Origin of the sequence: Mesorhizobium australicum (assembly GCF_900177325.1) — a bacterium.
Classification (GTDB): domain Bacteria; phylum Pseudomonadota; class Alphaproteobacteria; order Rhizobiales; family Rhizobiaceae; genus Mesorhizobium_A; species Mesorhizobium_A australicum_A.
Genome location: NZ_FXBL01000002.1, coordinates 108,946 through 166,616 on the forward strand (window position 1 = coordinate 108,946; position 57,671 = coordinate 166,616).

At 57.9% G+C, this 57,671-nt stretch carries 48 protein-coding genes and 7 pseudogenes (1 of these 55 running past the window's edge); 40 read left to right on the forward strand and 15 right to left on the reverse strand.

From position 1 onward, the window contains the following. From B9Z03_RS00705 to scpB, 5 genes are all read left to right on the forward strand, one after another. Window positions 1-1,355: the 3' portion of a Mu transposase C-terminal domain-containing protein gene (locus B9Z03_RS00705; protein ID WP_085462473.1), read on the forward strand. Its footprint begins 298 nt before the window's first position; only the last 1,355 of its 1,653 coding nucleotides appear in the window; the start codon falls outside the window, past its left edge; it ends in the stop codon at window positions 1,353-1,355. Then, on the forward strand, window positions 1,352-2,275 hold the full coding sequence (locus B9Z03_RS00710) for a TniB family NTP-binding protein (protein WP_176247382.1): 924 nt from the start codon (window positions 1,352-1,354) through the stop codon (window positions 2,273-2,275). The genes B9Z03_RS00705 and B9Z03_RS00710 overlap by 4 nt, the downstream gene beginning before the upstream one ends. A 20-nt stretch (window positions 2,276-2,295) precedes the next feature. Continuing rightward, the gene (locus B9Z03_RS00715) at window positions 2,296-3,468 is read left to right on the forward strand and encodes a TniQ family protein (RefSeq protein ID WP_176247383.1); all 1,173 of its coding nucleotides are present in this window, start codon (window positions 2,296-2,298) and stop codon (window positions 3,466-3,468) included. Between the two features lie 379 nt (window positions 3,469-3,847). Continuing rightward, window positions 3,848-4,906, forward strand: a complete 1,059-nt coding sequence (locus tag B9Z03_RS00720) for a DUF1403 family protein (RefSeq protein ID WP_244561606.1) — start codon at window positions 3,848-3,850, stop codon at window positions 4,904-4,906. Between the two features lie 5 nt (window positions 4,907-4,911). Continuing rightward, entirely contained in the window at window positions 4,912-5,652 is a 741-nt protein-coding gene (gene scpB, locus B9Z03_RS00725; RefSeq protein ID WP_085462476.1) for an SMC-Scp complex subunit ScpB, read from the forward strand. A gap of 34 nt (window positions 5,653-5,686) precedes the next feature. Here scpB and B9Z03_RS30070 read toward each other — a convergent pair whose 3' ends face one another. Both B9Z03_RS30070 and B9Z03_RS00735 read right to left on the reverse strand, forming a co-directional pair. Next, complete coding sequence (locus B9Z03_RS30070) at window positions 5,687-5,896, reverse strand: RES family NAD+ phosphorylase (RefSeq protein WP_348528989.1); 210 nt, start codon at window positions 5,894-5,896, stop codon at window positions 5,687-5,689. A gap of 66 nt (window positions 5,897-5,962) precedes the next feature. Further along, window positions 5,963-7,062, reverse strand: a protein-coding gene (locus tag B9Z03_RS00735) for an IS3 family transposase (protein ID WP_432416974.1) whose coding sequence is annotated in 2 segments (ribosomal slippage) — window positions 5,963-6,813 and window positions 6,813-7,062 — 1,101 coding nt in all. Because the reading frame shifts where the segments join, the coding sequence is not laid out codon by codon here. 218 nt (window positions 7,063-7,280) lie between these two features. On the opposite strand from B9Z03_RS00735, the gene B9Z03_RS00740 reads away from it, so the two are divergent. Next, window positions 7,281-7,460, forward strand: a complete 180-nt coding sequence (locus tag B9Z03_RS00740) for an energy-coupling factor transporter transmembrane component T family protein (protein WP_085462477.1) — start codon at window positions 7,281-7,283, stop codon at window positions 7,458-7,460. Further along, window positions 7,457-8,233, forward strand: coding sequence for an energy-coupling factor ABC transporter ATP-binding protein (locus B9Z03_RS00745; protein WP_085462478.1), 777 nt, complete (start codon window positions 7,457-7,459; stop codon window positions 8,231-8,233). The genes B9Z03_RS00740 and B9Z03_RS00745 overlap by 4 nt, the downstream gene beginning before the upstream one ends. Window positions 8,234-8,323: 90 nt before the next feature. Here the strand turns inward: B9Z03_RS00745 and B9Z03_RS00750 are convergent, their stop codons facing one another. From B9Z03_RS00750 to B9Z03_RS00770, 5 genes and pseudogenes are all read right to left on the reverse strand, one after another. Then, a complete protein-coding gene (locus B9Z03_RS00750; protein ID WP_176247384.1) occupies window positions 8,324-9,118 on the reverse strand; it encodes an urease accessory protein UreD in 795 nt (264 codons plus the stop codon). Between the two features lie 73 nt (window positions 9,119-9,191). Next, complete coding sequence (gene ureG / locus B9Z03_RS00755; RefSeq protein WP_085462480.1) at window positions 9,192-9,803, reverse strand: urease accessory protein UreG; 612 nt, start codon at window positions 9,801-9,803, stop codon at window positions 9,192-9,194. Continuing rightward, window positions 9,800-11,506: an urease subunit alpha gene (gene ureC, locus B9Z03_RS00760; protein ID WP_085462525.1), complete on the reverse strand. Its 1,707-nt coding sequence runs from the start codon at window positions 11,504-11,506 to the stop codon at window positions 9,800-9,802. Before ureC (B9Z03_RS00760) ends, ureG (B9Z03_RS00755) begins: the two co-directional genes overlap by 4 nt. 4 nt (window positions 11,507-11,510) lie before the next feature. Then, window positions 11,511-12,209 carry an urease subunit beta gene (ureB, locus tag B9Z03_RS00765; protein WP_244561607.1) on the reverse strand — a complete coding sequence of 233 codons (699 nt, stop codon included), beginning with the start codon at window positions 12,207-12,209 and terminating at the stop codon, window positions 11,511-11,513. A gap of 380 nt (window positions 12,210-12,589) precedes the next feature. Beyond that, window positions 12,590-13,174 (reverse strand): annotated as a pseudogene (locus tag B9Z03_RS00770) (IS256 family transposase); the annotation flags it as partial. Window positions 13,175-13,283: 109 nt separating this feature from the next. Between B9Z03_RS00770 and istA the strand changes: the two are divergent. From istA to B9Z03_RS00790, 4 genes and pseudogenes are all read left to right on the forward strand, one after another. Further along, the gene (gene istA, locus B9Z03_RS00775; protein WP_085462482.1) at window positions 13,284-14,783 is read left to right on the forward strand and encodes an IS21 family transposase; all 1,500 of its coding nucleotides are present in this window, start codon (window positions 13,284-13,286) and stop codon (window positions 14,781-14,783) included. Then, entirely contained in the window at window positions 14,780-15,664 is an 885-nt protein-coding gene (istB, locus tag B9Z03_RS00780) for an IS21-like element helper ATPase IstB (protein ID WP_280174831.1), read from the forward strand. The genes istA and istB overlap by 4 nt, the downstream gene beginning before the upstream one ends. 112 nt (window positions 15,665-15,776) lie before the next feature. Then, window positions 15,777-17,495: an urease subunit alpha gene (gene ureC / locus B9Z03_RS00785; protein WP_280174833.1), complete on the forward strand. Its 1,719-nt coding sequence runs from the start codon at window positions 15,777-15,779 to the stop codon at window positions 17,493-17,495. Further along, window positions 17,492-18,016 (forward strand): annotated as a pseudogene (locus tag B9Z03_RS00790) (GTP-binding protein); the annotation flags it as partial. The gene ureC (B9Z03_RS00785) and the pseudogene B9Z03_RS00790, both read left to right, overlap by 4 nt. Here B9Z03_RS00790 and B9Z03_RS30075 read toward each other — a convergent pair. Together B9Z03_RS30075 and B9Z03_RS00795 are read right to left on the reverse strand one after the other, a co-directional pair. Further along, window positions 17,958-18,278 (reverse strand): annotated as a pseudogene (locus B9Z03_RS30075) (IS110 family transposase); the annotation flags it as partial. The pseudogenes B9Z03_RS00790 and B9Z03_RS30075 sit on opposite strands and share 59 nt — an antisense overlap. Before the next feature lie 40 nt (window positions 18,279-18,318). Next, window positions 18,319-18,572, reverse strand: a pseudogene (locus tag B9Z03_RS00795) (IS110 family transposase); the annotation flags it as partial. 422 nt (window positions 18,573-18,994) lie between these two features. Between B9Z03_RS00795 and B9Z03_RS00800 the strand changes: the two are divergent. From B9Z03_RS00800 to B9Z03_RS00835, 8 genes are all read left to right on the forward strand, one after another. Continuing rightward, window positions 18,995-20,545 carry an ABC transporter substrate-binding protein gene (locus B9Z03_RS00800; RefSeq protein WP_085462485.1) on the forward strand — a complete coding sequence of 517 codons (1,551 nt, stop codon included), beginning with the start codon at window positions 18,995-18,997 and terminating at the stop codon, window positions 20,543-20,545. Window positions 20,546-20,652: 107 nt separating this feature from the next. Next, the gene (locus B9Z03_RS00805; protein WP_139832114.1) at window positions 20,653-22,209 is read left to right on the forward strand and encodes an ABC transporter substrate-binding protein; all 1,557 of its coding nucleotides are present in this window, start codon (window positions 20,653-20,655) and stop codon (window positions 22,207-22,209) included. Window positions 22,210-22,358: 149 nt separating this feature from the next. Further along, on the forward strand, window positions 22,359-23,324 hold the full coding sequence (locus tag B9Z03_RS00810; RefSeq protein ID WP_085462486.1) for an ABC transporter permease: 966 nt from the start codon (window positions 22,359-22,361) through the stop codon (window positions 23,322-23,324). 275 nt (window positions 23,325-23,599) lie between these two features. Continuing rightward, window positions 23,600-24,184: an ABC transporter permease gene (locus tag B9Z03_RS30545; RefSeq protein ID WP_210191334.1), complete on the forward strand. Its 585-nt coding sequence runs from the start codon at window positions 23,600-23,602 to the stop codon at window positions 24,182-24,184. Next, a complete protein-coding gene (locus tag B9Z03_RS00820) occupies window positions 24,181-25,173 on the forward strand; it encodes an ABC transporter ATP-binding protein (protein WP_085462488.1) in 993 nt (330 codons plus the stop codon). The genes B9Z03_RS30545 and B9Z03_RS00820 overlap by 4 nt, the downstream gene beginning before the upstream one ends. Beyond that, window positions 25,173-26,114 (forward strand): oligopeptide/dipeptide ABC transporter ATP-binding protein, encoded by a 942-nt coding sequence (locus B9Z03_RS00825; RefSeq protein WP_082549652.1) that lies wholly within the window; start codon window positions 25,173-25,175, stop codon window positions 26,112-26,114. The genes B9Z03_RS00820 and B9Z03_RS00825 overlap by 1 nt, the downstream gene beginning before the upstream one ends. 818 nt (window positions 26,115-26,932) lie before the next feature. Continuing rightward, window positions 26,933-28,125, forward strand: a protein-coding gene (locus B9Z03_RS00830) for an IS3 family transposase (protein ID WP_244561609.1) whose coding sequence is annotated in 2 segments (ribosomal slippage) — window positions 26,933-27,191 and window positions 27,191-28,125 — 1,194 coding nt in all. Because the reading frame shifts where the segments join, the coding sequence is not laid out codon by codon here. A 232-nt stretch (window positions 28,126-28,357) separates the two neighbouring features. Next, entirely contained in the window at window positions 28,358-28,570 is a 213-nt protein-coding gene (locus B9Z03_RS00835) for a hypothetical protein (protein WP_056242754.1), read from the forward strand. 1 nt (window position 28,571) lies between these two features. Here B9Z03_RS00835 and B9Z03_RS00840 read toward each other — a convergent pair whose 3' ends face one another. Then, window positions 28,572-28,925: a YbaN family protein gene (locus B9Z03_RS00840; RefSeq protein WP_056242757.1), complete on the reverse strand. Its 354-nt coding sequence runs from the start codon at window positions 28,923-28,925 to the stop codon at window positions 28,572-28,574. 364 nt (window positions 28,926-29,289) lie between these two features. After that, window positions 29,290-29,763: an IS66-like element accessory protein TnpA gene (gene tnpA, locus B9Z03_RS30365; RefSeq protein WP_056242751.1), complete on the reverse strand. Its 474-nt coding sequence runs from the start codon at window positions 29,761-29,763 to the stop codon at window positions 29,290-29,292. Window positions 29,764-29,862: 99 nt separating this feature from the next. On the opposite strand from tnpA, the pseudogene B9Z03_RS00850 reads away from it, so the two are divergent. Further along, window positions 29,863-30,593: pseudogene (locus B9Z03_RS00850) on the forward strand (IS5 family transposase). Between the two features lie 212 nt (window positions 30,594-30,805). On the opposite strand, the gene B9Z03_RS30085 reads toward B9Z03_RS00850, so the two are convergent. The 3 genes from B9Z03_RS30085 to B9Z03_RS00860 form a co-directional block, all read right to left on the reverse strand. Continuing rightward, window positions 30,806-31,537 carry an MlrC C-terminal domain-containing protein gene (locus B9Z03_RS30085; protein ID WP_244484547.1) on the reverse strand — a complete coding sequence of 244 codons (732 nt, stop codon included), beginning with the start codon at window positions 31,535-31,537 and terminating at the stop codon, window positions 30,806-30,808. Then, window positions 31,503-32,285 carry a M81 family metallopeptidase gene (locus B9Z03_RS30090; RefSeq protein ID WP_244484546.1) on the reverse strand — a complete coding sequence of 261 codons (783 nt, stop codon included), beginning with the start codon at window positions 32,283-32,285 and terminating at the stop codon, window positions 31,503-31,505. Before B9Z03_RS30090 ends, B9Z03_RS30085 begins: the two co-directional genes overlap by 35 nt. A gap of 84 nt (window positions 32,286-32,369) precedes the next feature. Beyond that, complete coding sequence (locus B9Z03_RS00860) at window positions 32,370-33,677, reverse strand: P1 family peptidase (protein ID WP_085462489.1); 1,308 nt, start codon at window positions 33,675-33,677, stop codon at window positions 32,370-32,372. Between the two features lie 898 nt (window positions 33,678-34,575). On the opposite strand from B9Z03_RS00860, the gene B9Z03_RS00865 reads away from it, so the two are divergent. The 5 genes from B9Z03_RS00865 (at window position 34,576) to B9Z03_RS00885 (ending at window position 40,630) form a co-directional block, all read left to right on the forward strand. After that, window positions 34,576-35,583: a formamidase gene (locus B9Z03_RS00865; protein ID WP_056242742.1), complete on the forward strand. Its 1,008-nt coding sequence runs from the start codon at window positions 34,576-34,578 to the stop codon at window positions 35,581-35,583. A gap of 386 nt (window positions 35,584-35,969) precedes the next feature. Next, on the forward strand, window positions 35,970-37,076 hold the full coding sequence (gene gcvT / locus B9Z03_RS00870; protein ID WP_085462490.1) for a glycine cleavage system aminomethyltransferase GcvT: 1,107 nt from the start codon (window positions 35,970-35,972) through the stop codon (window positions 37,074-37,076). 301 nt (window positions 37,077-37,377) lie between these two features. Continuing rightward, window positions 37,378-39,057 carry a formate--tetrahydrofolate ligase gene (locus B9Z03_RS00875; RefSeq protein ID WP_085462491.1) on the forward strand — a complete coding sequence of 560 codons (1,680 nt, stop codon included), beginning with the start codon at window positions 37,378-37,380 and terminating at the stop codon, window positions 39,055-39,057. 26 nt (window positions 39,058-39,083) lie between these two features. Then, a complete protein-coding gene (gene folD / locus B9Z03_RS00880; protein ID WP_085462492.1) occupies window positions 39,084-39,983 on the forward strand; it encodes a bifunctional methylenetetrahydrofolate dehydrogenase/methenyltetrahydrofolate cyclohydrolase FolD in 900 nt (299 codons plus the stop codon). 14 nt (window positions 39,984-39,997) lie between these two features. After that, a complete protein-coding gene (locus B9Z03_RS00885) occupies window positions 39,998-40,630 on the forward strand; it encodes a response regulator transcription factor (RefSeq protein ID WP_139832115.1) in 633 nt (210 codons plus the stop codon). Between the two features lie 650 nt (window positions 40,631-41,280). Here B9Z03_RS00885 and B9Z03_RS00890 read toward each other — a convergent pair. Continuing rightward, window positions 41,281-42,360, reverse strand: coding sequence for an IS5 family transposase (locus B9Z03_RS00890; RefSeq protein ID WP_056241440.1), 1,080 nt, complete (start codon window positions 42,358-42,360; stop codon window positions 41,281-41,283). A gap of 99 nt (window positions 42,361-42,459) precedes the next feature. Between B9Z03_RS00890 and B9Z03_RS00895 the strand changes: the two are divergent. From B9Z03_RS00895 to B9Z03_RS00965, 15 genes and pseudogenes are all read left to right on the forward strand, one after another. Next, a pseudogene (locus tag B9Z03_RS00895) lies at window positions 42,460-43,553 on the forward strand (substrate-binding protein). 115 nt (window positions 43,554-43,668) lie between these two features. Continuing rightward, a protein-coding gene (locus B9Z03_RS00900) for an IS3 family transposase (RefSeq protein ID WP_244561609.1) occupies window positions 43,669-44,861 on the forward strand; the annotation gives its coding sequence in 2 pieces (ribosomal slippage) (window positions 43,669-43,927 and window positions 43,927-44,861; 1,194 coding nt in all). Between the two features lie 127 nt (window positions 44,862-44,988). Further along, window positions 44,989-45,825 (forward strand): branched-chain amino acid ABC transporter permease, encoded by an 837-nt coding sequence (locus B9Z03_RS00905; protein WP_085462493.1) that lies wholly within the window; start codon window positions 44,989-44,991, stop codon window positions 45,823-45,825. Beyond that, window positions 45,818-47,641 (forward strand): branched-chain amino acid ABC transporter ATP-binding protein/permease, encoded by a 1,824-nt coding sequence (locus B9Z03_RS00910; RefSeq protein ID WP_085462494.1) that lies wholly within the window; start codon window positions 45,818-45,820, stop codon window positions 47,639-47,641. Before B9Z03_RS00905 ends, B9Z03_RS00910 begins: the two co-directional genes overlap by 8 nt. A 12-nt stretch (window positions 47,642-47,653) precedes the next feature. Then, entirely contained in the window at window positions 47,654-48,361 is a 708-nt protein-coding gene (locus tag B9Z03_RS00915; protein WP_056242618.1) for an ABC transporter ATP-binding protein, read from the forward strand. Between the two features lie 37 nt (window positions 48,362-48,398). Further along, complete coding sequence (locus tag B9Z03_RS00920; RefSeq protein WP_056242616.1) at window positions 48,399-49,100, forward strand: urease subunit beta; 702 nt, start codon at window positions 48,399-48,401, stop codon at window positions 49,098-49,100. Further along, window positions 49,093-50,808 (forward strand): urease subunit alpha, encoded by a 1,716-nt coding sequence (ureC, locus tag B9Z03_RS00925; protein ID WP_056242614.1) that lies wholly within the window; start codon window positions 49,093-49,095, stop codon window positions 50,806-50,808. Before B9Z03_RS00920 ends, ureC (B9Z03_RS00925) begins: the two co-directional genes overlap by 8 nt. Window positions 50,809-50,817: 9 nt before the next feature. After that, window positions 50,818-51,438: an urease accessory protein UreG gene (ureG, locus tag B9Z03_RS00930; protein ID WP_056242613.1), complete on the forward strand. Its 621-nt coding sequence runs from the start codon at window positions 50,818-50,820 to the stop codon at window positions 51,436-51,438. Window positions 51,439-51,579: 141 nt separating this feature from the next. Next, on the forward strand, window positions 51,580-52,278 hold the full coding sequence (locus tag B9Z03_RS00935; RefSeq protein WP_176247385.1) for an urease accessory protein UreD: 699 nt from the start codon (window positions 51,580-51,582) through the stop codon (window positions 52,276-52,278). A 3-nt stretch (window positions 52,279-52,281) separates the two neighbouring features. After that, complete coding sequence (locus B9Z03_RS00940; protein ID WP_056242797.1) at window positions 52,282-52,776, forward strand: urease accessory protein UreE; 495 nt, start codon at window positions 52,282-52,284, stop codon at window positions 52,774-52,776. Continuing rightward, entirely contained in the window at window positions 52,769-53,476 is a 708-nt protein-coding gene (locus B9Z03_RS00945) for an urease accessory protein UreF (RefSeq protein WP_085462496.1), read from the forward strand. Before B9Z03_RS00940 ends, B9Z03_RS00945 begins: the two co-directional genes overlap by 8 nt. Window positions 53,477-53,489: 13 nt before the next feature. After that, the gene (locus B9Z03_RS00950) at window positions 53,490-54,662 is read left to right on the forward strand and encodes a transporter substrate-binding domain-containing protein (protein WP_082549691.1); all 1,173 of its coding nucleotides are present in this window, start codon (window positions 53,490-53,492) and stop codon (window positions 54,660-54,662) included. A gap of 11 nt (window positions 54,663-54,673) precedes the next feature. Continuing rightward, the gene (locus tag B9Z03_RS00955) at window positions 54,674-55,276 is read left to right on the forward strand and encodes an ANTAR domain-containing response regulator (protein ID WP_082549692.1); all 603 of its coding nucleotides are present in this window, start codon (window positions 54,674-54,676) and stop codon (window positions 55,274-55,276) included. 75 nt (window positions 55,277-55,351) lie between these two features. Then, a pseudogene (locus B9Z03_RS00960) lies at window positions 55,352-56,844 on the forward strand (ABC transporter substrate-binding protein). A gap of 133 nt (window positions 56,845-56,977) precedes the next feature. Beyond that, a complete protein-coding gene (locus B9Z03_RS00965; protein ID WP_056242802.1) occupies window positions 56,978-57,580 on the forward strand; it encodes a HupE/UreJ family protein in 603 nt (200 codons plus the stop codon). Window positions 57,581-57,671: the final 91 nt, after the last annotated feature.

Here is a 57,671-nt window from a genome sequence, read left to right on the forward strand (position 1 = left end):
AGACACGCCAGAAGCCGAGCATCAACCGGCTGCACAAGGAAATCCGCAGACTCTGCCGGTCGCGTGGCGTGCGCGCACCGTCCTGGCATGCGGTAAAGGCGCGGATCACGGCCATGGATCCTGCCGAACTGACCAAGGCACGGCTTGGCTCGAAAGCAGCACGTGATCGCTTCCGGCCAGTGCCGGGGGAATATACCGCGGAGTTCGCGTTCGACGTTGTCCAGATCGACCATACGCTGGTCGATGTCATCGTCGTCGATCGCCAGTATCGTCGGCCGCTGCAGAGGCCATGGTTGACGCTCGCCATCGACATCGCAAGCCGCATGGTTGCCGGGTTTTACCTGACGCTCGAGGCGCCGTCGACGGTCTCGGTGGCTCTCGCGATCCAGCATATCGTGCAGCCGAAAGAATCATGGCTCGCCGGGCTGGGGATCGATACGGAGTGGCCGATCTCCGGGTTTCCGGACGCGATTCATCTCGACAACGCCAAGGAATTCCGGTCGCGTGCCCTTCGGCGCGGCGCTGAGGAATACGGCATCGAACTCATCCACCGTCCGGTCGCCACACCCCACTATGGTGGTCACATCGAACGGCTGATCGGCACCATGATGGGCGCTGTCCATCTTCTGCCAGGCACGACGTTCAGCGACATCGACGAGCGCGGCGGCTACGATTCCGCCGCCAATGCGACGATGACGATGGATGAGCTGGAGCGGTGGATGGCGCTCGAGATCATGCGCTACCACGCCGATCGGCATGGAACGCTTGGAATTCCACCTCTGGCGGCCTGGCATGAGGCCGCGGCCCGTCGTGCCAGACCAGTACGTCATCCCCACGATCTGGCCGGTTTCATGGTCGATTTCCTTCCCAGCGTCGACCGGTTGGTGCGGCGCGACGGCATTCACCTGTTCGGTCTTCGCTACTGGGATGACGTCCTCAGCATCTGGGCCGGCCGGCTCGATCGGCCGTTGCCCGTTTCCTACGACCCACGCGATCTTTCGAGGATTTTCGTGCGTGCTCCGGACGGTAAGCGCTGGCCGATCCGCTTTGCCGATCTACGACGCCCGCCGATCACGCTTGGCGAACATCGCCGTGCCCGGACCGCCCTGCGGGAGCACGGTCTTGCGCTGGTCGACGAGCAGCTGATCTTCGAGACCATCGAGGCGCAACGCGCATTGGTCGATGAAGCGACCTTGCGAACCAGGGCGGCGCGTCAACTGGCGGAAAGGCGCGACCGAGCGCTCGGCGATGCCGCGTCAAACTCGCCGGTTGCGGCCGAGCCTGCGCAAATCGAGGATGAGCGGCCGATCGACTGGAGCAAGGTCCCCGTCTACGCCGTCGAGGAATGGTCATGAGAGGGGAGGGGACATATGAACACCTCGACGAGAGCTATCGCCGCTATGCCGCTTTGCCCGACGAAGAGCGCATTGCCTGGATCAAGGCCGACCGCTGGATCGGGTTCGAGCAGGCGGAGGCGGCACTCGTCCGCCTAAATTCCCTACTGGACTATCCGCCACGCGACCGCATGCCCTGCCTCTTGATCTATGGCGACACAGGCATGGGCAAGACCAAGATCATCCGCAAATTCGAGCGTGCGCATCCGGCCACCTTCTGCCAATCGACCGGCGTTACGACGAGGCCTGTCGTCTTGGCGCAGGTGCCCTCGGAACCGATCGAGCGCGATCTCTACCGGGAATTGCTGGCCAGCGTGCAAGCCCCGGCGCTCGTCGGCGGCACACTTGCCCGGGAGAAGGACATCTGCCGCTCGCTGCTGCGCACCGTCGGCGCCAGGATGATCGTGCTCGACGAGGTCAACGGCATGCTGGCGGGGACCTACCGGCAACAGCGGGTTTTTCTGAATGCCCTGCGGTTTCTCGCAAATGACCTGAGGGTTCCGCTTGTCTGCGCCGGCACCGATCTGGCGCGACAGGCCTTGCTCACGGACGCGCAACTCGCCGAGCGCTTCGAGGCGTTTCACCTAAAACCCTGGAAGAACGACCATGCCCTTGCGCGGCTCTTGAAGAGCCTGTCCCGTATCCTGCCCCTGCGCGCGCCTTCCGACCTCGAAAGCGCCGCGGTTCGTGAGCGGATCCATGTGCTCACCAGCGGCGTCACGGCCCGGATTTTTCGATTGATCGAAACGGCGGCTGAGGAGGCGATCCGGTCGGGGAGGGAACGGCTCGACCTTGTGAGCTTCGGCGATGATCTCGTGCTGCCGCTTGTGTCGATGACGCAGTCGGCGCGCCGGCGGATGCCGCAGGCGGCAGTCGGTTGATGGGGCCGGGTCGTCTCCCCATGGCGCCGCGGCCCCGTCGTGACGAATTGCTGTCATCCTGGATGGCGCGGGTGGCATGCCGTTATGGTCTTACAGCGGAAGAGCTGGCGGGCCATTTCGCCGGCGACGGAAACAGCTTTTCCACGCCCACGCCCACGCCCACGACGATCGACGACCGAGCTCCGACCGTGGATCAGGCTCAGGCATGGGCGCGGGCCTGCGGTGTCGACCCCGAGCGACTGCAGCGTTTGTCGTTGAGCTGGCGCTACCCACTACGAGCTCGAGCATGGTACGTGAGCAGGGGACCGGAATGGACGCCGTCGATAGTGACCGGGTCGACCCCGGTCTGTCTCGCCTGCTTCGCTGCCGATCAATCCGCGGGGCGCGACGGCTATTTGCGGGCCGGCTGGATGCTCGCCGAACGTTGCATCTGCCCAACTCATGGCGAGTTGCTGCTCGATCGCTGCCTGTCATGCCACCGCCGTCTTTCCGTGGCTTTCCGCCTGCTCGACGGTCGCGCGCGGCCTGTTTGCAGCTCTTGCGGCGTGATTTTGGCCGATAGGGGAGGGGAGTGCGACCGGCACGACCGTAACCTTATGCGGTGGACGCTTGCCGTCCAGCAGCGGATCACCGCAAGCGTCGATCACGAAAATCCCGCGCGGGGGCAGTTCGAGAAGGCGCTTGCGATGCTTTGGGCGCCGCTCGACCACCCCGCTGCAGCGCGACCCGTGCTGGCGCTTTGGTTCAATGAAGCGGGCTGGCGCTGTCCCTATGATGTCCGGCATGCCGTCGGCGCCGATGCGCCGGTCGGCCAGTTGCCGGCACGGTGGCGTTTCCTCACGCTGCTTGCCCTCAACGATATCTTCGGCGCCGACCCGCGCGTTGACGGTACGTCGCCGCCTGCCGCCGCCCACCTGGTGCGGCGGGCCGCGCCACGGCGGGAACGGCTCTCAAGGTCGAGCCGACGGCCGCATGTCCAGCTACAGAAGCGCTCCTCGGCCGAATACGAGCGCCTGGCGCGTCAAATTCTGGCTGATCCGCGCTGGATCGCCGCCGAAAAGCTGCCACGGCGGAAACGGGAGCGTGTTCGAGCAGGCCTGATCGATGCCGCGCTTGCCGGGAACGCGGCGGCACTCGGGGCAAGGCTGTCGCCCCGGCCGCGGAGCGACGGGCAGGCGATTCAGATATCGTGAGACTACGCGCCGTGTTGCGGAGTCTCACAATTCCGACTCAGCCAGTTTCACAATTGCGCTCGAGGAATCTCATAACCGTGCGCGAGATTTCGATCGGAGGCACGATTGACGCCTATTCTGGCGCTCTGCTCGACGAGAGAGGCCATTCCTCGGCAAGGGGTCCGGGAATTGGCCGCAAACCAGGTCCGCTCAATGAACGCGAATTCTCGTCGATCTGACGCCTAAAGGAGGCTGTCCGGCGATGAAAAACGAGCCACATTGGCCATTCTCACTATAAAGAGCAAAACGACCGATAATGCAACATTATCGTTCGTTTTTGATTCGCGACAGGTGCGGCGGTTTCATGCGTTGTGACTTGTAGAAAGCGCCGTCATGATTCATGCTCTTCGTGATGATTCGACGGCCCAAATCCTCTTTGTCTCGCCACGCCACAATCTCCGGCGCCGCTTCGGCCGTGCCGATGGCAGTGGCGCCGGCCTGGCTGCGCCGGGCCGTTCCCGACGCGCAAAGCCTTGCCGGAAAAGACGTAGGGCTAAATGCCCTTGGGCCAAATGCCCTTGAGGAAATCGCCATCGCCGCGGGCGCCGCCATCGGCGCACTCGATGCGGTGGTCCGCCGCCAGGAGCGATGGGCAGACGCCTGGCGGCAGCGGCTGGCGCTTGCGGCGGCCGCGGTCACGGCACGGCAAGCGGGGCGTATTGAGGATGAAAATGCGCTGCGCGACGCCGTGCTGCTCACACGACCCGGTGACAATGTCGGGCCTGCCGGCAGCTTGTTTTTGGGTTGGCGCAGGTTGGCCGGAGCGCCCGCAGCGAAATTGCTGACCGAGGCGAGCATCGCGGTTGTCTTGGACGAGTTCGGTTTTGCCCATGACGACGAGGTGGTCAACGATCTCGTGGAGGAGCTGCGGCAATTGGCCGCCAGTGACGGGACGGTGGGAATGATGACCGGCGCCATCGCAATCGCCGAACGCCACGGCTTTGCGCGCGCCCTTGGCGCTTGGCTCGCCGACGCCCTGCTGGCGCAGCGCTTGGGCTGGACTTTTGCGGTGCCGCTGCTGGGTGCCGAAGCCGCCTTGGGCACAAGCGCTCGCTCCCGTCGAGCGGCAGCCAGCTCTGTGGCGATACGCATTGAGACAGATCCTGAGCGTGCGAAAGGTCTGCTCGCCGCTCAGGCGCGCGCTGCGCTGCGCGCCGTCGATCTGTCCGCCGAGCTCGGTCGCCGCGCGGACCGGCTGCTTGCGGTGGCGCCAAAACTCCGGGCCAGAGCGGCGGACGCCGTCGTCGAAAGGCTTTTGTCCGCCGACGCGATCGTCGCGTCGGAAAAGATCGCGGGCATGAGTGATCGCGGCCTGCGCCGTCTGTTCGATCGGCTGGTCGAACTCGGCGCGGTGCGCGAGCTCTCGGGCCGCCCGACCTTCCGCATCTACGGACTGTGAGAGCGATGGCCAAGGCGACGCGTGCGAGACGGGCGAAAGGCCGACCAGACGATGGTCGTCCAAATGACCATTTGTTCGACGCTGAGCTGGATCACCTGCCGCCGGAAGCGCGCTGGCGCGAATGGATGCATCGCGTCGAGGCAACCATTTTTGCCGCCAGTGAACCGGTCGGCCGCGAAACACTGGCTCGGATCGTCGGCAAGAGCTGCAGCATCGATCTGTTGATCGACGACATTCGCGAAGAGCTGCGCGGCCGGCCCTACGATCTGGTCGCCGTCGCCGGCGGTTGGAAGCACCTGACCCGGCCGGCCTATGCCGACGCCATCCGCAGTGCATTTGGCACCGCCATCGGCGGCGGCGGGCGTGCCGCGGACCTGACGCAGTCGGACGTGCTGGTGCTGATGTGCATCGCCTATTTCCAGCCCATTACGCGCGGAGAGTTGTCATCCTTCTTCGGCAAGGAGATTTCGCGTGACCTGATCGGCCATCTGCGCGGCGCCGGCATGATCGCCTCCGGCCCACGCAGCCCGACGCCGGGCGCACCCTATACCTATGTCACGACGAAGGAATTCCTGCTCCAGTTCGGGCTCGACACGTTGCGCGACCTGCCGGATTTCGAGGCACTCGAAGACGCCGGATTGCTGTCGAAGGAGAAGCTACTGGCCGGAGATATCCCAGCAGGGTTGGCGAGCGTAGAGGACGAAATCGAAGAACAAGCCGATCTCGTCGAGGACCGGGTGTCTTGAGCGGATCGTTGCGCGCTCAGCGACAGTCACGAACTCATGGCCATGATGATTGGTTCTGCGGCAGCCGGTGATCGGGATCATGGACCGCGACCTTGTCACCGTCGACAAGATTGGCCGGGAAGACCACGAGATTTGTTCCGCCGGCGTGACGCAGTGAGGGGAACAGGATGCCCCGAATCCCTGCGGTAATGACCAGGTCCGCCAGCTTCCATGACGGTGGAATTTTCTTGTCGATGCGAGCGATCTGGCCTGACCTGAGACCCTAATCTCCTCCGGTTTGAGGGAGAGTCCTTGGTTTCGTTTTGTGGCCTCATGCGGCCTGTTTTTCCAGTGTGGATTTCATTGCGAACTCGGCTGGCGGCATGTTGCCGAGGGCCGAGTGGGGTCTGTGGTGGTTGTAGTCCTCCTGCCATGAGTTGATGACGCTGCGGGCTTCGGACAGCGTCGAGAACAGCGTGTCGTTCAGGCACTCGTCTCGGAAGCGCCCGTTGAAGCTCTCCACGAACGCATTCTGTGTAGGCTTCCCAGGCGCGATGTAGTGCCATTCGACGCCGGTCTGCTGGCACCATCGCAGGACCGCCATCGAGGTCAGTTCGGTGCCGTTGTCGGAGACGATCGTGTCCGGCCGGTCGCGCCGGCGGATGACAGCGTCCAGCTCGCGCACGACGCGCAGGCCCGACAGCGAGGTGTCGGCGATCAATGCAAGGCATTCCCGCGTGTAGTCGTCGACGATGGCGAGCACCCGGAAGCGACGGCCATCGGTGAAGGTGTCGGAGACGAAGTCCAAGCTCCATCGAGTGTTGGCGCGATCGGGCACGAGCATGGGCCTGCGCGTGCCCAGCGCCCGCTTGCGTCCGCCGCGCCGGCGCACCTGCAGCTTCTCCTCCCGGTAGAGGCGCCGCAGCTTCTTCTGGTTCATCACGATGCCCTGCCGGTCCAGCATGATGTGGATCCTGCGATAGCCGAACCGCCGGCGCTCCGCCGCCACGGCCTTCATCGCCTCACGCAACGGCCCGTCGTCCGCACGGGCGCTGATGTAGCGCACCGTCGAACGGTCGATGTTCAGAGCCTGGCACGCCCGACGCTGGCTCACCCCATGCACCTCGCAGGCATGAGCCACCGCCTCCCGCTTCGCATCGGGCGTCACCATTTTTTTGCGGCGACATCCTTCAGGATCGCGTTGTCGAGCATCTGCTCGGCCAGGAGCTTCTTCAGCCGGGCGTTCTCGTCCTCCAGAGCCTTCAGGCGACGGGCGTCGGACACCTCCATCCCGCCGAACTTGGCCTTGAACTTGTAGAACGTCGCTGCCGAGATGCCGTGCTTGCGGCAGACATCCGCCGTCTTCGCACCGGCCTCCTGTTCCTTCAGCATCCCGATGATCTGCTCTTCCGTGAACCGCGAGGGTCGCATCGTCCGTCTCCGTGATCGGCGGACTCTACCCAAATCTGGTGGAAGTTCAGGGTCTCAGGTCAGGCCGGATAACGTCGGAATCCGCATTGAGACTGCCCTGCAATCCCAGAAGCAATCGGTCATTGCCTTGCGCGGTGCATAGACCGTCTCCTGGTGATCATCACGGTGTCGACGACGCGACACATCTCGATGAGTTGCTGCCAGTGGCGGCCGTATGCATGCTCCTGGTGCGCAGCATCGAGCGCGCCGAGCGGGTGAGTTGGGCGATGAAGAGCCGCGGCTTTTCCGGCAGCTTTCCCGATTTCGACCAGCAGCGAATGCAGGCGGCCGACATCGCCTTCTGCGCCACCTGGATTGGCGTAGCGGCGGCGCTGGTCGTGCTGGAATTCCTCGTATGAGCGGAGCGCTTCCCCTGATCCGCCTGACCGGCGTTCACGCCGGCTATCACGGCAGGGAAGTCTTGCGCGGGATCGACCTGTCTCTTGCACCGGGTGAGCGTCTTGCCCTGCTCGGCGCGAATGGCGCCGGGAAGAGCACGCTGATGCACGTCATCAACGGCTTCGTGCCGGCGAAGGCAGGCACGATCGAGGCTTTTGGCGCGCCGAGGCGCGAGGAGAAGGACTTCCGCGAGGTCCGCGCCCGCGCCGGGCTGGTGTTCCAGGACCCCGACGACCAGCTTTTCAGCCCGACGGTGCTGGAGGACGTGGCCTTCGGGCCAATGAATCTCGGCCAGAGCCGCGCGCAGGCTCGGGCCACGGCCCAGACCACGCTGGCCCAACTCGGCCTGACCGGCTTCGACGACCGTATTACCCATCGCCTCTCCGGCGGCGAGAAGCGGCTGATCGCCATTGCCGCGGTGCTGGCGATGAAGCCGGACGTGCTGTTGCTCGACGAGCCGACTGCCGGCCTGGACCCCGACGCCTATGACAGGCTTTGCGCAATGCTTGGAAAGCTGCCGCAGGCGATGATCATCGCCGCCCACGATGCGGAGTTCATCGCCCGCCTGGCGACCTCGGCGGTGCTTGTCCGCGACGGCGTGTGCCACCGGGGTACGATCCACGCCCACGAGCACAGGCGCAGCCATGCGCACCTGCATTTCGAGCATGAACCGGCCGGCCATCATCATACGCCGGAAACAGAACCGGTGTGGGATATCGGCTCTACGGGATGAGATGACGACGCAAGCGGCTGGCCGCGGTTTCGCCTTGGTGCGCCGCGGCCCGCCCCTGCGACAACAGCCGGCGCCTTTGCCTTTACGCACTCACCCCGCCATCGGCTGCCAGAGCGCTTGCCCAAGCAGCCCCGGCGAGCCGCCGAAGAGATGTCTGCGGGTAGCCTGCCAGCCGGCGACTATGCCTCGCCGCAGACCGCGCCCGTCACTTGCCGCGAAACGCACCGAAACACCGCAATCATTCGGCAGAAGGGACGCCGCGCCGTAGACGTCCACGGCCCCGACATCGGCCGCTATCGCATCGGCGAGGCGTTTCAGTTCGGCCGGCGGCCGGCGCGTGGCCACGAAGAGCGTGCCGTAGGCCGCGAAGCGGCCTCCCCCGGCGACCGCGCGTGACGTGCCGGGAAGACGGCCGCAATCCATTGCAAGGATGTGGCCGTCCTCATCCTCGATAAGGGTTACGGTGCGGAAATTACCGAACGGCCGCTGTCCGCCAGACGGATCGTGCGATGCGATGCCTTCGCAAAACACCACCGTCGCCCCCAGACCGAGGCGTATGCGCGCCTCCTGCGACAGTATGGCGCCGGGGAAGAGTATCCTGAGGTCCGACATGTATTCGAGCAGGCTCCCCTCCTCCGCAACGATTTCGAGCCGCTCCGCGCATTCGCGCCTCTCGGCCGAGCCATGGACCACCGTCGCTCCCTGTGTCGTGATGTAGGCGGCAGCGCCAGCATGGGCGACAAGACGCTGGCGTAATCGGTCGCCGGGACTGAGGCTGCTGCTCACACTCTGCAAAACAACCGATGCCATCCCCTTCGGCGCGGCATCGCGGTAGTAGGCTCGCGTCATCGTGAACGGGTAGGTGAAGATGCGCTGGCTGAGCACCGTGCGGTCGCCGCTGCGGGAAAAAGCGAGGTCGAGGCGCCCCCTGTGCCGTGCGGCCATGCTTGGGTTGGCGTCAGGATCTGAAGAGAACGTCACGATCGATCAGGTCTACGATTGCTTCGATACCCTCGTTTTCGCGGCAGTTCGTGAGAAGCACCGGCCGGCCGTCGCGCACGTTGCGGGCTTCCTCGATCATCCGTTCGAGGTTCACGCCGACATGCGGAGCGAGGTCCAGCTTGTTGATGATCAGAGCATCGGCCTTCACGACTCCCGGTCCCCGCTTTCGCGGGATGTCGTCGCCGCCGGCCACGTCGATCACGAAGAGCCAATAGTCTGCGAGGTCGCGAGAAAAGGTCGAGGCGAGATTGTCGCCGCCGCTCTCGACGAGAATCAGCTCAAGACCGGGGAAGGCCCGTTCGAGCTCGTCGCACGCCTCGATATTGGGGGTGGGGTCTTCGCGAATAACGGTGTGCGGACATGCCCCCGCCTCGACCGCAAGGACCCTGGCAGGGTCGATCAGCCCGGACCTGCGAACCCGCTCCGCGTCTTCCGCGGTGACGAGATCGTTGGTGATCACGGCGAGGTTGACTCCACGGTTCGCCAGGGCCGGGATCAGCCGTTCGACAAGCGCCGTCTTCCCAGAGCCGACCGGGCCGCCGATGCCCAGGCGCGCGGCGGCCGTCATCGCAGCATGTACCTTCGGAACAAGGGAACGGTTGACGGCGGGTCCGCGGTCAGGAGCCTGCCGTCCGCCCGCACCTCGGAAGTCCGGGGGTCGACCTCGATATGAGGCATTGCGGTGTTGCGAACCATGTCCAGCTTTCCCAGCTTGCGCGTGTTCTTGATCTGCACCGCGCGCTTGCGCAGTCCGAGCTTCTTCGGCACGTCCGCCTCGATCGCGAGGCGCGAGAAGAATGTCAGGCCGAGCTTTGCCGGCACCTCTCCCAGAGACCCCCACATCGGGCGGTGTATCACGGGCTCCGCGAACGGCAGGCTGCCGTTCGCATCGCCCATCGCCGACCATGCGACGAAGCCGCTTTTGAAGACCATCTGCGGCTTGACCCCGAACGAGGCGCGCGGCCAGAGCACGAGATCGGCCAGCTTTCCTGGCCTGATCGAGCCGACATGGTCGTCGATCCCGGCGGCTATCGCGGGATTGATCGTGTACTTCGCGATATAACGCTTGATCCGCTCGTTGTCGGCACGCGCCGTCGTCTCCTCGGGCAGGCGGCCGGCGCGATCCTTCATGACGCTGGCAAGCTGCCAGCACTTGGCGACATTCTCGGCAAGCCGGCCCATGCCTTGGCTGTCGGTGCCGAAGATCGAGATCGCCCCCATGTCGTGGAGGAAGTCCTCCGCGACCATGGTCTGCGGCCGAATGCGCGCCTCGCCGAAAGCCACGTCTTCCGGCGCATTGTAGTTGAGGCTGTGCCCGACCATGGTCATCGGTACGCCCTCTTCGAGGGCGTAGGCGGTGTAGGGATTGGTGGGATTGGTCGAGGACGGCAGGACGTTGGGATGCGAAGTGACGACGAGCAGGTCGGGCGCATGGCCGCCACCGGCGCCCTCGACATGGTACATGTGAATGCTGCGGCCCGCGATGGCGCGCAACGTATCCTCGCAATAGCCGAACTCGTTGATCGAATCGGTGTGCAGATGGACGGCAAAGTCGTTGCGGTCGGCCGCGTGGAGAGTTGCGTCGATCACGCCGGAAGAGGCGCCGAAATCCTCGTGGATCTTGACGCCCATGGCGCCTGCGGCGACGGATTCCTCGACGGCCGACGGGTCGGAGCCGCCGCGGCCGAAGAGCGCGAAGTTGAGGCATGACCATTCGGTCGCCTGCAGGAAGAGGCCGAGATTGGTGGGGCTTCCGCCGCCAACCTCAAAGACCGGCCCCGGTGAGCCGCCGATCAGCGTCGTGATGCCGCCGGCAAGCGCCTGGTTCGACTGCTCGGGCGACTGGATGTGGGCGTGGCATTCGATCGCACCGGCTGTGACGATGAAGTCCTGTCCGTTGATCGGGGTCGTCATGTGGCCGACGACAAGGTCGGGATGGACGCCCGGCATGACATGCGGATTGCCCGCCTTGCCGACGCCGGCGATGAGCCCGTCGCGAATGCCTATATCCGCCTTCACGATGCCGAGCTCGGCATCGATGACGGTCGCGTTCTGGATCACGAAGTCGAGCGCCCGGTCCGAATATTTCGCGGTCGCACAGTAGCCCTCGCCGTCGCGGTAGGTCTTTCCCGCGCCAATGACCAACTCGTGGCCACGGACGGTGAAGTCGTGCTCAATTTCCGCCAGAAGGCTGGTGTCGCCGAGCCGCACGAGATCGCCGGCCGTCGGGCCGAAAAGCGTGACATATGCCTGCCTGTCGATGCGCGCCATGCCGCTACGCTCCCCGGTATCCGCGCCCGCGCGCCCGCTCCAGCGCGGCCTCGCGCGCGCCTTGCGCATCGAGCGGTCCGTTCACCAGGCCAGCCTGGCCGTACGCCACCCGTTCGCCCTCGATCGGGACGAGACGCACCGTCTTCGGGATGCCCGGTTCGAAGCGCACCCCGGCCCCCGCGATGACGTCGAGCTTCATCCCCCACGCCTGCCCACGGTCGAACTGCAGCGCGCCGTTGGTCTCGAAGAAATGCGCGTGGCTTCGCACCTGGATGTCCCGGTCGCCAGTGTTCAGCACCTCGATCGTGACGCCCTTCGCATCGGCGAATATCTCTATGTCCCCCGCTTGCGTGAGTACCTCGCCGGGCACTGGCTCGCCGCCAGCCGCAGCGCCGGCCGCAATTGGCTCGAACAGGGCCAGCAGCTTGTTGCCCTCTGAAAACGGGCATTCGATCATGATGAGCGGGATCATCTCCGCGACGCCCGGCAGCACGTCGTCTGCGGTAAGCAGCCGGCTCGCCATGTCCCGGATCTCCGCATAGGCTAGGTCGCGCCGGGCAGCGGTCATCACCTCGTCGGTAATCAACGCGACAGCTTCGGGATGGCTCAGCCGGATTCCCTGCGTCCGGTTGCGACGGGCAAACTCCGCCGCCGAGAAAATGGTTAGACGCTCAAGTTCGGTAGGTGTGAGGTTCATTGACATGATGCGGTCTCGCAAAGTTGGTCGACATCCGTCCTTGCCGGCCCGAGGACCCCCCTATGTCGACGACGGGTGGTGAAACTCCACGGGAAGCATACTGTCCTCTCCAGCATCGGCTGAAGCGCTGAAGTTATGACTATCCTTAGCGTGACGGGTCTTTGTTTGCAATAGGACGAATGTCCAAAAATTGATTGTATCCCTGACGATCATGAGCTAGACCGGAAACAGTTTAGGGCGAATGATGGAAGTCAAACACGCACGGAAGCACATTTCAGGGACGCCTTGATCTGTTAGGATGGATGCTTGGATTCGTAGGATGGTGTCCCAGGGAGTGGTGTAGCTGGCGGTATTAGTCGCCGTGCTGTCCGGCACAGCCGGGCTGATCAGCGCGCCACGGCTGGCAGGCTGATGAGGGGGATCATCGCTCAATTGGCCGACGCTTTCCAGCGTCATGTAACGGGCGCGCTGGACGGCCCATTCGTCGTTCTGTTCGAGCAGCAGCGCGCCGACGAGGCGGACGATGGCGTCGTCGTTCGGGAAGATGCCGACGACGTCGGTTCGGCGCTTGATCTCGCCGTTCAGACGCTCGATCGGATTCGTGCTGTGAAGCTTGGCCCGATGCTCCTTTGGAAAGGTCATGTAGGCGAGCACGTCCGGTTCGGCCTCGTCGAGGATGGCGGCGAGCTTGGCACCTTCGGCCGGATCTGGTCGGCGACGACGCGCCATTGGGCGCTGGCGGTCTCCGGCGTCTCCTGCGCGAAGGCGGTGGCGATGAAGGCGGAGACGACGCGGCGTCCGCTCTTGCCGGCGTGCGCGAGCACGTTCCTCATGAAGTGGACGCGGCAGCGCTGCCAGGTGGCGCAGAGCACCTTGGTGACGGCCGCCTTCAGGCCCTCATGCGCGTCGGAGACGACGAGTTTGACGCCGCGAAGGCCGCGCCGGGTGAGCTTGCGCAGGAACTCCGTCCAGTGTGCGCGGCGGTGACAAATTAGGCCATGGAGCGCCGGCCAAACGCGGGTGCGGGCGGAGTAAAAACCGTCCAGTGGTTAGGCTGATTCCTTTGGGGATCGGCCGGAAATGTTTGCCGTGGAAGTTTACGCCGCCGTCCGGCATTTCGTCTTTGTCGAGGGCAACAGCCGTCGTGAAGCGGCCCGTGTTTTCGGATTGAGCCGCGAGACGGTATTGAAGATGTGCCGGTTCTCGTTGCCGCCGGGCTATACGCGCACGAAGCCGGTGACGAAGCCAAAGCTCGGCCCACTGCTGCCGGTGATCGATGCGATCCTGGAGGTGGATCGGACTGGTCCGGTGAAGCAGCGCCATTCAGCGAAGCGGATCTTCGAGCGGCTGCGTGATGAGCATGGATTCGGTGGCGGCTACACGGTGGTGAAGGATTATGTCCGGATCGCCCGAGCGAGAGGGCGCGAGACATTCGTGCCGCTTTCGCATCCGCCCGGCCATGCACAGGTGGATTTTGGCGAAGCGGTCGGTGTGATCGGCGGCGTTCGCTGCAAGATCCACTTCTTCTGCATGGACCTGCCGCAGTCGGATGCGCCCTTCGTTAAGGCCTATCCGGCCGAGACGACGGAAGCGTTCCTGGACGGGCACGTGTCGGCCTTCGCCTTCTTCGGGGGCGTGCCGCTATCGGTGCTTTACGACAATCTCAAGATCGCGGTGGCGAAGATCTGCGGTGATGGCAAACGGGAGCGGACGCGGGCATTCACGGAACTGGTGAGCCACTATCTGTTCAAGGACAGGTTCGGCCGGCCCGGCAAGGGGAACGACAAGGGCAAGGTCGAGGGGCTGGTGAAGTTTGCGCGCTCGAACTTCCTGACGCCGATCCCGGTGGCGGCGAACTTCGACGATCTGAACGCCATGCTGGCCGCGCGATGCCGGGCGCGACAGAACGAACGTGCCGGCCGTCACGCCGCGACCATCGGCGAGCGACTTGCCGCCGATCTTGACGCATTCAGGGAACTGCCAGCCGTGCCGCTGGAACCCTGCGAGAAGCGGGCCGCCCGCGTCTCGTCGACGGCGCTGGTGCGCTATCGCGGCAACGACTACTCGGTGCCGACGCGCCATGGCTTCCAGAAGGTGATGGTGAAGGGGTTCGTGGATCAGGTCGTCATCCTGTGCGCCGGTGAGGAGATCGCCCGGCATCAGCGCTCCTATGGTTCTGGCGTCTTCGTCTTCGACCCGCTGCACTATCTGGCGCTGATCGAGACCAAGCCGAACGCACTCGATCAGGCGGCGCCGTTGAAGGAGTGGGATCTTCCCGAGACGTTCCAGCACCTGCGTCATCTGATGGAGGCCCGTATGGGCAATCGCGGCAAGCGTGAGTTCATCCAGGTGCTGCGGCTGATGGAGGCGATCCCGAAGGATGTCGTGACCTACGCCGTCACCGAGGCGATCCGGCTCGGTGCGATCGGCTTCGATGCGATCAAGCAGATCGCACTGGCCCGGATCGAGCGTCGCCCCGCAAGGCTGGATCTCGCCGCCTATCCCCATCTGCCGAAGACCAGCGTGAAGACGACATCGGCAGCCGATTACGCCGTGCTCATTCCTGGGAGAGCGGCATGATCGGCAAGGGAGCAGTCGACGCGATGCCGGCGGGCACGACGAGCGGTACGCCGCAGGTCTTGCTTGGTCATTACCTCAAGCAATTGAAGCTGCCGACGGTGCTGCGGGAATACGACAAGGTCGCCCGTGAATGCGCGCGCGACGGTGTCGATCATCCCCGCTATCTGCTGCGCCTGGTCGAACTGGAACTGATCGACCGCGAGCGCCGCGTGGTCGAGCGGCGCATCAAGCAGGCCAGGTTCCCGGCCGTGAAGAGCCTCGACACCTTCGACTTCACCGCCATTCCTTCTCTCAACAAGATGCTGGTGCTGGAGTTGGCGCGTTGCGAGTTCATCCTGCGCCGCGAGAACGTCATCGCGCTCGGCAACTCCGGCACCGGCAAGTCCCATGTCGCGCTCGCTCTTGGCCTTGCCGCCTGCCAGAAGGGGTTCTCCGTCGCCTTCACTACCGCAGCCGCCCTGGTGCATCAGCTCATGGAGGCACGCGACGAGAGGCGTCTGCTGAAGACGCAGCGCGAACTGCAGGCGGTGAAGCTGCTCATCGTCGACGAACTCGGCTACGTGCCGCTGTCGCCAACCGGAGCGGAATTGCTGTTCGAGGTGTTCTCCCAGCGTTACGAGCGCGGCTCCACCATCGTCACCTCGAACCTGCCTTTTGAAGACTGGACCTCGGTTCTGGGCTCCGAACGGCTCACCGGCGCACTGCTCGATCGCCTCACCCACCACGTTCATATCCTGACCATGAACGGCGACAGCTACCGGCTCAAGCAATCCGCCGGCCGCCGTCGGGCAGCCACGATTGACGCGGCGGAGCAAAACCAGGCCACAGTCGAAACAGGCGATCAAGCCGACGCGTCTCAAGTCGATCCGGCAACCGTCTGAGCCTTCACCCGCCAGATCCTGCCGGCCGCTCGCTCGCTACGGCGCTATGGAAAAGCGCGCTTCGCGAGCGGCCTACGCCGAGCCCTCACTGGCCTGCTTTTACTCCGCCCCAGTGGCCTGGTTTTGCTCCGCCGTTGACAGGCAGGCATATGTCACGCTTTTCGGCCCGACGGCCGGCGATCTCGTGCGGCTCGGCGACACCAGCCTTCTGGCGGAAATTGAGCACGACTTCACCGTCCGTGGCCACGAGTTGGTCATTGGCGCGGGAAAGACCTACCGCGACGGCGAGGGCTACTGTGCGACCGCGAAATATTCGGACCGGGCGCTCGACTTCGTGATCCAGAACGCGACCGTCATCGATGCCGAGCTCGGCATCGTGAAGGCGGATATAGGCATTCGCGACGGGCTCATCGCCGGCGTCGGCAAGGCGGGCAATCCGCATGTCATGCCGGGCGTCCATCCCGACCTTGTCGTCGGCCACATGACGACCCCGATCAACGGACAGGACTTCATCGTCACAGCCGGTGCGATCGAATGCCACGCCCACATCCAGTCGCCCGAGCAGTCGAACCAGGCGCTTGCCGGCGGCATCACGACGCTGATCGGCGGCTCACCGGGGCCGGTCTTTGAGGTTGGCGGCGGAAGCCCCACCAATCTCGGCCTCTTCCTGCAGGCGACCGAATGGTCATGCCTCAACTTCGCGCTCTTCGGCCGCGGCGGCTCCGACCCGTCGGCCGTCGAGGAATCCGTCGCCGCAGGCGCCATGGGCGTCAAGATCCACGAGGATTTCGGCGCCTCTTCCGGCGTGATCGACGCAACTCTCCACGCGGCCGACCGCAACGACTTTGCCGTCCATCTGCACACCGATTCGATCAACGAGTTCGGCTATTGCGAGGATACGTTGCGCGCCATCGCGGGCCGCAGCATTCACATGTACCATGTCGAGGGCGCCGGTGGCGGCCATGCGCCCGACCTGCTCGTCGTCACTTCGCATCCCAACGTCCTGCCGTCCTCGACCAATCCCACCAATCCCTACACCGCCTACGCCCTCGAAGAGGGCGTACCGATGACCATGGTCGGGCACAGCCTCAACTACAATGCGCCGGAAGACGTGGCTTTCGGCGAGGCGCGCATTCGGCCGCAGACCATGGTCGCGGAGGACTTCCTCCACGACATGGGGGCGATCTCGATCTTCGGCACCGACAGCCAAGGCATGGGCCGGCTTGCCGAGAATGTCGCCAAGTGCTGGCAGCTTGCCAGCGTCATGAAGGATCGCGCCGGCCGCCTGCCCGAGGAGACGACGGCGCGTGCCGACAACGAGCGGATCAAGCGTTATATCGCGAAGTACACGATCAATCCCGCGATAGCCGCCGGGATCGACGACCATGTCGGCTCGATCAGGCCAGGAAAGCTGGCCGATCTCGTGCTCTGGCCGCGCGCCTCGTTCGGGGTCAAGCCGCAGATGGTCTTCAAAAGCGGCTTCGTCGCATGGTCGGCGATGGGCGATGCGAACGGCAGCCTGCCGTTCGCGGAGCCCGTGATACACCGCCCGATGTGGGGGTCTCTGGGAGAGGTGCCGGCAAAGCTCGGCCTGACATTCTTCTCGCGCCTCGCGATCGAGGCGGACGTGCCGAAGAAGCTCGGACTGCGCAAGCGCGCGGTGCAGATCAAGAACACGCGCAAGCTGGGAAAGCTGGACATGGTTCGCAACACCGCAATGCCTCATATCGAGGTCGACCCCCGGACTTCCGAGGTGCGGGCGGACGGCAGGCTCCTGACCGCGGACCCGCCGTCAACCGTTCCCTTGTTCCGAAGGTACATGCTGCGATGACGGCCGCCGCGCGCCTGGGCATCGGCGGCCCGGTCGGCTCTGGGAAGACGGCGCTTGTCGAACGGCTGATCCCGGCCCTGGCGAACCGTGGAGTCAACCTCGCCGTGATCACCAACGATCTCGTCACCGCGGAAGACGCGGAGCGGGTTCGCAGGTCCGGGCTGATCGACCCTGCCAGGGTCCTTGCGGTCGAGGCGGGGGCATGTCCGCACACCGTTATTCGCGAAGACCCCACCCCCAATATCGAGGCGTGCGACGAGCTCGAACGGGCCTTCCCCGGTCTTGAGCTGATTCTCGTCGAGAGCGGCGGCGACAATCTCGCCTCGACCTTTTCTCGCGACCTCGCAGACTATTGGCTCTTCGTGATCGACGTGGCCGGCGGCGACGACATCCCGCGAAAGCGGGGACCGGGAGTCGTGAAGGCCGATGCTCTGATCATCAACAAGCTGGACCTCGCTCCGCATGTCGGCGTGAAGGGCGCTGTGTCGCAACGACGATTGCCTCAGCATCGGCAGCATCGTTTTTCTGCCTTTTCACAAAGGGCCGCACGCATTGCGGCGCGATCAGTCTCACCTCATGGCCAAGCTTGACCATTTCGCGTGCCCAGTAGCTCGCGCTACCGCATGCTTCCATCACAACCACAGCAGACGGCTGGCATGCCATGAACTGCCGGAACCGTGACCGCGTCAGCTTCTTACGGAATTTCAACTGCCCCGTCATTGTTGCGCCGTGAAGCTGGAAAGCGTTCTTTGCCAGGTCCACCCCGATCATTGTATCTTCCATTTGCCGTCCTCTACTTTGGGGAGGGCGGCAACCATCCCATCTTCTGCCGCTTAACATATGGCTTCACGTAAGACGCCGGCATCAGTCGCACCTCATGGCCAAGCCCCGCCAAAAGCCGAGCCCAATGGTGTCACCTGTCGCGCAAGCCTCGATACCGACCAGACCTTCAAAGAAACCTATGACATCGTCGCGACGCCGCTTCCGGCGGACCAGGATTGCGCCGGCGGCATCGACGCCGTGAACCTGAAAGACCTGCTTGGCGATATCCAGACCGATTGTGGTAATCTTTTCCATGGACGGCTCCCTCAGGTGACTTCAGACAGCCACACCATGGCACCTCGATGCCGGGAGCGGAGGCCGTCCACCTCATCACTCCACTGGGCATAGCTCGTCTCTCGATTCATACGACAAAAATGCTCGTTTCCGGTGTTGACGGATATTATATAAGAGGTAACCTCTTCTGTAAGGTTAAGATCCATTGCGACAGATGATCTGAAAATGCCTCTGTGGTCTCGGAAAGAGAACGCAATGCGGCAGTGCGGTTGTCTTTCGATAAGATCGATCTCTTAGGCTGATAGCAATCAGCTCACAGATCACGGAGCGCGTCCTCCGGTAATTCTGGACCGCCCTGTACTAGCGCCACGCCCTAAGCCACCTGCCATAATAGGGGCCGAGTGGTTGCGCGTTAACTTGCTTAACACAACGGAGACCAAGGAATGATTGGGAACATTGAAAGACGCGGTGGAACACTAAAAGTTGGACTCGACGCGGAGGTTGATATCATCGACCCGCCGGCATCCTTCGGTGGCTGGAATACGGGGCGTGTTGTTCAACAGATATTCGAAAGCCTTGTAGAGGATGATCTTTCGGCCGAGGGTTTACCTTACACGCGCCTCGTTCCGGCGCTTGCTGAGAAGTACCATGTGTCGGAGGACGGACGTATCTATACGTTCTCGCTGCGGCGGAATGTTCGATTCCATGACGGCACACCATTCGATGCCGAGGCGGCCAAATTCAACATTGACAGGATGTGGAATTCCGCTGCGCCACAGTACTCGCCCGTAGCTGCTGACTACAATCAGCTTGCAATACAAAGCATCCGTCACGTTGAAGTCGTGGATAGTCATACATTGCAAATTATTCTTAGCGAACCATACGCGGACTTTCTCCGATACATGACCCAGGAAGACGCGCCGGGCTCTTTCGTCTTTGTTAGCCCGAGCGCCTTAAAAAAGTATGGGAATGAAGGAATCGCCGATCGAGCGCCTGGCACTGGGCCGTTCCGATTCAAAGGACGTTGCAGTACCCGCTTCGGAATTGGCGTAATTCTAGAACGCAACGAAAACTATTGGGGTGAGCCTCCGTATCTTGACGAGCTCATCTTTGTTCCGTTGCCGGATGCTGCAGAGCGGGCCGCGGCATTGGAGCGAGGCGATGTTGACGTTGTCTATGGACCGGATCCTTTTCGTCTGTCGGCGCTGCGGGAACGCGGCTTTGTGGTCAAGGAGGTAGCAGTCCCTTATCTATGGTACTTCTCTTTCAATATGCGAGAGAGTCCATTAGATGATGTTCGTGTGAGGCGGGCCATCGCGCATGCGATCAACCGCACGGAACTCAGTAATCAGCTGTTTGGTGAAGCTACCACTGCAGCCGTCGGGATCATTCCCCCAGCTTCACCATCCTTCGAGCCGGATTTTCCAGACTACTATCCATACGATCCTTCCAGAGCAAAGGCATTACTCGCCGAAGCTGGCGTTCCCAACGGTTTTCACTTCAAGATGCTTGTAGCTCGCGCGGGCGGTGAGATTAGTCCGCTGGCGATATGCGATTGGCTAGCGTCTGATCTATCGCAAATCGGCATCACGTCAGAGGTGGAGGTTCGAGATGACTGGGTATCGTATTGCGAGGAATGGCATCGCGGTATCCCACCCGGCATCGGCGCATCCGAGATGAGCTGGGGAATGTCTTGTGACGTTTGGCTGGAGCAAGTCTTGCATTCCCGTAACAGTTCGCCAAAAGGCTTTAACACGGGATATTACAATAGGGTCGAAGTAGATCGATTGCTCGACCTTGCCCGGACTGAACAAGTCGAATTTCGCCGCGTTGAACTTTACCGAATTGCTCACCGTCTAATCATGGAGGATTTGCCAATTCTGCCACTTCTTAACCTTGGGTCTGGCAATGTCGTCCACGCTCCAAACGTCAAGGGGTTCAAGTTTCCGGCGCAAAACTGGCACGACTTCCGGCAGGTATGGTTGGAGCGATAGCGCTATGATGGAGTGCCGCCTGAATCGCGTCAGGCTATACGCATGAAATTGTTTGCATCTGAATTCCAGCAGAAATCGCTTAATCAGGTGATAGGGAGGATCAGTCGATGAAATTCGTGAAGCTTATCGGATTTATTTTTGCAGCTGTCGCAACCGCATTCATGCTCGCGGGACCGACGGTGGCCGCTCCAGGCGGGATGATAACTTGGGGAAAACCTTCAGAGGTGCTCTCCACCGACGCACACCTGTCAGCCGATGGCACCTCGTGGACAATGTACTATCTTATCTATGACACTTTGGTCACAACAACGGATGACCTGAAAATAGCGCCGGGACTCGCGGAGTCATGGGAGCAGCCCACGCCGACGACGTACATCTTCAAGCTGCGAAAAAATGCGGCATTTTCAAGCGGCCGCCCTCTGACGTCCGCTGACGTTGTCGGTAGCCTCAAGCGATTGGCGGATCCAAAGTTGGGCAGCTATGCGGGCCGTCAGATTGGCGATGTCAAGCAGGTCGTTGCACTAGACGATCACACTGTGAAGCTTGAGCTTAAGCAACCAAATACGGCGGTTCTATCCGTTTTGTCTGTCAGCATGACCGCTATCTATCCTATACAGGAACTAGAGAACGGAACTTTCGATCCGACAAAGGAGATGTTGGGTTCTGGGCCATTCATGGTGGTCGAGCATCGTCAAGACGAATCTTGGACTTTGGTGCGTAATCCACACTACTGGCGCCAAGGATATCCCATCGTTGACAAGGTGCTTGTTCGAATCATTCAGGATGATGCAGCGCGCCTAGCAGGCTTGCGCGACGGCAGTGTCGATATTGCGAATTTCGAGAACCCAGATGCAGCTACACTGCTGAAGGGCATCCTCAATGTAGAGCCCATTATTCAGAAGACGACCAATTATTTCCGACTCGACGTCAGTGCTCTGCAGGACGACTCGCCATTCAAGGACATCCGAGTACGGCATGCCATGGCTCTTGCCCTTGATCGTCAGCGTATAGTGGATGCCGTGTTTGGCGGAGAGTCTGCCGTCGATTATGTAGTACCGCAGGCATTCGGTAAGCCAGTTTGCCGAGATCATCCGGACTACGTTACCCCTCGAGAGAAACGGATCGTCCAGGCCCGGGAGCTATTGCAAGAAGCGGGCGCGGAAAACCTTAAGGTGGGAATCGTTGCCTCATCGGTTCTGGTAACATTTCCGCTTATCGCGCAAGTCATGAAGGCGAACTTGGCTGATGTTGGGATTGATGCCGAGGTTCAGCAAATTCCAGTGGCTGACTGGTATCAGCGCGTGTTCAGTGCGAAGACAGACTTTGACTTGGCACTGTCCTGGCTCGCCGGATATTCGAATCCAACTCAGATTCTCTCAAACTGGAATCCGGAGTGGGTAGGGTGGAACGCCGGGTTCATGACGCCGAGCGCAGAGTACAATAAAGCGGTGAATAAGGTTCGGCAACTTCCAGACGGGCCGGAACGCGATCGCGTTATCGAGCAAGCTTGCCAGATCATCTACGACCAAGCCAACATGCTTCCCCTGGTCAGTAAGCCCGACTATCTCGGCTATCGAAAGGATAAGATTAAGGCGAGGTTCAGTTCCATTGAGGGGAATTTCAACACACTGAAATACATCACGGAATTCTCTCGACAAGACTAGAGAGGACAGATATAGATTTTTGTGATCTCAACAACAGGCGGGCTGGGGGCGGTGTCGTTCAAAAAAGAACCGACCCCACGCATTGCACCACTTGACAGTATCGCGGACGTCCAGATGATCGCTTAAAAAGCGAGTTATTGGGAGTGGAGATGCAAATCATTCAATACGTAATCGGAAGAGTCCTTGTGGCATTGGCAACAATGCTCGGCGCCTCAATTGTCATCTTTACGGCGGTGAGGATGGTTCCGGGCGGGTTTGAACAGGTTGTGCTTGGCCCCTTAGCGACGCCGGAGTCCCGTGCTGTTGTTATTGCGAAGTTCGCACTCGATCGTTCGATTATCGAGCAGTATGGTCACTGGCTGACTGCGGCAACACACGGCGATTTCGGTATATCGATGGTCACCCAAACATCGGTAACCCAAGAGTTGATACGGCGAGCACCGGCCACGATCCAACTCGCATTGATGTCTCTGCTCATGGCGCTTTCTATTGGACTGCCGCTCGGAGTCATCTCAGGGTTGACCAATGGCCGCCCCTGGCAACGAAGTTTGGGGCGGTTCTTAGGAGCACTGGGCGCCAGCATCCCGGACTTCGTTTTGGGAAGCCTGTTCTTGTTCGTCTTTACGGTCTGGTCGTTGGGACTTACCATCGGCGGATTCGTTCCATTCTTTGAAGATCCATGGACGAATCTGAGAGCCATGGTTTTGCCTGCTATTACACTAGCCGTCTTCGGGATCGCTCTCATCCTGAGAACGGCGCGCGATGCGGTAAAAACAGTCATGACGGAGGGATACATAGCATTTGCGGTTGCGTGTGGAGAGCCACCTTCAAGGATCGTTCGTCATCACGTACTCCGAAACGCCGCTGTCCCGATCATCACAGTTACTGCAACCTATCTAGGGTATCTTCTCGGCGGTGCCATTGTCGTCGAGGTCCTGTTCTCGATCCCGGGCGTTGGCCTCTACACCTACAATGGCTTGATGAATCGTGACTACGCGATTGTACAGGCTGGTGTTCTCGTGGCCGCAGCCGTCTTCATCGCGATCAACATGATCGCCGACACCATCTATTCATTGCTCGATCCACGAATCAGCGCGCAAAAGAGAGAGATATGAAAAGACGGCTAGCGAGTGCTGTCCGTGGCTTCGTGAGTTTCGCATGGAATGATCGATTGTCTGGTGTGGCAGCGTTGGTTCTTGTGAGCTTGCTCCTTCTCAGCCTAATCGGACCCTACTTGCCACTAGGCGACCCGGAGGGGATTGGGGCTGGTCCCCGCCTTGCACCGCCCTCGCTTGAGTTCCCGCTCGGCACCGATGAGCTTGGGCGCTCTTACCTACCCCGGCTGATTCGGGGGATCTCTGCTACCTTCCTGCTGGCTACGACTGCTGTCATGGTGACGGCAATCATCGGCGGAGTCACAGGTATGTTGTCGGCCTACAAGGGGGGATTCTTTGATGGGCTGGTTGTCCGGATAGCAGACATCTTCTTTGCCTTTCCCATTGTTCTAACAGGACTTCTTGTCACTGCTATAGTAGGGCCTGGAACACTTTCCGTGCTTGCGGTAATTGCGTCCGCCACCCTTCCAATGTTCATCCGCTTGGTCCGATCGGTTACATTAGGCATAGCAGCGAGGGGATTCGTAACGGCAGCGGAGGTAGCAGGCGCTTCAACGACCCGAGTCCTGATCGTTCACTTACTACCCAACATTATGGGCGCAACTGTCATTCAGCTAACCTACGCGATCTCTATCGGAATGTTGATCGAAGGTGTGCTGAGTTTCCTCGGAATCGGCGTTCAACCCCCTCATGCTTCTCTCGGATCCCTACTAAGACAAGGAGTTCTCTATTTGACGGTCGCCCCTTGGATGGTTTTTTCATCGGGTTTTCTTCTGACGCTCGCAATCCTATCGATCAATCTATTGGGTGACGGCTTAAGGGACGCCATTGACCCACTTCGAGACCGAGCCCTGCGATGAGCGACCTTGTCGAGATTCGAGATCTCCATATCAGCTATGAAACGGCGCGGGGTATCGTCTATGCGCTCGACGGCGTAGACCTGACTGTCTATCCATCACAGATACTGGGAATTGTTGGCGAGAGTGGATCGGGGAAAAGTACACTTGGAATGGCTATTGGTCGGCTATTGCCCTCCAATAGCCTCCGAACCTCTGGGGACCTGTTCGTCAACGGTAAGTCCATTTTTGACATCGGAGACGAGCAGATTCGGCTCCTTCGCCAAACCTCACTCGGTTTCGTTTTTCAGAACCCGATGAGCACCTTGGATCCGACAATGCGCGTTGGCAGACAGATACGTCTTGTTTTGAATGGACCCGCTTCGGATGATTCAATTTATGAGTTGCTTCGAAGAGTTGGCCTGCCAGACGTCAAACGAGTAGCAAGAAGCTATCCGCACCAGCTGTCCGGAGGTATGGCACAGCGGGTCGTTGTCGCAATGGCCATCTCGAGGCAACCTTCGTTACTGATTGCCGACGAGCCGACAGCATCGCTCGATGCGTCTGTGCGTGAGCAAATCCTAAGACTGCTCCTTTCAGTTCGCGAAGAGACCGGCGTTGCGATCATTTTACTCAGCCACGAACTTGGCCTCGTTGCTAAATATTGTGACACAATTGCTGTGATGTATGGTGGTCGTCTTATTGAGGCCGGCTCGAACGTGTCAGTATTTGGTCGTCCAGGCCATCCGTACACAAAGGCGCTACTCGAAGCGGCGCCTGGGAGCGAAAGGCCAGGCGATTGGCTCGAGGCAATTCCTGGCGTTCCACCAGTACTCCAGAGTTCTGCACATGGCTGTGTCTTTGAACCACGTTGCAAATTTGCGCAAGAGACGTGCCGGACGGTTCGACCGGCCCTTCGCCCCATCGAGAACCGCTTGGTCGCCTGCCATCGTGCAGAAGAGGTCTTGAGGGCCGAGCCGTCCACCGCAGCCACCCACGGAAGGATCGCTTGATGAATACGCCAGTTGTAGAACTGGACGGCGTTGACGTCGTCTTTTCCGGCGGGGCATTTTGGGCACGACAGAGAATTCATGCTGTAAAAGGTGTTTGTTTGTCAATTGAGGAGAACGAGATCCTAGGATTGGTTGGCGAGTCAGGGTCCGGAAAGACGACGCTTGGACGTCTATGTATGGGATTGGTCAAACCATCCGGAGGCGACGTTCGGTTCGAAGGAAAATCATTATCCGATCGCCGAGGTCTGGTGCGAGCAGAGCGATCAATTGTCCTGCAGCAGCCGGAGTGGGCGCTCAATCCGCGTCTGCTTGTCGGAACCTCGGTTTCCGAGCCACTCGATATAATCGGAATAGAATCACGTACGGAGCGAAAAAGGCGGGTTGTCGAAATGCTGGAACGGGTCGGGCTCGACCGGAGCTTTGCCTCTCGATTTCCGCATGAGCTATCGGGAGGTCAACGTCAGCGGGTGGCAATCGCACGTGCCTTGATCACGCAACCGAGCTTTATCGTTCTGGACGAGGCGGTCAGTGCGTTAGATGTGTCCGTGCAGACCCATGTGCTAAACTTAATAAAAAAGTTACAAGCGGCACAGCGTTTCTCTGCGTTATTCATCTCCCATGACATGGCTGCAACTCGGTATGTCTCGAACCGAATTGCAGTGATGTATGCCGGCGAAATAGTTGAAATCGCGCCATCTGTGACCTTCTATGAGAAACCACAGCACCCGTATAGCCGAGCGCTTCTCCTCTCGCTGAGGGATCATGAGCGCTCCCAATTTGAGTTAAAGGTGGCGAATGATCTCATCGCTAAGGACGGCTGCTCGCTGAGCCATCGTTGCGCTTGGGCCGACGATGTCTGTCGTTCGATGAAAGCTGCTATTCGACCGCTAAACAACGGCAAGGTGGCCTGTCACAGAGCGGAAGAAATAGTCCAGGTTTGAACATAGGCATCAAAAAGCCTCATCGAGCGGCAGCTGGAGATGGTTCGGGAGCACTTAATGATCCGCAGGAGACCAATTGGACTGTAAAGCAAAGAGCCATCTGAGACTAAACACAGTCGATGCTACTTTGATCTCGCGCAACGGCAATTGGGTTTGACCGAAACCGGATACCCACAAAAGGGATGGGACCTTGAGATGATGTCATGTCGATTGGCTTCATTTTCTGTCGAACTTAGCGCCATCCGAGGAAGGATAACCTCATCAGACTAATAGACATTGCCGGACACGTGTGGGGTCTGCACGCTCGGGGCTACGGTGTTGTGACTTCAGACGATACTTCTCTACGGTGGATTTCGGGCAGCATGATCTTCAACTCTGTGCTCGTCGACGATATACTGCAAGTTTTTAATCCATCGACGGTGTAGACCACAATATTCTTGCGTAGTTTGGACGCAGGATAATCATCGTATGCGCTGAAGCGGATCTCTGCCATGTTCGACGTCAAGGCTTTGAAGTTCTTGATCGGCTGAGCAAGGATGGCAATGCACAAGAAGCCCTCGAGATGACGGTCAATTTTGAGATTTCTGGGAGGCGGGCTGATTGGCCGAAAGGCTCGACCCTGGAGATGGCACCGGCACCAATTTAGCGGAACGGCGCTTTTAAACGCCGACTACCAGTGCCCCACCTGTCAGGCCTGCACCCGCCGCCGCCAGCAGGAGTTTCTCACCTGGCTGAAAGGGAGCTGGCCTTCCCCCTGAAAACGGGTCCATTTTGAGAGTTAGAGTTTCGGCTATTTTGGGCTTTGAAAGGAGCACGGAATGGCACGGAAGAACTATACTGCCGAGCAGATCATCGGGATGTTGCGAGAAGCGGAGGTCCGGCTTTCGCAAGGCGAGAAGACCGGTTCGATCTGCCGGGGTCTTGGGATATCGGAACAGAGCTACTATCGCTGGCGTCGAGAGTATGGTGGCCTGAAGGTGACCCAGGCAGCACGACTGAAAGCTCTGGAGAAGGAGAACGCCCGGCTCAGGAAGGCGGTCTCCAACCTGACGCTGGATGCTCTGATCCTGAAGGAGGTTGTCGAGGGAAAGTACTAAGCCCTTCGCGACGTCGTGCTGGCGTTGCCCATGCGCGTGCGGTGTTCGGTGTTACCGAGCGCCGTGCATGCCGGGTGGTTGGCCAGCACCGTTCGACCCAGCGCCGGTGTTTGCGGCCCCGCTCCGACGAGAAGCGCCTGACGGCGGATATTGTCAGACTGGCCTCGATCTACGGTCGCTATGGATACCGCCGCATCACCGCTCTGCTTCGACAGGAAGGATGGACGGTGAATGCCAAGCGGGTCGAGCGGATCTGGCGTCGCGAAGGGCTGAAAGTGCCGCATAGACAGCCGAAGCGCGGCCGTTTGTGGCTTAACGACGGGTCGTGCACCCGGCTTCGGCCGACCCACCGCGGCCACGTCTGGAGCTACGACTTCGTTGCCGATCGCACTCATGACGGCAAGGCCTTCCGGATGCTGACTGTCATTGATGAGTTCAGCCGCGAGTGCCTGGCCATCCATGTTCAGCGCCAGATCAAAAGCGACGATGTCCTGGCGATACTAGCCCAACTGTTCACCAGGCATGGTCCGCCAGAGCATATCCGGTCCGACAATGGCAGCGAATTTACCGCCACGGCCGTTCGCGAATGGCTTGGCCGCATCGGTGTGAAGACACTCTACATCGAACCCGGCTCGCCCTGGGAAAACGGATACTGCGAGAGCTTCAATGGCAAGCTGCGCGATGAACTGCTCAACGGTGAAATCTTCTACACGCTGAAGGAGGCACAGATCGTGATCGAGAACTGGCGTCGGCACTACAACACTGTCAGGCCGCACAGCTCGCTCGGCTATCTCCCGCCAGCTCCGGAAAGCATCTTGCCCCGCGCCGCTACAATGATCTACGCTCCGCCCCGGTCAGCCAATCTCGGCGACCATAACCGCCGGAACTCTAACTTATCCGGTGGACCTCCCTAATGGGGCAGGCCATGTTCATGGGCTCTTCCCTGAGTGTGAACCTTAGTCACTTCCTTTTCTGGAGTGAAATTGTCATGTTTTAGGTGGTTTGGAAAGATAGATAATAGCTTTATGGTCGCCATCGATGGTTTCACGTTCGCGGAGTGCGAGATTTCGGAGCAATATGCGATTTCAACTTTCCCATACCCATACCCATACTCATACCCATGCCTATCCGGGATGCCGCGTGAGGATGGCCGAAGAGGGCGTTGAAAGCGAAGAGCTTGCCGAATTCAGCGACGGCGTGATCGTTCGGTGCCGGCACAGGCGCGAGAGCGACGCGATCATCCTGACGATCTTACCGCACAGGACGGCACGCGGCACAAATATCGACGAAAAGACCTGGAAGTTGCTGCCAGAGACCCAGAAAGGCGAATGGAAGATCGCAGCACGGCTGAGTGGCTGAGTCAGGACGGCCTTGTGAACACGTAGGCAAGGCCCCCAAGCATGAGGCCAACGACGGCGGCCATCAATAACGGGCCGGGATGGCTTCCAAACCAGAACAGGACGAAGCCAATCGAGGTGCCGGCGAGCGACATCATCTTCGCCTTGCGCGGGATAGCTCCACGCTCGCGCCAGTCGCGCAGTGTCGGCCCGAAACGTGGGTGATCGAGCAGCCAGCTTTCGAGCCGGCGCGAGGAGCGGGCAAAACATGCGGCCGCCAGGATCAGAAACGGTGTGGTCGGCAGGACGGGCAGGAAGGCCCCTATAAAGCCGAGCGCAACGAAGAGCAGGCCGGTTGTGAGATAGACAGCGCGCAGGGCAGGGGAGCTTTGCAGGCCTGGCTTCTCGGTCACGATCGTTTCACAGCCTTACCGCTTCGGGCCTGAAGCCGGTGCCGATCAACCGCCCGGTCAGATGCGGAAGGAGCCGTGATCGGGCGATGAAGCGCATAAAGACGGGTGGTCCCGAGGAGGGCGTTCCGCTCTGCGGCTTTCGACGTCGCCGCATCATAAGCTGGACCTTCTGTGTTGCCTTGGTCGGGAAATTTCTGCGCTTTTGGACCGCTCGAAGATGCTTGTCGGTGAGCGTCCCGTTCCGGAGTGGTTCGGAAAGGATGTTGGCGGTCGCGATGGCAGTCTTGGCCTGCCTCGCTAGGGAGGTCCACCGGCTTCGTCGCGACCATCACCTTGACCGCACCCGTCGGCCCGGCCACGACGGCGCCTTCAGCGCACGGATCACCGCCGCCACCGTCCTGGCGTCGGCGCCACGACCGACCCGCATGGCGACGCCGTCAATCTCCAGCTCGATCACGCCGGCTTCTCGCGCGGCCTTCCGCTTCCGTGTCGATCTCGCGCGCTTCCCCGCCGGTTCGGGCTCCGGTGCCGCGACCACTGCTGGAACAAACAATGGCTCCGGTGCCGGCGCATTCCCCAACGGCACCCGCGCGGACAGGCGCCAGGCGAACAGCTGCTGCGGGGACAGTGCATATCGCCGGGCCACCGCGCTCACGGTCTCGCCGGCATCGTAGCTTTCCGCCACGATCCGCGCCTTCTCCTCCGGCAACCATTCGCGCCGCCGTCCAGAACCCGTGAATATCTCAAGCCGTCGAACCGGCTCCTCGTCCCTGGACTTAAGCGTAAGCTCTGAAATCGTCATGTGTCGAAGCCCTCAAAGGCTCCGAGCATCGTGGCTCATGACCACGCGCGAAAGGTGGTGCCGCAACAGCGCTCACATCTGACTGACTTCGAATGGCGCATGATTGCGCCGCTGTTGCCCAACAAGCCGCGAGGCGTGCCGCGTGTCGACGACCGGCGGGTGCTCAATGGCATCTTTTGGGTGCTGCGATCCAGTGCGCCATGGCGCGATCTACCTGAGCGCTACGGCCCGCGCACCTCTTGTTACAATCGCTTCGTTCGATGGCGAAAAGCAGGTGTCTGGGATCGCCTGATGGATGCCATCACCAAAGCCCACGATGGCAAGGCGCAGATGATCGACACCTCTGTTGTTCGCGTCCACCAGCAAGGTGCGACGGCAAAAAGGGGGATCGAGATCATTGTCTCGGCCGCTCCCGGGGCGGGCTGACAACCAAAATCCACGCCTTTGTCGACGCGCAGGGCAGGCCGATAAAACTGACGCTGTCCGCAGGCCAGAAGAGCGACATCGCCTCGGCGGAAGACCTCATCGTTGACCTTCCAGAGGGCGCGATGCTCTTGGCCGACAAGGGCTACGATGCCAACGCGCTACGCACTGTAGTCAAGGATCGCAGGGCGTGGGCCAACATCCCGCCCAAGTCGGATCGCAAAGACCCGATCTGCTTCAGCCCCTTCCTCTACAAGGCGCGCAACCTCATTGAGCGCTTCTTCAACAAGGCCAAACAGTTCCGTCGTGTGGCCACACGCTACGACAAGCTGGCCGAAAACTATCTCGCCGCACTTAAGCTCGTCGCAAACCGCATCTGGCTACGCGATAATGAGTCTACGTCCTAACTTCCTTCATGGATGCTCTCTCCTCTAAGTGACGTTCTAGCGAATATCACTCTGGCACATTGCGATATCGTCGGGCGGGGCATCCACTCCATCAGCTCTCAGCGCAAATCAACACGTCGAAATCCGTGTGTATGACACGTGAGGATTTTCTCTATGACCTGTTTGTAGGCTGAGGTTCAACGAACGAAATAGATCAGACATGTCTTTCCCAATCAATCATTCGTCCATACTGAAGCCAACCATTCAAAGTTTTCGATCGGATAAGTTTGTTTGCCGAGCTTATTGAACAAAAAATTACTCAAATTTGAACTTGTCACTCCGGGACTTGCGCATTCGATTGTTGCCTGTGTTATCGCCTCGAAGACTGGCCGACAATACATACGCGATTTTAGAAGAATAAATCGAAAATCAGACGGATTTAGCCCGTTTGTTGAAAATATCCCGAGATCCCACGGCTCATGAGGCTTCTCGCTTACTAGAATAGTAGCTTCCTTAGTCTCAAAGACGCCTGTTTTACCCATGGAGCAGCTCATGCCCGTGTAAGTGGGGGCAGAAATCGTATAATTTCCGTCGCCAAGAGACCTGACAATACCGTCCAGTTGTAAAGGCGCGTAATCAGAATCCCAGCGATTACCAATAGAAAGTGAAACTTTTTCTCCGATTCCCGCCGCCGCCATAAAAGCAACCGCTTGAGGGTCGGCTATAGGGCCAGCCAGAATGCTGGTAGCCCCCATCTCCAACGCTTTCTTCAACACATGCATCGTATCGCATGTTCCACCGGACATACAGTTATCACCATGATCAAGCAGCAGCACAGGACCCTTGCTGGAAGGCAAGGCGAGGGCCCTTTGAAGAGATGAAGTTGGTTGCTCTTCCTCATAGATGAAGTTTGCTCGATCGTCCCAAATTTTACGCGCAATCTCCTCCGCTGCAGCCTCGCCCACAGGGGCTAATTCGGAAACCACCGACTGACATTCCGGCGTCAGGGATATCCGCCAACGGAAACCCGCCAAAGACAGAGACTGCCAATATTTCGTCTTTTCGTTCCATCTCCCTGGCGGCGTCCAGCGCACGTTTCATGGCTCCCGGCGTACGGGTATCCATGCACAAGGTACTAGCCAGAAGTGGAATATGACAGAACGTATTGCGGACATGGTCCTCCCCATCCAACAAGCGCGCAAATAAGCGGGCCACCCGCTCTCCAGTCTCGTACATGTCGACATGGGGATATGTCCTAAATCCTATCACGATATCTGCGTTCGCCACCAATCGCTGGGATATATTAGCATGCAAATCTAATGCGACTCCGATAGGCACGCCAGGCGCCAGTCTCCTCAAACGGTCAAGCAATTCGCCTTCACCATCGTCGTAACTTTCCGTAACCATTGCACCATGCAAATCGAGCAGAATTCCATCACATCCGCCCTGAACAGCCAAAACGACAGCATTCGCCATCTGCTCGAACGCATCATCGCACACGATACCGCTGGGATACGCCGTCGCGAACACGGGAGTCGCAACGATCGCATCTCTTGTTTTTGCGAAGTCGAGAAATGCTCCCATCGCGGTAGCGGATCCTTCGGCTGCAATTTTTGCCTGAGCATCCCAAGCGGGAGAAAATGACGAAATAGGCGTCTTCAAGGGCGAAAATGTATTCGTTTCGTGGCTTATGCGCGCGATGATGAGTTTCATGTAGTGATCCCTGTAGTATTCCTCGATCAAACTTTCCAACCCGGATGCCGCATTGGTTGAAGAATTCTGCGTCGAGCGAAATAGCTACGCTTTAAGAATTTTTCCAATCTGCTGCCAGTTCCCTGGATTCAGAACGAGCATAACCTTTCCATCCGAGTCACGCTTGAAGGCGATTCGTTGCAGAATTTCGCTCGCGAAAAGGAAACTGTTTGCTTCACGGCCTGCTGAAACTAGTGTTTCTCCAGGCTCAATCCCAAAAATGCTGCACTCGCCAATAGATCTCAAAGTGAGGTTGTTTCCAGTTTGGCGGACTTCGACCAGTCCTTCGGTCCCGAACTTGAATGTCTGTGACAGTTCAGCCGGTTCGAAGATCGTGGTTTCAGTAGTGCTATAAGGGTCGATATGGGGAATACTATTCAACACGGCCGACCACATGGTTTCGGATGCCACGACGGCCAAGTCCGTCGGATGAAGGCCCGGATTTTCTATCTCGGCCGTTGAGACCGCGAAAAGAATGTCCCCGTCATTAACCGTGCCGAGCGGCTGTATCATCCGCCCCATGGAGGTGTGAACCTGCACGGCCAGACGGTTCAGTTCGGCATAAGTCAATTTTTGGTTAGTTACCACAGCGCTGATGGTCGTGTTGGCGGGATTGCCGACCCGTCGACGCCTTCCCATAATGGAGTTGCGATCAGAGTAAAGCTCGTTCGGAATTTGCGCGAGCAGCTTATCGATATGCTTGGCGTTCTCGGGTAAGAGTTGCGCGCCCGCGACTACCGCACCCGAACGGTCGACCACCACTCCTACGCTGTTGACCACAGAAAAGGTTGCGATCTTGGTCTCGCCCACTTGTGCAAAAGCACCACCCTGTCCTGAATGAAGCCAAAGGCCGAAATAAGCGCCCTGCATAGTATTTCTGCCGGCCCCTTGGGCGCCGAGCGGAAACACGCCAGGCCTAGCGGCTGACAGCGCGGCTCGCCCCAGTCTGTCATCAGGATGATAAGGAGTAAGTCTACGAAGACCGTAGTCATAGATAATAGCGCCTGCGACCGTGGCCAGGTTATTCCAGTGCCCGGAACGATGAGCGTTGTCCTTTAAAGCAGCCGCCACACCAGCGGCGGTGCCAAGGCCATACCAGGATCCGCCTGAAATCGTAATAGCATCGAGGTTGGGAAAATCGTGTCCTTGGCGAAGCCAATCGAGATTGTAGGAACCTGGCGCACCCCCACGAACATCGACGGTGCCAACAGCTTTATTAGGAAACCAGAATACCGTTGCGCCCGTAGGGCCATCAGGATATTCGGCGGTACCGATATACATAGAGGGAAAATCAAATTCCAGAACTGGGCCTGTCGGTCCGGTCCGGATGGTGAGATCTGCCTGGTCAGTCAACGGGATATCCTCCACTCCATCTATAACCTCGGGTGACTACCTGTTGGGCAGCACCCGCCCGCGGCATGAACATCCAGCCTCGGATCGAGTTTCCAGAATACATAACCTAGCCAAATCCGTTAGGTCGCTTGGCCGAGAGCCGAATGTTATCTCAACGTGAAAATTAATGCTCTGCTCGATCAGTAAGTAGTACGGCAATTCCACGCGGATAACCAAGATCGGAAAAATCTCTCGCCACTCTCGCATGTCCGGCCCAATCATGTTCCGCCTCAAAGCGAGCAGACCCACGCAGTCCTGTCGGCAGCAATTTCATTTTCAAGTATCTTAGCAACCATATGATGATTACAGGGAAAAATCGTCTAATCAAGGATGTTTATTATACCATTATGACGAGAGTCACTGTTGAAACCACTCGTCAGCAGTTTGAAGCGTGAATACCGCTTTCGTAAAAGGAGAGGATGTCGCTGCTAACGAACTGAAGGTCTGAGTTGCCAAAATGACCTGACAGCTGACGATCGGCGTGCTACAGGAAAGCGATTGATCGATTCATTTTCGGCAAGCCGCGGCCTAGTCGGGAAGCCTCCAAACCCTAAAAATTCAGGAGCTGATGTGTATCGTTGCCGGGTTAAGAGGAGGAAGGATTCTGGAACATCGCTTGAAACAGAATGCTGTGAAAGACGTCAAGCTCAAAGCGCAGGTTCGACAATCCTCATATCGCTGTAGCCGGTGCCATTGAATCGACGCTTCAATCGGATATCATTACATTCAATTACTACCTATTCCACATTACATAGTTCTTGCTGACACAATTGGCGTAGCCGTTAATTGGTTGTCAACAAAATCCATGAGCGGCGCGCCAATGATTCAATGTTACTTGATGTGAGAGGAAGGGATTGAAATGAGCGGTCTTGGTGGGCTTAATAAATCTCCGAATGGTGTCGTGCTTGGCCTTGTACAGCTTCAGTTACCGAATGTAGCAACAAAGGAGGATCTTAACGCACAGACTGACAAGATCGTTAGCATGGTTAAGAAGGCACGCAACAATATGCCATCGATGGATTTGGTTGTGTTTCCTGAATATTCGCTACATGGCGCATCAATGGATACCAATCCTGAAATTATGTGCTCGCTTGATGGACCAGAGGTAGCAGCCTTCAAAAGGGCTTGCCTCGACAACAAGATTTGGGGATGTTTCTCCATTATGGAGATGAACCCGGACGGTAATCCATACAATTCGGGGATTATCATCGATGATAGAGGTAAGATTCAGCTCTATTATCGCAAGATGCATCCATGGGTTCCCGTGGAGCCATGGGAGCCAGGTAACATTGGAATCCCGATTTGCGACGGACCAAATGGCAGCAAACTTGCTCTTATCATTTGCCATGATGGTATGTTCCCTGAAATGGCTCGAGAATCTGCGTATAAGGGGGCGAATATCATCTTGCGTACCGCTGGATATACCGCTCCAATCCGACACGCTTGGCATATAACCAATCAAGCCAATGCCTTTTGTAATCTCGCTTATACAGCCAGTGTTTGCATGGCAGGTACTGATGGCACCTTCAATTCAATGGGTGAAGGAATGATTGTTAATTTTGACGGTCAACCGATCGTGACTGGCAATGGCATACCAGATGAAATTATTACGGCCGAAGTGCGCCCCGATCTATGCGACGAGGCTCGACGCCTATGGGGTGTAGAGAACAACATCTATCAATTTGGTCACCGCGGATTTGTAGCGGTGAAGGACGGTGCGCAGGATTGTCCGTACACGTATATGCGTGATTTGATTGAGGGCCGTTACGCTCTTCAGTGGGAGAGCGCGGTTGTGGTCACAGATGGTACCGGTTGCGGTTTCGCGCTTCCTAACCGCCGCTATGAGTCCGCCCGAAAGCAGCCGTGACAGGAAAAGTGTTACCTCATAGACGTCTGAACAAACTTATTGAGCGGTGGATATGACGAATGTATTGCGTCCCTTGATCCTTCCGCGTGGCACATTTGCTAGATAGCTACCAGACACGTAGGTCAAATTCGGGGCCGAAATCGTCGAAATAAGACACAATCAAGAACCAACATAAAACATATAATGAGTTCAATTGGCTGGAAAATGTGCTTTCCGGACTCTGTCAGCGCTCCCTGAGAAATACCTTGACAACAATCGAATAAAGAAAATAAGACAACTGGTGTGCAGCGGGTAAGCTGCATGGAATTGGGGTATTTGAGGCCCCCGACGGGCGCGGAAGCGCTGTCGGGGGTTTTTGTTTTGCGGACCAGGAGGAGAAACCCGCTATGAAAAAGACTCCATTTTACGACAGTGGCCTTGAATATGGGGCCAAAATGGTTGAGCTCTTTGGCTACTACCTGCCTTGGGAATACGGCGCCGGACACACGAAAGAGCATTTGGGAACGAGAGAGGGTGTGTCCGTATGCGATCTCGATTACATGGCCGAGTTCGTTATCGAAGGGCCGGACGCGCTTGGCTTCATCCAGATGCTCGCAACCAACGATTTCTCCAAGAAGACCGTTGGCTCGGTGCAGTACACAGCCATGTGTGACGAGAACGGCCTGATGATCGACGATTGCACTATCTGGTGCATGGCCCAGAACAAGTACATGATCATCAGTGGCTCTGAGGACGACTATGAATGGGTGTCGAAACAGGCCAAGAGCTATAATGTTACGGTAACCAATGTCACCGACGAGCATACGACGCTTGCCGTGCAAGGGCCGATGGCCAATCGTGTGCTCCAGCAGTTGACGGACATCGATTTGTCGACGCTTGGCTACTATCGTTTCCGGCCGGCGAAAATCTCGGGCATCGAATGCTTGGTTGCGCGCATGGGTTACACGGGTGAGGCGGGCTTCGAACTCCATTTTGCATCGAAAGATGGGGCGACCATCTGGAATCTGGTCATGAATGCCGGCAAGCAGCATAATATAGTTCCATGTGCTCAGGCCGCACTGGAGAGCTTGCGTCAGGAGGCCGGATATCTCCTGGTGGGAAAAGATCACGATCGCAAAACCAATCCTTTCGAAGCTGGCATCGGGTTCACCGTGAAGTTCTCCAAAGAAGACTTCATCGGAAAAGCCGCCTTGCAGAAAATCGCGCGCGAGGGAGTAAAGCGGCGGATGGTTTGGCTTGATATCCCGTCCGGTGACGTGGCTGAGACGGGAGACAAGATCTTCGTCGGTGATGTTGAGGTCGGTGCTGTAACCAGTGGATCGTTTTCACCCACCAGAAAGCGAGGAACTGCCATGGCCTACATCAATCCGCGCCATGCGGTTCCCAGCCTGGATGTGCAAATCGCGCTTGCAAACGGCAAGAAGGCTTCCGCGAAGCTGTCCGTGATGCCGTTGTATGATCCCGGTGATACCCGCACGAAGAGCTTTGCGTAACTTGTCTGATGCTGAAATCTTCCTCTTTCGAGAGGGGGATTTCAGCAAGGGTGATGACTGCAATCCTTGTGGAAGTCTCGCTGGCAGACATTGTCGAGCCTATAAGTTTTTATTTCGCCCCTGGTGACTTTGTGAACTGATCCATTCAGGCTTAGATTCGCCGGGATAAGTGTTGCGGTTTGCACGTAGTTGTGGAGCCATATCCCGGCTTGCTCCGCTTCCCGCGCCGCGGGACGGAAGGCACCTCGTTTCTAGTAAGACCATAGCCCTTCAAATCCACAATCAGCCGAGGAAGAATCCCATGGCGGAAGTAAAGAGCGACATCTCGATAGCGCGCGCAGCGAAGAAGAAGCCGATCCAGGAGGTTGGCGCGAAGATCGGCATTCCGAGCGAGCATTTGCTGCCTTACGGGCATGACAAGGCCAAGGTCTCGGCCGACTTCATCAAGTCGGTGCAGAAGAACAAGGACGGCAAGCTGATCCTTGTGACGGCGATCAACCCGACGCCGGCTGGCGAAGGCAAGACGACGACGACGGTTGGCCTGGGCGACGGCTTGAACCGCATCGGCAAGAAGGCGGTGATCTGCATCCGCGAGGCCTCGCTCGGTCCGAACTTCGGCATGAAGGGCGGCGCTGCCGGCGGCGGCTATGCCCAGGTCGTGCCGATGGACGACATGAACCTGCACTTCACCGGCGACTTCCACGCCATCACCAGTGCGCACAACCTTCTGTCGGCGCTGCTCGACAACCACATCTACTGGGGTAACGAGCTCGGCATCGACACCCGCCGCGTGGTGTGGCGCCGCGTCATGGACATGAACGACCGCGCGCTGCGCGAGATCGTGGTGTCGCTGGGCGGCGTTGCCAACGGCTATCCGCGCGAGGCCGGCTTCGACATCACCGTTGCTTCGGAAGTCATGGCGATCCTGTGCCTTGCCAAGGACCTGAAGGACCTCGAAAAGCGCCTCGGCGACATCATCGTTGCCTACAAGCGCGACAAGAGCCCGGTGTTTGCGCGTGAACTGAAGGCGCACCGCGCCATGGCGGTTCTCCTGAAGGACGCCATCCAGCCGAACCTTGTGCAGACGCTGGAGAACAACCCGGCCTTCGTGCATGGCGGCCCGTTCGCCAACATCGCCCACGGCTGCAACTCGGTGATGGCCACCACCACCGCCTTGAAGCTCGGCGAATATGTCGTGACCGAGGCCGGCTTCGGCGCTGATCTCGGCGCGGAAAAATTCTTCGACATCAAGTGCCGCAAGGCTGGCCTGAAGCCTGCCGCCGCCGTCATCGTGGCCACCGTGCGCGCCATGAAGATGAATGGCGGGGTGAAGAAGGAGGACCTCGGGCCTGAGAATGTCGAGGCGGTGAAGAAGGGCTGCCCCAACCTTGGCCGCCACATCGAGAACGTGCACCAGTTCGGGGTTCCGGTGGTGGTTGCGATCAACCACTTCTATTCCGACACCGATGCCGAGATCGCGGCGCTGAAGGCCTATGTCAAGGAGCAGGGTGCGGAAGCGATCCTGTGCAAGCACTGGGCGCATGGCTCGGCCGGCATCGAGGAGCTTGCGAAGAAGGTGGTCGAGATCGCCGAGGGCGGGGCCTCGCAGTTCGCGCCGCTCTATGGCGACGACCTTGGCCTGTTCGACAAGATCGACACCATCGTCAAGCGCATCTACCGCGGTTCGGAGGCGATTGCCGACAAGTCGATCCGCGACCAGCTGCACCAGTGGGAGAAGCAGGGCTACGGCAATCTTCCGGTGTGCATGGCCAAGACGCAGTATTCGTTCTCGACCGATCCGAACCTGCGCGGTGCGCCGACCGGCCACACCGTTCCGGTGCGCGAGGTTCGCCTTGCCGCCGGCGCCGGCTTCGTCGTCGCCATCTGCGGCGAGATCATGACCATGCCGGGCCTGCCCTCCAAGCCGTCGTCCGAGAACATCCATCTCGACGACAATGGCGACATCGAAGGCCTGAGCTGACAACGGGAAAGCGAGGAAATTTGCCCATGGCTTCTGTAATAGACGGCAAGGTTGTAGCGGCGGATGTGGTTGCCAAGGTTAAGGCTGAGGCGGACAAGCTTATCGCCGAGACGGGCGTTGTGCCCGGCATTGCGGTGGTCATCGTCGGCCATGATCCTGCCAGCCAGGTCTATGTCGCGTCGAAGGGCAAGAAGGCCAAGGAATGCGGCTTCAACTCGATCGAACATGCGCTGCCGGCTGAAACCAGCGAGGAAGAGCTGGTGGCGGTGGTCGAGAAGCTGAATGCCGATCCGGCCATCCACGGCATCCTCGTGCAGTTGCCGCTGCCGGGCCACATCGATTCCGGCCGCATCATCCAGACGATCGCGCCGGAAAAGGACGTCGACGGCTTCCACTTCATCAATGTCGGCAAGCTCGGCACCGGCGAACTGGACACCGCCTTCGTGCCGTGCACGCCGGCCGGCTCGATGCTTTTGATCGAACGCGCGCTTGGCCGCGATCTGTCGGGGCTGAGCGCGGTCGTGGTCGGCCGCTCCAACATAGTCGGCAAGCCGATGGCCAATCTGTTGCTCAACGCCAATGCCACGGTGACGATCGCGCACAGCCGCACCAAGGATCTGCCAGGCCTGTGCCGCAGCGCCGATATCCTGGTTGCCGCCGTTGGTCGTCCCGAGATGATCAAGGGCGACTGGGTCAAGCCAGGCGCCACTGTCATCGACGTCGGTATCAACCGCTTGCCGGCGGACGCCAACGGCAAAGCGCGGCTTGTCGGCGACGTTGCCTATGACGAGGCCGCGACCAATGCCGGTTCGATCACCCCGGTGCCGGGCGGCGTCGGTCCTATGACCATCGCACTCCTGATGGCCAACACCGTCATCTCCGCTTCCCGCGCCGCGGGGCGGGCCTTATCTCTTGGCGATAGCTGACGTCGATTAAGGCAATGCAGCCACAAGTGGCGCAGTTTCCACGAATTCGTCTGGTGCTCGTCGAACGCAATCAGTTGGTGCTATCGGCATTGCAGCACATATTCGCTCACGATGACCGGTTCGAACTGACTGGTCACGTAGAAAGCGGCCAAGCCTTTCTCGAAATGATCGAAATCAATCGGGCGAATTTCGATATTGCCATTATCAGCTCCAAATTAGCTGACATGAACGCTGCAAAACTGCTGACGGAACTGCGACACCGGGAGGTTGGGATACGCATCGTCATTTTCTCAAACGACATCGGAATCCTCAAGCAGTGCTTGCATCTCGGCGCCCACGGCTTCTGTTACCAGTTCGATGATCCTGCAGTACTGCTAGATACGTTGATCGCAGTGGCTCACGGCCATCTTTGTATCCCGCACACCGACATGGCCAAAATCCATGAAACACCGTTATCAACATTGACGCCGCGTGAAATTGAACTGCTCGGCGTTCTGGCGAACGGATGGACCAACCTACAAATCGCAACCAGAATGGGTATCTCCGAGAACACGGTCAAATACCATTTAAGGAATCTCTATGACAAAATCGGCGTCCATAACCGGGCCGCCGCAGTTGCCTTATTCTTTGCTGGTATCCAACGTTAATAGAATGATGCCGTGAGTGCTAGAGCGTTAAGGGATGCTTCGTGCGCGAGATTGGTGTCCAGAGCTCAGGCGTTGGCGATTCTTAACGGCTCAAGACAGGTCAGAACAAAAAGACAGCGCTGAGAAAGCAGGACCACCCATCATTCCTGCCGGCGTGCGAATGAGGGGACTCTGCTAATCATGTTTGCGTCACGATGGTTCGGTAAATTTTAGCGTCTTAAAAGATATGTTTATTGTTGACGCCGTTTTAGATGTGTGCGAACTTTTCTAGAGTAGCGGGTTAGCTGCTCTTATTTCTGTGCCAAGCGTAACTCCCGGATATGGTTCCGGCTAGTACGTTAATGTGGCACGCTACATTCTCAAAAGCTGAAGCATCATTTCACTGTCGACGACGGCGGCTATTCCTATTCGGTCTTAGCCTCGGAGGAAGTGAGAACCATAAAGGGGAAAGCAATGAGAATATCACTAAAGAGAGTTCTGTTTTTGTTTGCCGCGACTGGACGCCTCGAACTACCCGGATTTCGGCGCTGGTAGGACGGAGATGAGGTCTGGCGCGGCCTGATGCGCGGCGATTGCTTCGGTTTTGGTCTTTAGGCCGGCGCAGGGCGCCGATTTTGGCGTTGCGACGGCGGTTTTCGCCGCTCACGCGGTCATGCGGACGCAGTTCGCCCCTCGTGCCAGACGAAGCGGGTGAGATTGTAGGCGAGATTGGCCATGCCGATCTTGGTTCTGGCGCGGGCGATACCGATGGTGCGGACGAACAGGCCCATCCTGGACTTCTGCTGGGCGAAGACGTGCTCGACGAATGCGCGGGTTTTCGATCTCCGACCATTGGCCCGCGACGTCGCCTCGCTCATCGGCCGACCTTTCGGCTTCTTCTGATGAATGTCGGAAACGTAGCCGTTCTTCTCCAGCCACTCCTCGTTCTTCTTCGAGCGATAAGCCGTGTCGGCCCAGACCGTCGAACTGGTGTTGTTCTTGTCGAGCACATTGCGGAGCTGGGCGCCGTCATAGGCCGCCGCGCTGGTGACATTCCAGCCACGGATGAGGCCGTGCCGGCGATCGATCGAGGCATGGTTCTTGTAACCGAAGGCGGGAATGGCGATGTCGCGCGGTTGCGGCTTTCCATCCTCGGCCGCCTTGGCCTTCGAGAACTTCACCGTCCAACGCGCATCGCGATCCTTCTGGCGCAGCTTCGCGGGCTTGTCTTTCCACTCGTCCGGTATCTTGCCCGCTTTGATGTCGGCCTTCTCGGCATCGGTGTTTCGCTGCTTCGGCGCCGCCACGATGGTGGCGTCGACAATCTGACCGCCCATGGCAAGATAGCCGGCCCTGGTGAGGTGCTTGTCGAAACGGGCGAACAGGTTCTCCACCGCGCGGGCTTGTGTGAGATGCTCGCGGAACAGCCAGATCGTCTTGGCATCAGGCACGCGATCGCCCAGCCCCAACCCGAGAAAACGCATGAACGAGAGCCGATCCTGGATCTGGAATTCGGCCTGATCATCCGACAGACTGTAAAGCGCCTGCAACACCATGATCTTGAACATCAGCACCGCATCGTAGGGCGGCCTGCCGCCCTTGGCGCCGTCGGAGCGTTTCAGCGCCTTGGCCAACGGCTTTCGGAAAACCTCCCATGGCACCACCGCGTTCAGCTTTTCCAGAGGATCGCCCGCCTCGCTCAGTCGAGCATACCGCTCGTCAATGTCCCAAAACCCGGCCTGTCCCCGCATCCATCCCCTCCCGGCAAATCACCGGGGCAGTGAATCATCCCGAGCCGTCAATGGCGAGGTTTTTCGAGGCGTCCGACTGCGCTATGGACCGGAGGAGCCATTGCCGAGGACAATCCCATTGTGTTGGGCATTCCGGTCGGCTTAAGCGGCGCAAATAGCATCGTAGCTCCGTCAATGGTTCAGGCGGCCGAACTTGCAGTCTCCGAAATCAACGCTGCAGGGGGGATTTTAAGCAGAAAGCTCGCCCTGGAAGTTGCCGATGATGGATCCGGTGCCGCAGGGGCTCAAAAAGCATATGACTCCCTGGTATTCCAAAAGAAAGTGGATGCCATAGCTGCTATGGAGACGACTGCAGCTCGCAATGCAGGATTGCCAATCATTACTAGGGGAAAAATCCCTTATATCTATAGCTCTTTTTACGAGGGTGGTTCCTGCAATAAGTATCAGCACATAAACGCATGGGTGCCACAGCAAATGGTTTCACTCATGGTCGACTACTTCATGAAAGATCAAGGTGCGAAAACATTCTTTCTTGTCGGTAGTGACTATGCTTTCGGTCGTGGACTCCTCGGTGACACCAACAAATATATTACGGAGAAAGGCGGCACGGTCGTTGGTGAAGAATACAATCCGATGGACGCGAACGATTGGACGGCAATCATCAGCATGATCCGGGCAGCCAATCCCGACGTGATCTTGACCTCTACCGCGGCCGGTGCACCGAACGTTACCTTTACGAAGCAGCTTCGCTCAGCTGGTATAACTGCAAAGTATGGGAATTATGCATTGGATGAAGGTACAGCGAAGACTTTGGGTCCTGATGCTGAGGGAATTTATCTTGGTGGAACATACTACACTAGCATCGATTCGGAGAAGAATGCGCAGTTCCTGAAGGCAATGAAGGAGAAGTTTGGCACGAAAACAGAAACGCCTAACGAACTCTCCGTTCCTCTATATGATGCCGTTCATCTCTATGCCCTGTCGGTGGTAAAAGCCGGCACGACAGACACGGATGCCGTGGTCAAAGCTCTAAGTGAAGTAACTTTTGATGGTCCGAGGGGACCTGTGCAAATGTCGAAACAACGGCACGCCCCACTGACAATGTATCTCGCACAGGTGAATGCTCAAGGCGACACGAGTATTATAAAATCCTACCCGAATGTAGTCCTGGTGATCAATGCCCTGATCTGTGAATGGGTGGGCGGCATGTCTTACCATGCTGCCTATTAATTTTGGCCTTCCCCCTGAAAACGGGTCCATTTTGAGAGTTAGAGTTTCGGCTATTTTGGGCTTTGAAAGGAGCACGGAATGGCACGGAAGAACTATACTGCCGAGCAGATCATCGGGATGTTGCGAGAAGCGGAGGTCCGGCTTTCGCAAGGCGAGAAGACCGGTTCGATCTGCCGGGGTCTTGGGATATCGGAACAGAGCTACTATCGCTGGCGTCGAGAGTATGGTGGCCTGAAGGTGACCCAGGCAGCACGACTGAAAGCTCTGGAGAAGGAGAACGCCCGGCTCAGGAAGGCGGTCTCCAACCTGACGCTGGATGCTCTGATCCTGAAGGAGGTTGTCGAGGGAAAGTACTAAGCCCTTCGCGACGTCGTGCTGGCGTTGCCCATGCGCGTGCGGTGTTCGGTGTTACCGAGCGCCGTGCATGCCGGGTGGTTGGCCAGCACCGTTCGACCCAGCGCCGGTGTTTGCGGCCCCGCTCCGACGAGAAGCGCCTGACGGCGGATATTGTCAGACTGGCCTCGATCTACGGTCGCTATGGATACCGCCGCATCACCGCTCTGCTTCGACAGGAAGGATGGACGGTGAATGCCAAGCGGGTCGAGCGGATCTGGCGTCGCGAAGGGCTGAAAGTGCCGCATAGACAGCCGAAGCGCGGCCGTTTGTGGCTTAACGACGGGTCGTGCACCCGGCTTCGGCCGACCCACCGCGGCCACGTCTGGAGCTACGACTTCGTTGCCGATCGCACTCATGACGGCAAGGCCTTCCGGATGCTGACTGTCATTGATGAGTTCAGCCGCGAGTGCCTGGCCATCCATGTTCAGCGCCAGATCAAAAGCGACGATGTCCTGGCGATACTAGCCCAACTGTTCACCAGGCATGGTCCGCCAGAGCATATCCGGTCCGACAATGGCAGCGAATTTACCGCCACGGCCGTTCGCGAATGGCTTGGCCGCATCGGTGTGAAGACACTCTACATCGAACCCGGCTCGCCCTGGGAAAACGGATACTGCGAGAGCTTCAATGGCAAGCTGCGCGATGAACTGCTCAACGGTGAAATCTTCTACACGCTGAAGGAGGCACAGATCGTGATCGAGAACTGGCGTCGGCACTACAACACTGTCAGGCCGCACAGCTCGCTCGGCTATCTCCCGCCAGCTCCGGAAAGCATCTTGCCCCGCGCCGCTACAATGATCTACGCTCCGCCCCGGTCAGCCAATCTCGGCGACCATAACCGCCGGAACTCTAACTTATCCGGTGGACCTCCCTAATGGGGCAGGCCAGTCGGTCGCCTAAAAGGCGGCCCTAGTGAGGCTGTAAGGGCTGACAGGAATAGACGATCTTTCATATCGGCTCGGATTTTTGCCGTTCCCAATTGTAGGGAACTCGGAGACGTAGATGATAGCAACGATACTAGACATCATAACAACTGCTGCGATATTATACATAGTGGCTTCGGGGCTGCTCCTCGTATTCGGCGTTATGAAGCTTATCAATTTCGCACATGGCGGATTGATGACGCTTGGCGGATACGCTGCCGTTATTGCCACAGCGCTTGGGTTGAATCCCTGGATAGGCATTCCTCTGGCGGCGGTCTTTGGGGCGATTGTTGGTCTCGGCATGGAGCGTGTTGTTGTACGGTCGTTATACAATCGGCCGCTCGATGCTATCCTAGCCACCTGGGGCCTGAGCATCATCATTGGCCAGATCATAACTCTGGTCTTCGATCGTGGTGTTCATTTCGCTGAACCTCCAGTTCGAGGGGTGGTCAGTCTCATCGGTGAGTCATATTCGATCTACAGGCTGGTGCTTACCGTTCTCGCACTACTGCTGGGACTTGGTTTGACCTTGATACTCAAGGGTACATCACTAGGTCTCTCCACGCGCGCCGTCATCATGAACGAAGATCTTGCGCGCGGACTTGGAATAAATAGCGGGCTCGTTCGCACGGTGACATTCACCCTTGGCTCTGGGCTGGCCGCCGTTGCCGGCGCTTTGATAACACCTCTTTCGAGTGTCTATCCGGATATGGGCACAGCCTGGCTAATCAGCGCATTTATGCTCGTGCTGGTATCGGGCTCCTCTCTTTATAGCTTGGCTATTGCAAGTGTTGTGTTGGGCGGAGCACAAGTGATTGTCAGTGGTTATTTCGGAGCGGTCCTAGGCGGCATGACAATTGCGGCTCTTGCCGCGGTAATTCTCCGTATTCGACCGCAGGGGTTTTCTTATGAGTGATGTGAACTTGAAGGAATGGGGCAAAGCGCATCACCTTCGGCCACGGGCAAGCCCGCTAACGAGGATGGTCGTTGTAGCAACTATAGCTCTGATCGGTGTTGGCGTCACGCCCTTCTTTATAGATGCGTATTCAGTCAACGTTCTCGTAAGATCGATGATATACGCGTCTATCGCTCTTTCCGTCGATATTCTCTGGGGTTACCTTGGAGTTTTGACTTTCGGGCAGTCGGCATTTTTTGCGGCAGGAGCTTATGTCACCGCCCTGATATTTACCTATCAGGGATTTTCCGCCGAATTGGCTTTTGCTGCTCTTGTAGTCGGTATCGCGGTCGCCGTGGCGATGGCAGGATTGGTTGCGTTTCTTGCCTTTTGGCATGGCGCAACTGATCTATATGCTTCGGTTATCACTCTTGTCTTGCCGATTGTTGTCACGCAACTCCTATTTTCCGGTGGAACCTTCACGGGGTCCAGCAGCGGTCTTACCGGTTTCGAGACCGTTCCTCTCAGTATTGAAGCCTGGTTTTGGGTTGTCGGAGCTTGGCTGGTCATTTTGACAAGCGCGGCATGGCTTTACACGCGCAGTGATGCCGGGCAGCTTCTGGTTGCCATCCGGGAAAACGAGCAGCGTTGCCAGTATCTCGGCTTGAACACATCGAAGATCAAAGCGGTCATCTTTCTCATCTGTGCGGGAATAGGTGCAATCGCCGGATGGATGTATGCTAATTATACGATGGTGGTTGCACCGGAGATTGCTGGCTTTGTGTTCGGAACGGAGCTTCTGATCTGGGTAGCGCTGGGCGGACGGGGCACGTTGTTTGGACCTGTTATCGGCACACTTATCATTGACTATGCGAGCGCACACCTCCAGGGCGACTTCCCGTTCATATGGAAACTGGTCATAGGCGTCATTTTCGTTTCGGTCATCGTAGCCTTGCCACGCGGCCTCCTGCCGGTGGTTTCGAATTCCATGAATTGGCTTCGCAGGCTCGTCATCACGGCGCATCCGAAGGAGCGCGCACCGATGCAGCTGCGCCAAGCGAACGAACGTAGCTCCACCGCGACTAGCGAAGATGGAGGAGCAGCACTTGTTGTGAGCGGTGTCGAAAAACGCTTCGGTAGTCTCGAGGTCCTGTCCGGTATCGATTTTGAAGCTACCTATGGCGAAATTGTCAGCCTCGTTGGACCCAATGGAGCCGGAAAAACCACGCTTATGACCTGTATCGCAGACGGTCTGAAGCGCAGCAGCGGCGCGATATCAGTCGCCGGTGTGGACATAGGGCATCGTCCACCGAACCAATGTGTGCGTCTTGGCGTCGGCCGTAAATTCCAGATGGCCAATGTTTTCGACACGCTGACCGTGGGGGAATGCCTTCAGATCGCGCGAGCTCGTCTCGATGGCTTATCTAAATGGCAAAAATCAGGTGTCTGCAGCCTTCCGCAGTCTGCTTTGCATATTATCCGGGCGACCGGCTTGGATAACGACCTGGACGTGCCTGCGCAAGTGCTGTCGCACGGAAAGAAGCAAGCTTTGGAGTTGGCGATGGTTCTCGCTCTCGAGCCCAAGGTCATTCTTCTGGACGAGCCCACAGCTGGCCTTACTAAGGCTGAGCGTACGCTTATTGGAACGATCCTGACCGAACTTGCCAAAACGGAACAACTCTGCATCCTGCTGGTGGAGCATGATCTGGATTTCGTCCGAGAGATTTCTTCACGGGTGATTGTTCTGCACCAAGGCCGGATTGTTCTTAATGGATCGGTTGATGAGGTGGTGAATTCCGAGCTTGTCAAATCGGTCTACGCTGGGTCTGGGCACTGAGGAGAGTTGACTATGACGGAAACAGTGCTCGCTTTGAAGGGCCTCACCACGGGGTACGGGCAGGCCCCCGTGGTCCGCGACGTCGATTTGACGATCGACCGCGGTGAAATTCTTGCTGTGGTTGGCAAGAATGGTATGGGCAAGACCACGCTTCTCAAATCAATCATGGGATACCTGCCCAAGTTTTCCGGCACCGTTTCGCTCTCCGGGCAATCGGTCAGCGACGGCAAGCCCCATCAAATTGCTCGGCTTGGCGTAGCTTACATACCGCAGGAAAAGGCGTTGTTTCAGGATCTTACGGTCGAGGAGAATATTCGTTTGGCATTGCGTGGTTCGGCGGACTGGAGCGAGGCAAGGGACACGATCAGCCGTTGCTTTCCGTTCCTGCTGGATCGCTTGCGGCAAAAAGCCGGGACGCTAAGTGGCGGCGAACAGAAGATGCTTCTGATGACGCGCTCACTGGCCGTGGGAGCCAAGGTTCTTCTGATCGACGAGATAAGCGAGGGTCTGCAGCCATCGGTAATTTCCAACCTCGTCAAGATCATCCAAGCGGAGAGGGATCGTCTGGGCCTCGCCGTTCTGCTGGTTGAGCAGAACCTTTCCTTCACTTGCGCCGTTTCCGATAAATACGTCCTTCTGGATAAAGGCGAAATATCCGGGTCTGGAAATACCCAGGATCCGGATACCCATGCAAAAATCCTAGCGCATATAAGCCTTTGATCACTCTTAATTAGTTTCGAAGTTCGGAGGATATCCAGTGTACCTGACCAAAAAAGAAAGTGACAGGCTTCTGGTTTTTGTCGCAGCCGAACTGGCACGGCGCCGCCGGGCCAGCGGACTGAGACTAAACTTACCGGAGGCGAGGGCGATAATAGCCGACGCTATCCATGAGGGAGCTAGGCAAGGGAAGTCCGTTTCGGAATTAATGGCATTTGGCCGCACCATACTGAACGCTGAGGAAGTTCAGTCGGGCGTCGTATCGTTGCTCGAAATGCTGATGGTCGAACCTATGTTCCCAGACGGCCAAAAGCTCGTCTGTGTGCATGACCCCGTAAGCCCACCACAGGATGTCGAAGAGGAAGAGGAGCCGGGTTGCTACCGCTTGGCGGAAGACGGGATAGAAATCAATGTGGGTCGCGCGACCACACAGGTCGTCGTTCGCAACATGGGCGACCGCCCCATTCAGATCGGCTCTCATTTCCACTTCTTTGAGGTAAACCCCGAGTTGGATTTCGATAGGGTTGCAGCGTTCGGCTTCCGTCTTGATATTCCAGCTGGAACGACGGTTCGGTTCGAGCCAGGGGATGAGAAAACCGTGGATCTTGTTGCCATTGGAGGCGACCGACGCGTGGAGGGGCTCAACAGCCTGACGGAAGGTCTCCTGGACGATCCGGAGGTAAAACACAGGGCAATCGCACGCGCAGCGGCCGAAGGTTTCAGGGGAGCCCAAAATGGCTAAGCTTCTGTCGCGTCGTCAATATGTCGAGTTGTACGGACCGTCGACCGGAGACCGGGTGCGTCTCGCTGACACCGAACTTTGGGCGGAAGTCGAGCGAGATCTTTTGGTGCCGGGCGACGAGCTCGTGTTCGGAGCTGGAAAAACCATAAGAGTGGGCACTGGCTGTCATGGCCACATCACCGCGGCGGGCGGGGCGCTCGATCTCGTCATCACCAACGCCACGATCATCGATCCAGTCCTCGGGATAATCAAAGCGGACATCGGGATTAAGGATGGCCTGATCGCCGGCATTGGCAAGGCCGGAGATCCGCGGATCATGGATGGGGTGGACCCAAGATTAATCGTCGGCACCAACACCGATGTTCGCGCAGCGGAGGGCCTGATCGTCACGGCAGGGGGGCTCGATTGCCACGTTCATTTCATCGACCCGGGTCAGTGCGAAGAGGCGCTGTCCAGCGGCATCACCACTTTGTTCGGCGGCGGGCTTGGAGCCACAACGGTTCCGATCGCCTCCACCGGCACGGTCAATCTTGGACTCATGCTTCAGGCTGCTGAGGTCTTTCCTGTTAACTTCGGCTTCTTTGGAAAGGCTGCGTCAGACAGTAGCGACCCCCTTCTCGAGCAACTCGACGCTGGGGCTGCCGGATTGAAAATTCACGAGGATTGGGGTGCGACAACCGCTGCGATCCATTCTGCATTGGTAGCTGCTGATGAAGCGGATGTGCAAATCCAATTGCACACCGACACGCTCAATGAGTTCGGTTTTTTAGAGCGGACCTTGAAGGCCATCAATGGCCGCACCATCCATGCCTACCATGTCGAAGGGGCTGGCGGAGGGCATGCGCCCGATATCATCAAGGTGTGCGGCTTCGAAAACGTGCTGCCTTCGTCGACCAACCCGACCAACCCTTACACCATCAATACATTCGACGAGCATTTCGACATGGCGATGGTCAGTCATAACCTGAATCCGAGATTGCCCGAAGACATTGCCTTTGCCGAATCCCGGATTCGGCACGAAACTATTGCCGCGGAAGGCGTGTTGCACGATATCGGCGCAATCAGCGCCATCGGTTCCGATTCCCAAGGCATGGGCCGCATTGCCGAAACAATCGCTCGTACGTGGCAGACAGCGTCACGTATGAAGATACAGCGCGGGGCTCTGCCGGAGGATAGCGGTCGTGGTAATGACAATACCCGGATCAAGCGCTTTATCGCCAAGTACACCATCAATCCCGCGCGGATGTTTGGCGTGGACAAATATGTTGGCTCGCTCGAACCCGGCAAGCTGGCCGACCTCGTTTTCTGGAAGCCGGGGCTGTTCGGCATCAAGCCGGAGGCCGTCTTCAAGTCGGGCTTTCCGGTTATGGCAGTGATGGGTGAGGCGAACGCGTCACTCAATTGCTGCGAGCCGCTGCGCTACCGGCCTCAGTGGGGCTCGTTCGGACGCGCCGTCCAATCGCTTTCGGTACGCTTCGTGTCGCAGCGGGCACTCGACCACGACATTGCCGGAAAGCTGGAACTGCGATCACGATGCGTGGCTGTTTCCGGAACCCGAAAGCTTTCCAAGAAACACATGCTTTGGAACGACAAAGCTCCAAGAGTAACGGTCGATCCCGAAACCTACCAAGTGGAAGTGGACGGTGAACATTGCACGTCGCTGCCCGCCACCAAACTGCCGCTTGGGCCTCTCTACACATTGAAATAGGAGCGATTCATGTCTGCAAAAGCCGTGCGTATCGGCATCGGGGGGCCGGTGGGCTCCGGGAAGACGAGGCTTATCGAGCGTCTCCTGCCTCTTATCCACGAGGCGGGGCTGAAGCCTGCGGTCATCACCAATGACCTGGTCACCCTGGAGGACGCGTTGCGGGTCAAGGCGAGTGGCCTCATCGAGGAAACGCTGGTTATCGGCGTTGAAACCGGCGCATGCCCTCATACCGCGATCAGGGAAGACCCTTCGGTAAACATTCAGGCTGCCGACACCCTGGAACGCGAGAATCCGCTCGATTTGATTTTGATTGAGAGTGGCGGCGACAATTTGGCGGCAACGTTCTCCTCGGAGCTCGTCGACTACTGGATTTTCGTGATCGATTGCGCCGCTGGCGACGATATACCGCGCAAGCGGGGGCTTGGAATGCTCCAAGCCGATCTCCTTGTCGTCAATAAGATTGACCTGGTTCCGCATGTGGGGGCTGATCTCGACCGCATCCGTCATGACGTTCAGATCAATCGCCCTCAAAGGCCGACCATTTACACCAATTTGCGTTCGCCGGAGGGAGCTGTGGAGGTTTTCAAAGCCATGAAAACTGATGCCCTTTTCGGTTGCGGGGTTCATTGATCGGACATGGTACGTTCGTCCGGCCTACTTGATCTAGAATTTGCCGCTGACCGCCTGGGGAAAACGCATCTTATGCAACGGAGCCAACGATTTCCACTGCATTTCACCACTCCTCTCTTTTTAGACGAGCGGCAGCCTGGCATGGCTTTCGTCTACGTCCAAAACCCCTCGGGAGCGGTGTTTGACGGCGATAAGCTGGAACTGCGGATTGCTGCGCGGGACGGTGGCAAGCTTCATGTAACGAGCACGTCCGCAACGAAGCTACACCGCATGTTGGAAGGGTCGGCGTTGCAGAAGGTACAATTGGAGGTAACGCAGGGATCATACATCGAGTATCTGCCGGACCAACTAATCCCGCAGGCACAGTCATCTTACGACCAAGAGACCATGATCGACCTCGAGCGAGGGTCTATGTTGGTTGCAAGCGAAATCATTTCACCAGGACGCCTGGCCCGTGGCGAGGTCTTCGCGTTCGATCGTCTCAAACTAGAAACGCAAATAAAGGTCGGTGGAAGTACGCTTTTCACTGACCGCATGCTTATGGAACCGGCGGCGCTTCCAATCAATACAAGAGGCGTTCTTGGTTCCTTCCTCTATTCGGGAAACCTGCTGGCGCTTGCTCCGGGCGGGAATGCAAAGGGGATATACGAGGCTGCCACATCCCTGGAAATGATGGGTGAAGACTTTCGACTAGGTGTGGGTGCCTTACCCGGAGCGGTTGGCATTGTTGTGAGGGTCCTTGCTCGGTCATCATCAGTAGCTATGCGACTCATGGACGAAACTTGGTCCCGCGTTCGAATGCAGATGATTGGCGCGCCAGCCCCATCTCGGAGGAAATAGATTATGCTTGTCTCGAATAGAATAATTGGCGCCCTCGATGCAACCAAGTACACCGCCGGCGTAGTAGATTTCATAGAAATATCATGGGCGGAGGCAAGTAAGCGACGGCTCCGGCGACGCACAAAGGGTGGGCTCGACTTTGCTGTGTCTATGGAGCACGGTCAGTATATTTTCGACGGAGCGATTCTATTTAGCAACGATGATCATACAATCGTCGCTCAAAGACCTGTGGAGCTTGCGCTGGTCGTAGATATCGATCATACGAACTCGATCCCAGACATCGTCCGCCAGGCTACGCTTATCGGTCACGCTTTCGGAAACCAGCACGTGCCGGTTGAGGTAGACGGCTGTCGCATTCTCGTGCCGATGCTCTCAAGTGAGGAACTGATGGCCAAAACGGTTCGAGATCTTAAACTGGGCGAATTGTCGCTTCGTTTTGACTATGTTCGGCTCGGAGTTTCTCGTCCACTTGTAGTGTCAGGACACTCTCATGGGTGAAGCGTCGCTAGAGCCCCCCAATCGTGCGAGCTTTCTGACGGCCCTCCAGCTGGCCGACAGTTCTCTGCCAATAGGACGTTATGTTCACTCCTTCGGATTGGAAGCACTGCTCAACGAGATCCCAAAAAACTCGATTCAAATCGTGGAAATTGTCAAAGCGGTACTACTCCATGGTACGGGTCGCTCTGACGCAGTTGCCACTGCTCATGCGCATCGAATGTTTTCAATGGCCGACCTTGTCCAACTGCATAAGATCGACGAACATCTCTTAGCTCTGAAGCTGTCGGTGCCTGCGCGGAACGCATCGATCTCGTCTGGACGTCATCTGGCAAAGTTGGCACCACGGATATGGCCTCACAGTGTACTCGCTACGTTTTGCCAAGAAGTGCAAGCGGGCGAGGGCGGTAACCTTGCCGTCGTCACAGCAGCAATATCGGCTTCCCAAGGAATAGGCCTTGAGAACACTGTTCTCGCTGAATTGCGAGGTGCGGCAAGTGGTCTTTTTTCGGCTGCAGTACGTCTGGGACGGATGGGATCGGTAGACGCACAAATTCAACTTCACCAATGCGTTCCGACTATTATCCAAGCCGCGGAACGAGCCTTGGATATGGATTTGGAAGACATGAGTTCGACTACTCTCGAATTGGATATTGCGATGTTACAGCTTCAGCGCAATCCACTACGCCAATTCGCGACGTAGCGGGAATTACGAGATGCGCGGCGTTGATGAATTACAGGAGTCCTACCGCTTGGAAGGCACTTGGCCGGTTGGTATCCTATTCTCGAGGAGTGGTATAACGGCGATCTCTGAGATTTCTCAACTACAGGGCACCTTACTTGCCATTTCCGAGATAAATTTAGCAGGTGGCGTGCTTGGAAAACCGATCTCACCCTTAATCCTCGACCCCGCCTCCGATCCACAACGCTACGCCCAATTCGCCAGTTCGCTGCTGATGGATAGAGGGGTGACTAATATATTTGGCTGTTCGGCTTCCTACAGTCGAAAAGCAGTGATTCCTGTAATAGAGCGGCGTGGAGGACTTCTTTGGTACTCAATTGGCTATGAAGGGTTTGAATACTCGTCGAATATTATATATACCGGACCGGCACCAAATCAACTTCATCTACCACTCGCCGAATATCTTTTTCCCCGGTACGGTCGAAAGCTGATGTGTGTGGGAACCGATTATCTTTTCCCACGTGAATCGAACCGAATTATGCAAGATCTCGTGTCCGAGATTGGTGGCAGTATTGTTGGTGAACACTATCTGCCGTTTAATGCACAGAGAGACGCCTTTTCGAATATCGTCAAAGAGGCGAGAGCGCTCGGTGCCGATGTGATCTTCTCCACGGTGGTGGGACCTGGAATAGCGGCACTTTATGATGCGTATGCCACCGAGAATCTTGATCCATCTGTCATGCCAATCGCCTCCCTGACGACGAACGAAACGCATTGTCAAGAAATGTGGTTCGAACCGTTGCCGGGGCATATCGTTTCCGCCCCATACTTCGAAACAGTAGGATCGCCACGAAATAGTAATTTTGTTGCCAACTATCATCAGCGTTTCGGAGCTAAACGGCCGACCGATGCTTGTGCCGAGGCCGCGTATTTCACCGTTCTGCTATTTGCCCGAGCTTTAGAGCGTGCTGGAACACTGGACCCTGAACGACTTCGAGCCGAAGTGCTCGGATTAGAAATCTCTGCTCCTCAAGGCGTGGTTATGGTCGATCCTGATAATAGCCACACTTATCTCTGGCCACGAATTGGAATGACGGAAGCTGGAAGAAAATTTAGAGTTGTCGCAGAATTCAAACAGGCAATGAAACCCGATCCGTATCTTATGAACTATGTGGGATTGGGTCGAATTAACCACGTTCAAGGATAGAAAGAAGCTTCATGTCCGGTGAGGCGCTGATTCGAGAATTGCGGAAACTGCAAGTTTGGGTGATTCATCCAGAGGACGCAGCTTGTAATGAACTTATTCGACATCTGAAGCGGATCGGGTGCCAGGTCAATACACAGTGGCCAATTCCCGAAAGTTGGCCAGTTCATGCCGATGTCGTCTTCTGTCTTTTTAGCGGACATCTTCCTATCGACGTAAGTGCCTTGAGGAACGGCCGGGAAGGCACACTTATCGGGATTGTGGAATATGAGAGCCCGACCATTGTTCGTGAACTATTGGACGCTGATGCGCAGGCCATCATCGCGAAGCCCATCCATCCTTTCGGCATCCTATCGACTTTATCCGTCGCTAGTTCGCGCTACCGTTTTGAACGCAGACAAAATAGTAAAATCGTCAAGCTTGAGGAAACTTTACGATCACGCCGCGTAGTGAACAACGCGGTTCGACGTCTGGCGACCGAGCGATCGATTAGCGAAGATCAAGCATATCAACTAATCCGACGTTGGTCTCTGGAGCAGCGTGTATCGATGACACGGATCGCTGACCACTTCATCGCCATAGATGAAGGAAGAGATGATTATTCCGAGGAATTCTAAAGGAGATACAAGATGAAATCTGAAACTGAATTAGATTCTTTCCTTCGTGTTGCTCTTGACTGGGAGGTAGACCCCATGGATCCGCCGGCATCCTTCGGGGGGTGGAATACAGGTCGAGTGGTTCAGCAGGTATTTGAAGGCTTATTCGAGGATGACCTTGAGAACGAAGAAGCAAGCCCGACAAAACTTATCCCTGCGCTCTCAAAATCAGTTGATATTTCTGACGATGGACTGAAATATACATTTCATCTGAGAGAAGGAATCCAATTCCATGATGGAACGTCTTTCGACGCTGAGGCGGTTCGTTACAATATAGATCGGATGTGGAATCCCAAAGCTCCCCATTATTCGCCCGTGGCAGCGGACTATAATCGAATTGGACTAGAGGTACTGGATTCCATGGAGATTTTGGGGCAATACACGGTCAAACTCACATTGAAGGAACCTTTTCCAGAGTTTCTCCGTTACATGACTCAAGAAGATGCTCCCGGCGCGCACGTCTACATCAGCCCTGAGGCATTAGAGAGACTAGGGAACTCGGGTATTGCCGATCATGCTCCCGGAACTGGCCCGTTTCGTTTTAATGAGCGGTTTCAGACGCCTTTCGGAAGCGGTGTTCGGCTGCAGCGAAATGAGAATTACTGGGGGGCGCACCCAAGCTTAAGGGTATTGAGTTTAAACCGTATCCGGAGTTGAAAGATCGGTATGAGGCACTACTCACCGACAATGTCGATTTTGCTTATGGCTTGGAAGGTAGTGATCTCGACGAACTAGAGCGACGCGGTTTCATTGTAAAAGAGTGTCGGGTTCCATACATTTGGTATTTCATTTTTAATATGCGCGATCCAGTTCTTCGTGACACTAGAGTGCGTCATGCTATTGCCCATGCAATCAATCGGCAAGAATTGAGCGATAGCGTCTTTCGGGGAGATACAGCGGTCGCATCTGGAATGTTACCACCAGCCTCGCCAGCCTTCGACGACAATTACAAATTTCCTTACGAATACGATCCAGAACGGGCGCGGCAGCTTCTCAAGGAGGCAGGTGTCCCGTCCGATTGGCGATTGCGTATCATGACGGCAAATGCTGGTTCTGGGCAGCTCATGCCCGTGCAAATATGTGATTATCTCGCGAAGAGCCTCGAAGTAATAGGATGTGGTGCAGAGATAGTCCGAACAGAAGACTGGGTCGTCTACTGCAACGAGTGGCGTTCTGGTTTGCCGGATGGCGCGGGCGTCTCACAAATGAGTTGGGGTATGTCTTGTGACATTTGGCTGGACCAGGTGCTGCACTCGAGAAATTGCTCTCCATTTGGGTTCAATGCAGGGTACTATTCTAATTCAAAAGTTGATGGCCTTTTAGATAGAGCGCGTGAAACTCAGAATGATGGCCAACGGGCTCAGCTTTACCGAAAGGCTAATGAATTGATTATGGAGGATCTTCCGGTACTTCCCATGTTAACTTTGCGACGTGGTGCTGTCTGTTATCACCCCCGCGTAAGGGGTTTTCGTAACCCTCACCAGAATTGGCATTCGTTCAAAAATATTTGGATAGAATCCAGAACTTGAACGTCGTTGTGACCTTAGAGTTATTGATGCTTTTGCCTGCGACTACTTGTAGTATCGGCGCGGACGGATTGCGGTCTGCGTCGATAATGCATTGAAGATAAATACTATGAGACCGAACGCAAAGAGACAGACAATGCAAAAAAGTTTGACTAAAGTAATGATGGCTATAGCCATATTCGCCGCAAGCTCCACCGTTGCCAGCGCCCATGTCGGTGTCGGCGATGCGAGCGGTTTCGCGCACGGCTTCATGCATCCGATTGGAGGCATCGACCATATCCTCGCCATGGTCATGGTTGGCCTGTTCGCCGCGCAATTGGGCGGCCGCGCCATGTGGCTGGTGCCGGCTGCCTTTGTCGGCGTCATGGCTGTGGGTGGCGTCGTCGGCTTTTCCGGCATTGAGATGCCGTTTGTCGAACTCGGCATCGGCCTGTCCATCGTCGTGCTTGGTGCGGCGGTGGCATTTGGCCTGAAGCCGGTCGTTGCCGCGGCGATGGGACTGGTCGGCTTCTTTGCCCTGTTCCATGGCTTTGCCCATGGCGCGGAGATGCCGGACAGCGTTGCTGGCCTTGCTTACGGCGCAGGCTTCGTTGTCGCAACCGCGCTGCTGCATGCCGCTGGCCTGGGCCTCGGGTCGATCGCGGCAAGCGGGGCTGGTCCGCGGGGTGAAACGCTGGTCCGGGCAGCAGGCGCGCTTACTGCAGTTGCCGGCGTGGCCGTCGTCACAGGGGTCATTTGATCCATCGTCGAGGCTGCGTAGCCTTCTCTGGAGGTAGCGCCGCCCGATTTCCCGCATACTGACCTGCCACGGGTAATTTCCTCCATCTGAG

What these genes read in the sequence shown, in the direction of transcription:
- B9Z03_RS00710 (WP_176247382.1), top strand. Translation starts at nt 1,352, where the DNA reads ATGAGAGGGGAGGGGACATATGAACACCTCGACGAGAGCTATCGCCGC.
- B9Z03_RS00715 (WP_176247383.1), top strand. Translation starts at nt 2,296, where the DNA reads ATGGCGCCGCGGCCCCGTCGTGACGAATTGCTGTCATCCTGGATGGCG.
- B9Z03_RS00720 (WP_244561606.1), top strand. Translation starts at nt 3,848, where the DNA reads ATGCTCTTCGTGATGATTCGACGGCCCAAATCCTCTTTGTCTCGCCAC.
- scpB (WP_085462476.1), top strand. Translation starts at nt 4,912, where the DNA reads ATGGCCAAGGCGACGCGTGCGAGACGGGCGAAAGGCCGACCAGACGAT.
- B9Z03_RS00740 (WP_085462477.1), top strand. Translation starts at nt 7,281, where the DNA reads ATGCTCCTGGTGCGCAGCATCGAGCGCGCCGAGCGGGTGAGTTGGGCG.
- B9Z03_RS00745 (WP_085462478.1), top strand. Translation starts at nt 7,457, where the DNA reads ATGAGCGGAGCGCTTCCCCTGATCCGCCTGACCGGCGTTCACGCCGGC.
- ureG (WP_085462480.1), bottom strand. Translation starts at nt 9,803, where the DNA reads ATGACGGCCGCCGCGCGCCTGGGCATCGGCGGCCCGGTCGGCTCTGGG.
- ureC (WP_085462525.1), bottom strand. Translation starts at nt 11,506, where the DNA reads ATGGCGCGCATCGACAGGCAGGCATATGTCACGCTTTTCGGCCCGACG.
- ureB (WP_244561607.1), bottom strand. Translation starts at nt 12,209, where the DNA reads ATGTCAATGAACCTCACACCTACCGAACTTGAGCGTCTAACCATTTTC.
- istA (WP_085462482.1), top strand. Translation starts at nt 13,284, where the DNA reads ATGTTTGCCGTGGAAGTTTACGCCGCCGTCCGGCATTTCGTCTTTGTC.
- istB (WP_280174831.1), top strand. Translation starts at nt 14,780, where the DNA reads ATGATCGGCAAGGGAGCAGTCGACGCGATGCCGGCGGGCACGACGAGC.
- B9Z03_RS00800 (WP_085462485.1), top strand. Translation starts at nt 18,995, where the DNA reads ATGATTGGGAACATTGAAAGACGCGGTGGAACACTAAAAGTTGGACTC.
- B9Z03_RS00805 (WP_139832114.1), top strand. Translation starts at nt 20,653, where the DNA reads ATGAAATTCGTGAAGCTTATCGGATTTATTTTTGCAGCTGTCGCAACC.
- B9Z03_RS00810 (WP_085462486.1), top strand. Translation starts at nt 22,359, where the DNA reads ATGCAAATCATTCAATACGTAATCGGAAGAGTCCTTGTGGCATTGGCA.
- B9Z03_RS30545 (WP_210191334.1), top strand. Translation starts at nt 23,600, where the DNA reads ATGGTGACGGCAATCATCGGCGGAGTCACAGGTATGTTGTCGGCCTAC.
- B9Z03_RS00820 (WP_085462488.1), top strand. Translation starts at nt 24,181, where the DNA reads ATGAGCGACCTTGTCGAGATTCGAGATCTCCATATCAGCTATGAAACG.
- B9Z03_RS00825 (WP_082549652.1), top strand. Translation starts at nt 25,173, where the DNA reads ATGAATACGCCAGTTGTAGAACTGGACGGCGTTGACGTCGTCTTTTCC.
- B9Z03_RS00835 (WP_056242754.1), top strand. Translation starts at nt 28,358, where the DNA reads ATGGCCGAAGAGGGCGTTGAAAGCGAAGAGCTTGCCGAATTCAGCGAC.
- tnpA (WP_056242751.1), bottom strand. Translation starts at nt 29,763, where the DNA reads ATGACGATTTCAGAGCTTACGCTTAAGTCCAGGGACGAGGAGCCGGTT.
- B9Z03_RS30090 (WP_244484546.1), bottom strand. Translation starts at nt 32,285, where the DNA reads ATGAAACTCATCATCGCGCGCATAAGCCACGAAACGAATACATTTTCG.
- B9Z03_RS00865 (WP_056242742.1), top strand. Translation starts at nt 34,576, where the DNA reads ATGAGCGGTCTTGGTGGGCTTAATAAATCTCCGAATGGTGTCGTGCTT.
- gcvT (WP_085462490.1), top strand. Translation starts at nt 35,970, where the DNA reads ATGAAAAAGACTCCATTTTACGACAGTGGCCTTGAATATGGGGCCAAA.
- B9Z03_RS00875 (WP_085462491.1), top strand. Translation starts at nt 37,378, where the DNA reads ATGGCGGAAGTAAAGAGCGACATCTCGATAGCGCGCGCAGCGAAGAAG.
- folD (WP_085462492.1), top strand. Translation starts at nt 39,084, where the DNA reads ATGGCTTCTGTAATAGACGGCAAGGTTGTAGCGGCGGATGTGGTTGCC.
- B9Z03_RS00885 (WP_139832115.1), top strand. Translation starts at nt 39,998, where the DNA reads ATGCAGCCACAAGTGGCGCAGTTTCCACGAATTCGTCTGGTGCTCGTC.
- B9Z03_RS00890 (WP_056241440.1), bottom strand. Translation starts at nt 42,360, where the DNA reads ATGCGGGGACAGGCCGGGTTTTGGGACATTGACGAGCGGTATGCTCGA.
- B9Z03_RS00905 (WP_085462493.1), top strand. Translation starts at nt 44,989, where the DNA reads ATGATAGCAACGATACTAGACATCATAACAACTGCTGCGATATTATAC.
- B9Z03_RS00910 (WP_085462494.1), top strand. Translation starts at nt 45,818, where the DNA reads ATGAGTGATGTGAACTTGAAGGAATGGGGCAAAGCGCATCACCTTCGG.
- B9Z03_RS00915 (WP_056242618.1), top strand. Translation starts at nt 47,654, where the DNA reads ATGACGGAAACAGTGCTCGCTTTGAAGGGCCTCACCACGGGGTACGGG.
- ureC (WP_056242614.1), top strand. Translation starts at nt 49,093, where the DNA reads ATGGCTAAGCTTCTGTCGCGTCGTCAATATGTCGAGTTGTACGGACCG.
- ureG (WP_056242613.1), top strand. Translation starts at nt 50,818, where the DNA reads ATGTCTGCAAAAGCCGTGCGTATCGGCATCGGGGGGCCGGTGGGCTCC.
- B9Z03_RS00935 (WP_176247385.1), top strand. Translation starts at nt 51,580, where the DNA reads ATGGCTTTCGTCTACGTCCAAAACCCCTCGGGAGCGGTGTTTGACGGC.
- B9Z03_RS00940 (WP_056242797.1), top strand. Translation starts at nt 52,282, where the DNA reads ATGCTTGTCTCGAATAGAATAATTGGCGCCCTCGATGCAACCAAGTAC.
- B9Z03_RS00945 (WP_085462496.1), top strand. Translation starts at nt 52,769, where the DNA reads ATGGGTGAAGCGTCGCTAGAGCCCCCCAATCGTGCGAGCTTTCTGACG.
- B9Z03_RS00950 (WP_082549691.1), top strand. Translation starts at nt 53,490, where the DNA reads ATGCGCGGCGTTGATGAATTACAGGAGTCCTACCGCTTGGAAGGCACT.
- B9Z03_RS00955 (WP_082549692.1), top strand. Translation starts at nt 54,674, where the DNA reads ATGTCCGGTGAGGCGCTGATTCGAGAATTGCGGAAACTGCAAGTTTGG.
- B9Z03_RS00965 (WP_056242802.1), top strand. Translation starts at nt 56,978, where the DNA reads ATGCAAAAAAGTTTGACTAAAGTAATGATGGCTATAGCCATATTCGCC.